The 57,671-nt window shown below is 69.1% G+C and carries 47 protein-coding genes (2 of these 47 only partly in view); 26 read left to right on the top strand and 21 right to left on the bottom strand.

The window, feature by feature from the left end:
- Positions 1-3,525, top strand: the 3' portion of a protein-coding gene (locus tag ACLF6J_RS10275) for a beta strand repeat-containing protein (RefSeq protein WP_421076877.1). 1,674 nt of this gene lie to the left of the window's left edge; the window shows 3,525 of its 5,199 coding nt (coding positions 1,675-5,199); its start codon lies beyond the left edge, outside the window; its stop codon occupies positions 3,523-3,525.
- Positions 3,526-3,609: 84 nt separating this feature from the next.
- On the opposite strand, the gene ACLF6J_RS10270 is transcribed toward ACLF6J_RS10275, so the two are convergent.
- Positions 3,610-6,126 carry a LuxR C-terminal-related transcriptional regulator gene (locus ACLF6J_RS10270; RefSeq protein ID WP_134352677.1) on the bottom strand — a complete coding sequence of 839 codons (2,517 nt, stop codon included), beginning with the start codon at positions 6,124-6,126 and terminating at the stop codon, positions 3,610-3,612.
- Positions 6,127-6,396: 270 nt separating this feature from the next.
- Complete coding sequence (locus ACLF6J_RS10265; protein WP_244093558.1) at positions 6,397-7,119, bottom strand: SGNH/GDSL hydrolase family protein; 723 nt, start codon at positions 7,117-7,119, stop codon at positions 6,397-6,399.
- 195 nt (positions 7,120-7,314) lie between these two features.
- Here ACLF6J_RS10265 and ACLF6J_RS10260 point away from each other — a divergent pair, with 195 nt between their 5' ends.
- Genes ACLF6J_RS10260 through ACLF6J_RS10240 form a run of 5 tightly spaced genes read left to right on the top strand, consistent with a single transcriptional unit; the run spans position 7,315 to position 12,162 of the window.
- Positions 7,315-8,481 (top strand): MFS transporter, encoded by a 1,167-nt coding sequence (locus tag ACLF6J_RS10260; protein WP_166804679.1) that lies wholly within the window; start codon positions 7,315-7,317, stop codon positions 8,479-8,481.
- 4 nt (positions 8,482-8,485) lie between these two features.
- A complete protein-coding gene (locus tag ACLF6J_RS10255; protein WP_131492822.1) occupies positions 8,486-8,962 on the top strand; it encodes a cytochrome C5 in 477 nt (158 codons plus the stop codon).
- The gene (locus ACLF6J_RS10250) at positions 8,959-10,755 is read left to right on the top strand and encodes a glycoside hydrolase family 15 protein (RefSeq protein WP_134352680.1); all 1,797 of its coding nucleotides are present in this window, start codon (positions 8,959-8,961) and stop codon (positions 10,753-10,755) included. The genes ACLF6J_RS10255 and ACLF6J_RS10250 overlap by 4 nt, the downstream gene beginning before the upstream one ends.
- A 37-nt stretch (positions 10,756-10,792) precedes the next feature.
- Positions 10,793-11,701, top strand: coding sequence for an LssY C-terminal domain-containing protein (locus ACLF6J_RS10245; protein ID WP_134352681.1), 909 nt, complete (start codon positions 10,793-10,795; stop codon positions 11,699-11,701).
- Positions 11,698-12,162: a hypothetical protein gene (locus tag ACLF6J_RS10240; RefSeq protein WP_134352682.1), complete on the top strand. Its 465-nt coding sequence runs from the start codon at positions 11,698-11,700 to the stop codon at positions 12,160-12,162. The genes ACLF6J_RS10245 and ACLF6J_RS10240 overlap by 4 nt, the downstream gene beginning before the upstream one ends.
- Here ACLF6J_RS10240 and ACLF6J_RS10235 read toward each other — a convergent pair.
- The 3 genes from ACLF6J_RS10235 to ACLF6J_RS10225 all read right to left on the bottom strand — a co-directional run bounded on the left by ACLF6J_RS10235 (position 12,140) and on the right by ACLF6J_RS10225 (position 15,278).
- Complete coding sequence (locus tag ACLF6J_RS10235) at positions 12,140-13,144, bottom strand: magnesium and cobalt transport protein CorA (RefSeq protein WP_047523995.1); 1,005 nt, start codon at positions 13,142-13,144, stop codon at positions 12,140-12,142. The two genes, ACLF6J_RS10240 and ACLF6J_RS10235, sit on opposite strands and share 23 nt — an antisense overlap.
- Positions 13,145-13,524: 380 nt before the next feature.
- Positions 13,525-14,406, bottom strand: coding sequence for an SDR family NAD(P)-dependent oxidoreductase (locus ACLF6J_RS10230; RefSeq protein WP_134352683.1), 882 nt, complete (start codon positions 14,404-14,406; stop codon positions 13,525-13,527).
- Positions 14,403-15,278 (bottom strand): hypothetical protein, encoded by an 876-nt coding sequence (locus tag ACLF6J_RS10225; protein ID WP_134352684.1) that lies wholly within the window; start codon positions 15,276-15,278, stop codon positions 14,403-14,405. The genes ACLF6J_RS10230 and ACLF6J_RS10225 overlap by 4 nt, the downstream gene beginning before the upstream one ends.
- 124 nt (positions 15,279-15,402) lie before the next feature.
- On the opposite strand from ACLF6J_RS10225, the gene ACLF6J_RS10220 reads away from it, so the two are divergent.
- Together ACLF6J_RS10220 and ACLF6J_RS10215 are read left to right on the top strand one after the other, a co-directional pair.
- Positions 15,403-16,278 (top strand): alpha/beta fold hydrolase, encoded by an 876-nt coding sequence (locus ACLF6J_RS10220; RefSeq protein ID WP_134352685.1) that lies wholly within the window; start codon positions 15,403-15,405, stop codon positions 16,276-16,278.
- The gene (locus ACLF6J_RS10215) at positions 16,275-17,381 is read left to right on the top strand and encodes a M20 family metallopeptidase (protein ID WP_134352686.1); all 1,107 of its coding nucleotides are present in this window, start codon (positions 16,275-16,277) and stop codon (positions 17,379-17,381) included. The genes ACLF6J_RS10220 and ACLF6J_RS10215 overlap by 4 nt, the downstream gene beginning before the upstream one ends.
- 294 nt (positions 17,382-17,675) lie before the next feature.
- On the opposite strand, the gene ACLF6J_RS10210 is transcribed toward ACLF6J_RS10215, so the two are convergent.
- Entirely contained in the window at positions 17,676-18,392 is a 717-nt protein-coding gene (locus ACLF6J_RS10210; protein ID WP_131492748.1) for a TetR/AcrR family transcriptional regulator, read from the bottom strand.
- Between the two features lie 162 nt (positions 18,393-18,554).
- On the opposite strand from ACLF6J_RS10210, the gene ACLF6J_RS10205 reads away from it, so the two are divergent.
- The 12 genes from ACLF6J_RS10205 (at position 18,555) to ACLF6J_RS10150 (ending at position 31,534) form a co-directional block, all read left to right on the top strand.
- Positions 18,555-20,399: an alpha/beta hydrolase family protein gene (locus tag ACLF6J_RS10205; RefSeq protein ID WP_134352687.1), complete on the top strand. Its 1,845-nt coding sequence runs from the start codon at positions 18,555-18,557 to the stop codon at positions 20,397-20,399.
- A gap of 119 nt (positions 20,400-20,518) precedes the next feature.
- A complete protein-coding gene (locus tag ACLF6J_RS10200) occupies positions 20,519-22,219 on the top strand; it encodes an ABC transporter substrate-binding protein (RefSeq protein ID WP_134352688.1) in 1,701 nt (566 codons plus the stop codon).
- A 43-nt stretch (positions 22,220-22,262) separates the two neighbouring features.
- The gene (locus ACLF6J_RS10195; protein WP_047523704.1) at positions 22,263-23,228 is read left to right on the top strand and encodes an ABC transporter permease; all 966 of its coding nucleotides are present in this window, start codon (positions 22,263-22,265) and stop codon (positions 23,226-23,228) included.
- Complete coding sequence (locus tag ACLF6J_RS10190; protein ID WP_131492742.1) at positions 23,225-24,127, top strand: ABC transporter permease; 903 nt, start codon at positions 23,225-23,227, stop codon at positions 24,125-24,127. Before ACLF6J_RS10195 ends, ACLF6J_RS10190 begins: the two co-directional genes overlap by 4 nt.
- Positions 24,124-25,131, top strand: a complete 1,008-nt coding sequence (locus tag ACLF6J_RS10185) for an ABC transporter ATP-binding protein (RefSeq protein ID WP_134352689.1) — start codon at positions 24,124-24,126, stop codon at positions 25,129-25,131. Before ACLF6J_RS10190 ends, ACLF6J_RS10185 begins: the two co-directional genes overlap by 4 nt.
- The gene (locus ACLF6J_RS10180) at positions 25,128-26,153 is read left to right on the top strand and encodes an ABC transporter ATP-binding protein (protein WP_134352690.1); all 1,026 of its coding nucleotides are present in this window, start codon (positions 25,128-25,130) and stop codon (positions 26,151-26,153) included. Before ACLF6J_RS10185 ends, ACLF6J_RS10180 begins: the two co-directional genes overlap by 4 nt.
- Before the next feature lie 116 nt (positions 26,154-26,269).
- Positions 26,270-27,355 carry a tartrate dehydrogenase gene (locus ACLF6J_RS10175; protein ID WP_134352691.1) on the top strand — a complete coding sequence of 362 codons (1,086 nt, stop codon included), beginning with the start codon at positions 26,270-26,272 and terminating at the stop codon, positions 27,353-27,355.
- A 149-nt stretch (positions 27,356-27,504) separates the two neighbouring features.
- Complete coding sequence (phnD, locus tag ACLF6J_RS10170) at positions 27,505-28,407, top strand: phosphate/phosphite/phosphonate ABC transporter substrate-binding protein (protein ID WP_134352692.1); 903 nt, start codon at positions 27,505-27,507, stop codon at positions 28,405-28,407.
- The gene (locus tag ACLF6J_RS10165; protein ID WP_244093559.1) at positions 28,404-29,300 is read left to right on the top strand and encodes a phosphonate ABC transporter ATP-binding protein; all 897 of its coding nucleotides are present in this window, start codon (positions 28,404-28,406) and stop codon (positions 29,298-29,300) included. Before phnD ends, ACLF6J_RS10165 begins: the two co-directional genes overlap by 4 nt.
- A complete protein-coding gene (phnE, locus tag ACLF6J_RS10160; RefSeq protein ID WP_134352693.1) occupies positions 29,284-30,144 on the top strand; it encodes a phosphonate ABC transporter, permease protein PhnE in 861 nt (286 codons plus the stop codon). The genes ACLF6J_RS10165 and phnE overlap by 17 nt, the downstream gene beginning before the upstream one ends.
- Positions 30,141-30,908 carry a tyrosine-protein phosphatase gene (locus tag ACLF6J_RS10155; protein ID WP_134352694.1) on the top strand — a complete coding sequence of 256 codons (768 nt, stop codon included), beginning with the start codon at positions 30,141-30,143 and terminating at the stop codon, positions 30,906-30,908. The genes phnE and ACLF6J_RS10155 overlap by 4 nt, the downstream gene beginning before the upstream one ends.
- A complete protein-coding gene (locus ACLF6J_RS10150; protein WP_134352695.1) occupies positions 30,905-31,534 on the top strand; it encodes a TetR/AcrR family transcriptional regulator in 630 nt (209 codons plus the stop codon). Before ACLF6J_RS10155 ends, ACLF6J_RS10150 begins: the two co-directional genes overlap by 4 nt.
- A gap of 80 nt (positions 31,535-31,614) precedes the next feature.
- Here ACLF6J_RS10150 and ACLF6J_RS10145 read toward each other — a convergent pair whose 3' ends face one another.
- From ACLF6J_RS10145 to ACLF6J_RS10135, 3 genes are all read right to left on the bottom strand, one after another.
- Positions 31,615-32,052: a VOC family protein gene (locus ACLF6J_RS10145; RefSeq protein ID WP_134352696.1), complete on the bottom strand. Its 438-nt coding sequence runs from the start codon at positions 32,050-32,052 to the stop codon at positions 31,615-31,617.
- A 37-nt stretch (positions 32,053-32,089) separates the two neighbouring features.
- A complete protein-coding gene (locus tag ACLF6J_RS10140) occupies positions 32,090-32,440 on the bottom strand; it encodes a TraR/DksA family transcriptional regulator (protein WP_134352697.1) in 351 nt (116 codons plus the stop codon).
- 104 nt (positions 32,441-32,544) lie between these two features.
- On the bottom strand, positions 32,545-35,091 hold the full coding sequence (locus ACLF6J_RS10135; RefSeq protein ID WP_134352698.1) for an MMPL family transporter: 2,547 nt from the start codon (positions 35,089-35,091) through the stop codon (positions 32,545-32,547).
- Between the two features lie 69 nt (positions 35,092-35,160).
- Between ACLF6J_RS10135 and ACLF6J_RS10130 the strand changes: the two genes are divergently transcribed.
- Positions 35,161-35,733 (top strand): TetR/AcrR family transcriptional regulator, encoded by a 573-nt coding sequence (locus ACLF6J_RS10130; protein ID WP_134352699.1) that lies wholly within the window; start codon positions 35,161-35,163, stop codon positions 35,731-35,733.
- 33 nt (positions 35,734-35,766) lie between these two features.
- Here the strand turns inward: ACLF6J_RS10130 and ACLF6J_RS10125 are convergent, their stop codons facing one another.
- Positions 35,767-35,907, bottom strand: coding sequence for a hypothetical protein (locus tag ACLF6J_RS10125; protein ID WP_165875457.1), 141 nt, complete (start codon positions 35,905-35,907; stop codon positions 35,767-35,769).
- On the bottom strand, positions 35,904-38,234 hold the full coding sequence (purL, locus tag ACLF6J_RS10120) for a phosphoribosylformylglycinamidine synthase subunit PurL (protein WP_134352700.1): 2,331 nt from the start codon (positions 38,232-38,234) through the stop codon (positions 35,904-35,906). The genes ACLF6J_RS10125 and purL overlap by 4 nt, the downstream gene beginning before the upstream one ends.
- Positions 38,235-38,496: 262 nt before the next feature.
- On the opposite strand from purL, the gene ACLF6J_RS10115 reads away from it, so the two are divergent.
- Genes ACLF6J_RS10115 through ACLF6J_RS10095 form a run of 5 tightly spaced genes read left to right on the top strand, consistent with a single transcriptional unit; the run spans position 38,497 to position 46,357 of the window.
- A complete protein-coding gene (locus ACLF6J_RS10115) occupies positions 38,497-40,122 on the top strand; it encodes a glucoamylase family protein (protein ID WP_134352701.1) in 1,626 nt (541 codons plus the stop codon).
- 58 nt (positions 40,123-40,180) lie between these two features.
- On the top strand, positions 40,181-41,461 hold the full coding sequence (locus tag ACLF6J_RS10110; protein WP_134352702.1) for a sugar ABC transporter substrate-binding protein: 1,281 nt from the start codon (positions 40,181-40,183) through the stop codon (positions 41,459-41,461).
- Positions 41,458-42,378 carry a carbohydrate ABC transporter permease gene (locus ACLF6J_RS10105; RefSeq protein ID WP_134352703.1) on the top strand — a complete coding sequence of 307 codons (921 nt, stop codon included), beginning with the start codon at positions 41,458-41,460 and terminating at the stop codon, positions 42,376-42,378. The genes ACLF6J_RS10110 and ACLF6J_RS10105 overlap by 4 nt, the downstream gene beginning before the upstream one ends.
- On the top strand, positions 42,378-43,199 hold the full coding sequence (locus ACLF6J_RS10100; RefSeq protein ID WP_047523687.1) for a carbohydrate ABC transporter permease: 822 nt from the start codon (positions 42,378-42,380) through the stop codon (positions 43,197-43,199). The genes ACLF6J_RS10105 and ACLF6J_RS10100 overlap by 1 nt, the downstream gene beginning before the upstream one ends.
- A gap of 41 nt (positions 43,200-43,240) precedes the next feature.
- Positions 43,241-46,357: a cellobiose phosphorylase gene (locus ACLF6J_RS10095; RefSeq protein ID WP_134352704.1), complete on the top strand. Its 3,117-nt coding sequence runs from the start codon at positions 43,241-43,243 to the stop codon at positions 46,355-46,357.
- Between the two features lie 6 nt (positions 46,358-46,363).
- On the opposite strand, the gene ACLF6J_RS10090 is transcribed toward ACLF6J_RS10095, so the two are convergent.
- The 10 genes from ACLF6J_RS10090 to ACLF6J_RS10045 all read right to left on the bottom strand — a co-directional run.
- The gene (locus tag ACLF6J_RS10090) at positions 46,364-47,014 is read right to left on the bottom strand and encodes a TetR/AcrR family transcriptional regulator (protein WP_134352705.1); all 651 of its coding nucleotides are present in this window, start codon (positions 47,012-47,014) and stop codon (positions 46,364-46,366) included.
- Between the two features lie 274 nt (positions 47,015-47,288).
- Complete coding sequence (locus ACLF6J_RS10085; protein WP_134352706.1) at positions 47,289-48,017, bottom strand: SGNH/GDSL hydrolase family protein; 729 nt, start codon at positions 48,015-48,017, stop codon at positions 47,289-47,291.
- A complete protein-coding gene (locus tag ACLF6J_RS10080) occupies positions 48,014-49,207 on the bottom strand; it encodes a DUF4185 domain-containing protein (RefSeq protein ID WP_166804680.1) in 1,194 nt (397 codons plus the stop codon). Before ACLF6J_RS10080 ends, ACLF6J_RS10085 begins: the two co-directional genes overlap by 4 nt.
- A gap of 48 nt (positions 49,208-49,255) precedes the next feature.
- Positions 49,256-51,373 (bottom strand): hypothetical protein, encoded by a 2,118-nt coding sequence (locus ACLF6J_RS10075; protein WP_208526497.1) that lies wholly within the window; start codon positions 51,371-51,373, stop codon positions 49,256-49,258.
- A gap of 32 nt (positions 51,374-51,405) precedes the next feature.
- Entirely contained in the window at positions 51,406-52,218 is an 813-nt protein-coding gene (locus ACLF6J_RS10070; protein ID WP_047523681.1) for a carbohydrate ABC transporter permease, read from the bottom strand.
- The gene (locus tag ACLF6J_RS10065; RefSeq protein WP_047523679.1) at positions 52,218-53,093 is read right to left on the bottom strand and encodes a carbohydrate ABC transporter permease; all 876 of its coding nucleotides are present in this window, start codon (positions 53,091-53,093) and stop codon (positions 52,218-52,220) included. Before ACLF6J_RS10065 ends, ACLF6J_RS10070 begins: the two co-directional genes overlap by 1 nt.
- Before the next feature lie 8 nt (positions 53,094-53,101).
- Positions 53,102-54,370, bottom strand: a complete 1,269-nt coding sequence (locus ACLF6J_RS10060; RefSeq protein ID WP_134352708.1) for an ABC transporter substrate-binding protein — start codon at positions 54,368-54,370, stop codon at positions 53,102-53,104.
- A 129-nt stretch (positions 54,371-54,499) separates the two neighbouring features.
- Positions 54,500-56,338, bottom strand: coding sequence for a class I mannose-6-phosphate isomerase (locus ACLF6J_RS10055; RefSeq protein WP_134352709.1), 1,839 nt, complete (start codon positions 56,336-56,338; stop codon positions 54,500-54,502).
- Positions 56,335-57,216, bottom strand: a complete 882-nt coding sequence (locus ACLF6J_RS10050; protein ID WP_134352710.1) for an ROK family protein — start codon at positions 57,214-57,216, stop codon at positions 56,335-56,337. The genes ACLF6J_RS10055 and ACLF6J_RS10050 overlap by 4 nt, the downstream gene beginning before the upstream one ends.
- Before the next feature lie 179 nt (positions 57,217-57,395).
- On the bottom strand, positions 57,396-57,671 hold the final stretch of the coding sequence (locus tag ACLF6J_RS10045; RefSeq protein WP_131493067.1) for a LacI family DNA-binding transcriptional regulator. 747 nt of this gene lie beyond the right edge of the window; only the last 276 of its 1,023 coding nucleotides appear in the window; its start codon lies off the right edge, out of view; it ends in the stop codon at positions 57,396-57,398.

The following is a 57,671-nucleotide window of genomic DNA, read 5'->3' as shown; positions in this document are numbered from 1 at the left end:
CCTCCCGCGGTCACGACCGAGCACCCCGTGGCGGGCTACACCGTCGCCAAGAGCTCCAGCCCCGCGGCCGGCACCGTCGTGGAGCCGGGGCAGACCATCGAGTACACGGTGACCGGCACCAACACCGGTGCCACGGTGCTGAGTCCGGCCTCCCTCTCCGACGACCTGTCGGCCGTGTTCGCACACGCCGCCTACAACGCCGACGTCGCCACCGAGATCGACGGCGCACCCGTCGCCGCAGGCGCCGCGACCATCACGGGCGACGACCTCGCCTGGACCGGCACGCTCCAGCCCGGACAGACCGTGACGATCACGTACTCCGTGACCGTGGAGGCCGACACCTCGGGTGAGATCCTGAAGAACACCGTCAGCGGCACCGCGACGCCCACGACTCCGGAGCCGAGTGACCCCGACGGGCCGCAGGTGCCGGGCGAACCCATCGTCCCACCCACGGTCACCACCGAGCACCCGGTGATCGGTTCGGGCTTCACGATCAGCAAGTCCGCCGACCCCGCCTCGGGCACCGCCGTCTCGGCCGGCGACACCGTGACCTACACGATCACCGGAACCAACACGGGTGACACCGACCTCGATCCGGCCCGGATCGTCGACGACCTGTCGGGTGTGCTCGATGACGCCGGCTACAACGACGACGTGACCGCCGACCGCGGCTCCGTCACCGTCAGCGGCGACACGCTCACCTGGACGGGCGATGTGCCCCGCGGCGAGTCCGTCACCATCCGCTACTCGGTGACCATCGATGCCGGAGTCCAGAAGGCGCTGCTGAACAACGTCGCCAGTGGCACGGCCACACCGCGGATCCCGGTCGACCCGGCCGACCCCGACGGTCCCACGACCCCGGGGACCCCGATCGTCCCGCCGGCCGCGGAGACGAACCACCCGGTCGTCGACACCGGCCTCGAGGTGACGAAGTCCGCGGACCCCGTCTCCGGCACCGCCGTGCGCGCGGGCGACACGATCACGTACACGATCTCCGGCGTCAACACGGGTAACACGACCCTCGACCCCGCGTCCATCGTCGACGACCTGTCCGCCGTGCTCGCCCACGCTCAGTACGGCGGCGACGCGAGCGCATCGACCGGAGCCGTCGAGCTCGACGGGACGACGCTCACCTGGACCGGGGCACTCGCTCCCGGCGCCAGGGTCGACATCACCTACACGGTGACGGTCGACGCCGACGCGACCGGCGTGCTGCTGCGCAACACCGTCACGGGTGAGGGGACCCCGCTCATCCCGGCCGACCCGACCGACCCGGACAGCCCCACCACGCCCGGTACCCCGGTCACCACGCCGCCGTCGACGACGGAGCACCCGGTCGCCACCCCCGGCTTCACGGTCGCGAAGTCGGCAGACCCCGCATCGGGGACGCGTGTCGATCCCGGCAGCGTGATCACCTACACCGTCACGGGCACGAACACGGGTGACACCGTGCTCGACCCTGCCTCGATCGCCGATGACCTGCGCGGCGCGCTTGCTCATGCCTCGTACAACGACGACGTGACCGCCACCCGCGGCGACGTCAGCGTGGTCGACGACGCCCTCGACTGGAGCGGTGTGCTGCTCCCGGGCCAGGACGTCGTCATCACCTATTCCGTGACGGTCGACCCGACCGCCGGGGGTGAGACGATCGCGAACACGGCCACAGGCACGGGCACGCCACTCATCCCGACGGACCCGAGCGACCCCGACAGCCCCACCACGCCGGGCACGCCGATCACGCCGCCGCCGGCGACGACGGAGCACCCGGTCAACGAGCCCGGCTTCACCTTCGCCAAGACCGTCGACCCGGCTGCGGGCACGGCCGTGGATCCCGGTGATGTGCTGACCTACACGTTGACGGCCGTCAACACCGGTCAGACGGTGCTCGACCCTGTCGAGATCACGGACGACCTCTCGAAGGTGCTGCCGTACGCCTCGTACAACGACGATGCCGTGGCCGTGATCGGCGGGCTGCCCGCCGGTGCGGTGACGGTCGACGGCGCGGAGCTCGACTGGTCCGGTGCGCTCGCCGTCGGTCAGACCGTCGTCATCACGTACTCGGTGACGGTCGGAGCCGACGGAGTGGGATCCGTGCTCGAGAACAGTGCGAGCGCGACGGCGACCCCGCCCGGAGGATCCGTCATCACCCCGCCGCCCGGCACCACGACGAACGCCGTGAACGTCCCCGGATTCTCGGTGTCGAAGAGCGCCGACCCGGTGGCGGGCACGGCGGTCGACCCCGGCAGCGTCATCACCTACACGGTGACCGGCGTGAACACCGGTGAGACGGTCCTCGATCCGGTCGCGATCGTGGATGACCTCTCCGGCGTCCTCGCCCACGCCGACTACAACGACGACGCGGCCGCCCTGATCGGCACGACCGCCTCGACCGCCCCGGTGGTCTCCGGCGACAGCCTGTCGTGGACGGGAGCCCTCCCGGTCGGCGAGACCGTCACGATCACGTACTCCGTGACCGTGCAGGCGGATGCCGGGGGAGCGATCCTCGAGAACTCGGCTTCGGGATCGGCGACCCCGCCCGGCGGTGTGCCGCCGATCGAGACGCCGCCGGCCACGACGGAGCACCCGGTCAACGAGCCCGGCTTCGAGCTCCGCAAGTCGGCCGACCCCGCGTCGGGAACCCGCGTCGATCCCGGCAGCGTCATCACCTACACGGTGACCGGCGTGAACACCGGAGAGACCGCGCTGGCGCCGGTGAGCATCAGCGACGACCTCTCGGGCGTCCTCGCCCACGCCGTCTACAACGACGACGCCACGGCGACCGTGATCGACGGATCCGCGCCCGCTCCGGTCGTGGACGGTGACGAGCTCACCTGGTCGGGCGCGCTCGCCGTCGGTCAGCGCGTCACCATCACGTACTCGGTGACCGTGAACGGCGACGCAGGTGGTGCGACGATCGCGAACACGGTCGCGGGAACCGCCACCCCGCCCGGTGGCGGGGAGCTCACGCCGCCTCCGGTGACGACCGAGAACCCGGTCGGTACCCCGGGCTTCACCTTCGTCAAGACGGCCGATCCCGGTTCGGAGAAGGCCGTGGCCGCGGGAAGCGTGGTCACCTACCGGCTCGTCGGCACCAACACGGGGGAGACCGGGCTGGATGACGTCGTCATCACGGATGACCTCTCCGGAGTGCTGCGGCATGCCGACCTCCGACCCGGTGCGACCGCCGTCGTGGGCGACCGCGCGGTCGCGGCTCCCGCGGTGGACGGGAACGAGCTGCGCTGGAGCGGCAGCCTCGCCCAGGGTGAGAGCATCACGATCACGTACTCCGTGATCGTGCACGCCGACGCGGCAGGCGCGAAGCTGCACAACGTGGCTGTGGGGACGGCCACTCCTCCCGGCGGTGAGACGATCACGCCGCCGACGAGTTCGACCGATAACCCGGTGCTGACGCCGCTCGCGCTCACCGGCGGAATCCTGGCCCCGTGGGTGCTGGCTCTGGCGATCGCTCTGCTGCTCGGCGGTGCCGTGCTGCTGATCGTGCGCCGACGCCGCTCGCAGGCCTGACGCTCGTCGGGAAGGCCCCGTCTGTCGTGATGCGACGGGCGGGGCCTTCGGCGTGTGCAGTCGGCGGGTGGTTGGCGACGGCGCTCAGTCGGGCAGGAGGCCGTGACGGGCCGCCTGCTCCAACGCCTCGGAGCGATTGCCGGCGTCGAGCTTGCGGTAGATGCTGCGGAGCTGGGTCTTGAGGGTGTTCTGCGAGACGCGCAGCTCAGCGGCGATCGTCGGCAGCGGTGCACCGGATGTCAGCGCGTGCAGCACCACCTGCTCACGGGGGGTCAAACGGGGGCGGCTCGCGAAGGACGGCAGAGCGGATCGCCGGGGGAAGGTGGCGTGACCGGTCGGATCGAGGTCGCCCCGGACCGCACCGAAGTCCTCCGCGCCCAGGAGCACGAGCGGAGTGGTGAGGCCACGGTCCGCGAGCTGCGCGCTCAACGTCGCGCTCGACGGCTGCGCGGCGGCCGGGGACACCCGGCGCAGGGCGGCGCTGTGCACCGCCAGCGCTTCGGCGCGTTCTCGGGCCGTGGAGGGACGCAGGCGGGTCTGTCCCAGGAGTCGGACCACGTCAGCGGCCGCGCCGTCGATGAGAGCCAGACGTGCTCGCTTCACGACGGTGCCGAAACGATCGGACCCGGCATCGCGCTGGACGATGCTCTTCGCGGTGCCGACGTCGCCGAGGGCGAGGTGCAGCAGCACCCGCGGCCGGGAGAGCGCGTGGCGCACGTGGGCGGCGCTCGCCTCCCTCCCTCGGAGGCGCGCGAAAGACTCGAGGCGCTCCAGGCCCCCTGCTGCATCTCCCTCGTGCAGGGCGATCCACGCCTCCACGGAGGCCATCGTCGTCCAGTGCTCGCTCGTCGCTCGGTACGGCTCGAAGAAGCGGATGTGCTGCTTCGCCGCCGGGAGGTCGCCGTCCTCCACCGCGAGCATCGCACCGGCGATCCGGTAGAACGTGCTCTGGTAGCTGTCCAGGAGCTCCGGGTCCCACTCGCCGTCGCGGACGAGGGAGAAGTAGTGCCGCGCTTCGGGCAGGTCGCCGTTCAGGGCGTGGACACCCGCGAGGAGGCAGATGCCGTGGAAGCCGTTCGTGCTCCCGTGCGCCGCGGCGAGCGCCGTGGCCTGCTCCCAGACCTCGATGGCTTCGTCCAGCTGTCCGCCGTAGTACAGGGAGATGCCGATGTGCGTGCACATGAGCGGCACATCGCGGGCGTACTGCTGCCATTGCGATTCCGGTGTCTCCTGGAACAGCGCCAGGGCTCGCGCGGCCATCTGGGCGGCCGGCTCCGGGCGGCCGATGGCACGCAGGGAGGCGCTCTCCGCCGCCCAGATGAAGATCCGCTCCGTGGCTGACAGGGTGGGCCGACGGGAGTTCGCCGCAGCCACCGCCATTCGCAGCAGTTGGAGCCCCCGCTGGCGTCGGAGCCTGCTGGGTTTGAGGCTCATCCCCAGCAGCATGGCCACGAGCGGCTCCTGCTTGAGTCGTGCCACAGGGACGTCGGCGAGCAGCTCCGCGACCGCGCGCCGATCGCGATGGAGCAGGCGGTTCCACCCGGACATCGTGACGTGTTTCGCGAGCCGTAGATCGTCGTCCTCCAGGGCGAGTCGCAGCCCTTCGAGGGGCAGATCGCGACGTATCGCTCCCTCGGCTGCGATGCGTCGGAGGTGCGCGACTTCGCCGGGGAAGGATCGGCGCAGCTCACGGCGCAGCATGCCGCGCGTCAGCGGGGTGAGGGCGAAGGTGTCGCGTCCATCGTCCGACCACCGACCGAAGCCGAAGGTCTCGGCCTGGTCGAGGGCTTTCGCGATGTCGGGGTCACGCGTGAGTGCGACGGCCAGGGGGAGATCGACCGAATCGGTCACGCTGATGCGCAACAGTCCCTCGAGGGTCTGCGTGTCGAACGCGCACTCGGCGAGCCGGTCCTGCAGATAGTCCTCGATCACGGTCGTCGCAGCGCGAAGCGACTCGGCATCCGCTCCGGCTCCGCGGAGGGCCAGCGCACGGATGAGCGCGGGGAAGCCCGCGGTCGCCTCCCGGATCTCGCCGGCCATATCGTCATCGACCCCGAGCGCGCGAGAGATCTCCTCGGTGTCGAACATGAGGTCCGACGGCGCGATGACCTTCGTGTCGATCACGAGATCCAGACCCTCGCTGTCGAAGGGGCTGGGGCGATTGGTGGCGACGATCAGCCGCGTGCGCGGGGTGGTGGCGATGGCGCGGCACAGGGCGAACACGCCTTCGCGGTCCACGGGGGCCGCGTCGTCGAGTACCACGACCAGAGGACCTTCCGCGTGGCGCAGGCGCGACATCACGGCAGGCCATCCATCCTCCGCCAGGTCGTGTGCGACGTCCGCGTGCGGCAGGGCTCGCAGCAGAGCGCGGGCGAGCGCAGCGCTGGGCGCGATGGCGGGCGAGGCCGTGATCCAGACCACGCGCGACGCGGTGGCGGACGCCCACTCCACGAGAGCGGTCGTCTTGCCCGACCCGGACGCGGCACGGATGAGCGTCAGAGGTGTGTCGGTCTCGAGTGCGGCGGTCAGCCGCGGCCGACTGATCGCGTGCGCCGATACTCGCGGTACATGTCCATCCCCCTGCGCGACAAATGCCGACACCCCAACCTCCCCAGGTCCCCGCCTCTACGATATTCCGAAATATCGGTGGGGCACGCCAGGGCGGAAGGTGTCGGCCGATAGTCAGCCGATCAGGAACGACGAACGTATATCGGTACATCACCCGCCGCCCTCGGGTAGTGGATAACGTGTTACCCGGTGACCGGGGTTCACCCCCTCGCCCCGGTCACCGAGTGGCTTGTCCATCCGGAGCAGTGCGTTGCTCGGCGAGCCGCGCACGCAGAGCAGCGGCGACGTCGTGATCCGCGGTGCCTAACCGTGGAGGCGTGCGGCGACGACCACGCCCTCGAGCAGTGCCACAGTCCGACTCCGTGCGCCCGCCGGGTGAAGACCGAGCGCCGTCGTGAGCTCGAGGGCGAGCGCGGCGTGCCCGGCGGCGTTCGGGTGGAAGGGATCGTTCATCAGGCCCCACGGCACCTCGCCGTCTCCGAGCGCGGCGAAGCGGGCGAACTGATCCACGAGGATGACGTCGTCGTCCGCGGCGACCCGACGCACCGCTGCGGCGAACTCGCCGATCCGCGCGCGCTCCGGGGCGTTGGCGACATCGATCGCGGGCGGCGTCTGCAGCACCGGGACGGCACCGAGTCCGCGCACGCGGACGACGAAGTCGTGCAGGGACGAGGCATACTCCTCCGGGGAGACCTCGGTGCGCTCGCCGCCGGTCGCGGCATCGTTCGTGCCGATCATGAGCGTGACGACATCGGGCCGCCAGGACTCGACGCGGCGGTCCCAGTCGTCGAGGATGTCGCTGATGCGGTGCCCGCTGATCGCCGTGTTCACGACCACGTCCCGCACGCGCTCGCGCTCGCCCCGGATGATCTCGTGCAGGTGCTCCGGGTAGCTGCGGACCCCCTGCGTGTGGACCAGGCCGTGGGTGATGGAATCGCCCGTGATCACCCAGTTCAGCGGTTCGGCGCGGACAAGTGCGTCGGCGAGGCGGCGGAGGTCGGCGGTGGCGGATTCGGCGTTCGGCACGGCATAGAGCCTATCGGCGCCTGTGTCGTGCGTCTGTGCTCCGGCTAGGGTTGAGGCGTGAGCCCTGAGTCGGACAGACCGTAGATCGCGGGTGCAGCGCACGTCGTGCGCTCCCCGCATCGCCGTCGACCCCTCTTCTCCTTTTCGCCGCCCGCCTCCTCGCGGCGTGTGCGGCGTCCGTCCGACTGGATGCTCATGCCTTTCCTCGTTCCTGTCCTCGCCCTGGCGATCTTCGCCCAGGGCACCAGCGAGTTCATGCTCGCGGGTCTCCTTCTCCCTCTCTCCCGTGATCTGGGGGTCGAGCCGTCGACCGCCGGCCTGCTGACCTCGGCCTTCGCCGCGGGCATGGTCGTCGGTGCGCCCGCGATGGTCGTGCTCGCCGGCCGATGGCGCCCCCGGCGGGCGCTGATACTCCTTCTGGTGGTGTTCATCGTGGCTCACGTGGTCGGGGCGGTGGCGTCCGACTTCCGCCTGCTGCTCACCACCCGAGTGCTCGCGGCGCTCGCGAATGCGGGTTTCCTCGCGATCGCCCTGGCGACGGTTCGGGGGATCGTGACGCCGGCGCAGACGACGCGGGCGGTCGCCGTGCTCCTGGCGGGGACCACCCTCGCCACGATCATCGGCGTTCCGGCCGGGGCCGCGCTGGCGAACGCCTTCGGGTGGCGTTCCACCTTCTGGGCGGTCGTCTTGCTGTGCCTCCCCGCTGTCGTCGCGCTCCTCCGCGACCGCACGCTCGGTGCGCTCCCGCCGGCGCGGCGGTTCGGCGTGCGTGCGGAGTTGGCCGAGCTCCGCCGAGGTCCGGTGCTCGTCGCGGTGATGCTCGCCGTGCTCGTGAATGCCGCGACCTTTGGTGTGTTCACGTTCCTCGCGGTCGTCGGCGCGGATGCCGGTGTCGAGGCGACAGCGATCCCCGCGCTCCTGGCCGCCTTCGGGACCGGAGCACTTCTGGGCGTTGCCACCACCGGACGGTGGGCGGCCCCCGTCGAGCGTGCGTGGATCACGGTCGGGACCGTCGTGCTGACCGTGGCCTGGGCGGCGTTCGGAGCGGGCGTCGAGGTGGCGTCGGTGGTTTTCGCCGGTGCGGTGCTCTGCGGCGCGGCGTCGTTCGCTGTGGGCTCGGCGCTGATCGCCCGCATCGTGGGGCAGGCGTCCCGAGCGCCGATGCTCGGCGGTGCCTACGCGACGGCGGCACTGAACATCGGTGCGGTAGGCGGTCCCGTCCTCGCCGGCATCGCCTACGGCCGGTCGGGAGCTTTCGGGGTGCTCGTCGTCGCGGTGCTCCTGACAGCGGGCGCGGTCATCCTCACCGCGCTTCTGCGTGCGGGACGACCGCCCGCGGGCGCTGCGGATGCGAAAGACTGAAGGCATGACCTCTTCTGCGCTCGACACCCTCCTCGCCCGCATCGTCGAGAGCGGCGTGATCGATGAACCGGTCGCCGAGAACGGCCTGGTGTACGGGAGAGCGAGCATCGACGCGGCGGGCACGGTGGTGAAGGTCAACGTCGATCCCGAGTTCGACGGCGACCACGACGACGAGATCGACCAGGAGGCGTTGATCGCTGCGATCTCGCGCATCCTGTCGGTCAGCGAGTCCCGGTGGCGGGCCGTGGTCGACGAGGTGGCGACCGAGATCGACGATGCGGTCGACGATGAGCCGGTCGTCGAGCAGATCGATCTGCGTGATGACCTCGAGGCCACGTCGGTCGTGGTGTTCGCCGACGCCGTGCTGCTCGCCTTCCTCGCGCCGAAGCAGTTCCCCGATGCGCGGATTCTCGTGCAGTTGGATGAGGATCTCGAGGTCGACGGCATCGAGGTCCGAGAAGACCTGCTCGACCACGCATGACCTCGCGCATCGAGGACTATGCCCTGCTGAGCAACTGCCGCACGGCGGCGCTCGTCTCGCGCGCAGGAAGCATCGATTGGCTGTGTCTGCCGCGGCTCGACTCGGCGTCGACGTTCGCGGCCATGCTCGGAGACGAGTCGCACGGGCGCTGGCTGCTGCATCCGACAGACCCCGCGGCCGTGAGCACCCGGCGATACGACGACGACACCTTCGTGCTCGTGACCCGGTGGGAGAGCGGGGACGCGGTCGCCGAAGTGCACGACTTCATGCCGATCGGACTCGACCCCGATGCCGCCATCCGTCGGAGCGACCTCATCCGCAGGATCGTCGGGGTGCGCGGCTCGATGCGCTTCGAGCAGCGGCTGAGCATCCGCTTCGACTACGCCAGGGTGATGCCGTGGGTGCGTCAGGTCGGTTCGCACGATGCCCCGTGTCTGGTCGCGATGGGCGGTCCCGATGCCGTGGCCGTGCGTGGTGCCGCTCTGGAGCCGATCGACCATCAGCATCGTGGCGAGCTGACGGTGACCGCCGGTGAGACGCGCGACCTCCACCTGACCTGGTTCCCGTCGCACCTCGACCTCCCTCCCACCCTCGACCCCGAGAAGGAACTCGGCGCGACGAAGCAGTGGTGGCAGGACTGGGCCGACCGGATCTCGCACGACGGTCCGCACCGCGACGAGGTGGTCAGGTCGCTGCTGATCCTGCGGGCGCTGACCAACCATGAGACGGGCGGCATCGCAGCCGCGGCGACGATGGCACTGCCCGAGGAGATCGGGGGCAGGCGCAACTGGGACTATCGCTATGTCTGGCTGCGTGATGCCGCTCTGACCCTCGAGGCCCTGTGCGCGCACGGCTTCCTCGGTGTGGCAGGCCAGTGGCGGGAGTGGCTGCTGCGGGCGGTCGCCGGAGACCCCTCCGATCTGCAGATCATGTACGGCCCGGCGGGGGAGCGAGATCTTCCGGAGCGTGCTCTGCCGCACCTGCCCGGGTACGAGGCGTCCACGCCCGTGCGGATCGGCAACGGCGCAGCCGACCAGTATCAGGCGGATGTCGTCGGCGAAGTCGTGGTGACGCTGTCGGCCGCGCGGGCGGCGGGACTCACCGAGTCGGGCTTCTCCTGGCCGCTGGAGCGCGAGTTGCTGCGGTTCGCCTCCGAGCAGATCGAGCGTCCGGATCAGGGCCTGTGGGAGATCCGCGGTGAACCTCGGTACTTCACCCACTCGCGGGTGATGATGTGGGCGGCGTTCGACCGGGCGGTGCGCGCGGTCGAGGAGCACGGCTTCGACGGCCCCGTCGAGCGCTGGCGTGGGCTGCGCGATCGGATGCGCGAGGAGATCGATCGCGACGGCGTCGTCGACGGCCACTTCGTGCAGCACTACGAGACGACCGAGGTCGACGCCTCGCTCCTGCTCCTTCCGCAGGTGGGCTACTGTCGGCCGGACGACCCGCGGATGCGGGCGACGGTCGCACGGATCGAGCAGACCCTGATGGCGGGCGGGCTGGTGCGGCGGTACCGCACGGCGACGGGGGTGGACGGCCTCGCCGGGACGGAGGGAGCCTTCCTCGCGTGCTCGTTCTGGCTGGTCGAGCAGTACGCCATGACCGGACGGCGCGCCGAGGCGCAGGCGCTCATGGAGAGGCTGTGCGCACTGGCGAACGACGTGGGGATGCTGTCGGAGGAGTACGACCCGGTGGTGGGGCGGCAGCTCGGCAACACCCCGCAGGCCTTCTCGCATCTTGCGCTCGTGCGGGCTGCCGATGCTCTGTCGCGGACGGAACCGCGGACGCGCTGACCTTTCCCGCGGTGCGAGCCCTTTCTAGGATGTGGACATGTCGGAACCGGTGAAGAGGCGGGATCCTCTGGTCCAGCGCCAGAGGTTCTCCGTCAACGCGGCTCTCGACGATGCGTTCTTCGTGTTCGCCGGTCTCGCCGCCGTCTGGCTCGCGTACCTCATCGTCACCGAGGCGTTCTCGTGGGGCTGGTGGGCCATCGCCTTCGCGGTCGCGTTCTGGCTGCTCCTCGCCTACCTCGTCCTGCCGAGACTGCACGCGATCCTCACGCGCATCTACGTGCCCAGTTACTTCATCGGCCGCGCACGCACGAGTGACGGCCTGCTCGGCGACCCGGTGAACCTGGCCGTCCTCGGCTCGGAGGAGCAGCTCACCCGGTCCATGGCCGAAGCCGGATGGACGCGTGCCGACGACATCACCGCGGAGTCGACGTGGCGCATCGTCCTGTCGACCGTGCTGCGGCGCAGCTACGACGAGGCACCGGTCAGCCCGCTCTTCCTGTTCGGTCGTCGGCAGGACCTCGCGTATCAGCAGGAGGTCGAGGGCAACCCGGCCAAGCGGCACCACGTGAGGTTCTGGCGCTGCCCCGAGGGGTGGATGCTGCCCGGCGGTCACCGCGTGGATTGGGTGGCTGCCGGCACCTTCGATCGGGCCGTGGGCTTCTCGCTCTTCACCCTCCAGATCACCCACAAGATCGATGCGGACATCGACATCGAACGCGATCACATCGTCGGCACGCTGCGCCGCGCGCACAGCGGGGTGCGCATCGTCATCATCCGCGACTTCTCCACGGGCTATCACTCGCGAAACGGCGGCGGCGACAGCATCCACACCGACGGCGACCTGCCGGTCATCGATCTCCGCGGCGTCACGAAGGCACCTGCCTCGGGCTCCGCCGGGGAGCCCGAGGAGCAGGCGCCGGTCACGGAACTGCGGGGGCTGTCGTGAAACGCCCTCTGTCCACGGGACTCGGCGCCGTGCTGATGTCGCTCCGCGTCGTGTGGGGGTTCATCTCGATCCTCATCTACGCGCTGAACTGGGCGGCGATCAGAGAAGAGGTCTTCTCTTCCGAGAACGGCCTGGAGGCGGTGCCCGCGGACGTCGCCGATCTCCTGATCGTCATCGGTCTCTGCGCGCTCGGCGTCTGGTACGTGTTCTACGGCGTGCTCGCCGGGCTCGTGTTCGCCGGAGCCAACTGGGCGCGCATCGTGGCGATGAGCTTCGCCTCGCTCAGCATCATCGTGGTGTTCCTCGACTGGTGGAACGCCGGCATCCCCGTGACGTTCCGCACATCGCTCGCGAGCGTGGCCCTCGACATCCTCGTGCTGCTCGCCCTCTCGGCGCAGAGCGCGCGCGGCTACGCCCGGCGCAACGACCCCCGCTCGATCACAACCACTTCTTATACTTGAACACCCCGTACAGGGCGACAGCGAACGCGGCCATCGCGCCGATCGCCATCGGATACCCGAAGGCCCAATGCAGCTCGGGCATGACGTCGAAGTTCATCCCGTAGACCGTGCCGACGAGCGTCGGCGCGAAGATGATCGCCGCCCAGGAGGAGATCTTCTTGATCTCGTCGTTCTGTGCGAGCCCGGCCTCGGTCTGGCGGCGGGCCACGAGCGCGGAGTGCACGGTCAGCGCGTTCTCGAGGATGGCCCGGAACGAGTCGACCCGCTCGTTGACGCGGATCGTGTGGTCGAGGACGTCACGCAGCGACCGCTGCAGCTCCTCGTCGATGCGGTACTTCTCGGACCCGCGGCGCAGCCACTCCAGCATCCCGCTCAGAGGATGCACCGCCCGCTGGAAGTTGATCACTTCGCGGGAGAGCTCATAGATGCGCCGGGAGAGCGCGCTGTCGTCGGCGCCGTCGCCGAAGAGCTGGTCCTCGATCTCGTCGATGTCGTTGAGGAGCCCCGCCACGATCGGCTCGTACCCGTCGACGACCTCGTCGAGGATCGCGTAGAGCACCGCTTCCGGTCCCATCGCGAGCAGCTCGGGGTGGGCCTCCATGCGCATCCGGACGGCGGCGAGGTTCGGCGACTCGGCGTGGCGGATGGTCACCACGAAATCGGGGCCGACGAAGAGGTGCAGCTCGCCGAACTCGATCGACTCCTCCTTGTCGCGGTACCGGGCGGGGCGGAGGACGGCGAACAGGGTGTCGCCGTAGCGCTCCACCTTCGAGCGCTGGTGCCCGGAGAGCGCATCCTCGACGGCGAGAGGGTGCAGGTCGAACTCCCGGGCGACCGAGGCCACTTCCTCGGGGCTGGGCCGGTACAGCCCGATCCAGGCGATGCCCCCGGCCGCATCCAGCATCCGGTAGGTCTCGTCCAGGTTCTTGGGGGTCTCCACGCGACGTCCGTGGACGTACACGCCGTTGTCGATGAGCGCCATGATGCGGCTCCGTTCTCGCGGGCGCACGGCCGCGGAGAGCTCCGTGCGCGGATTCGTAAGGGGGCGGATGACGCCACCGACGCTGCGGGAAGGACGTGCGCGTGCGGATCGGAGGATCAACGCGTGAGCGCAGGGAGTCGCGACGCAGCGAAGGCGGCGTCGTAACTATCACCGGACATCGCCATCACCGCCTTTCGGGACTCTTCGGGTCGAGCGACCCAACGCGCCAGCATACTCCTGTCGCCTGGGAACATGCGTGCGGGATCAAAAAGGGACCGCGGATGGCCGTCGCAGGCGCGTTTTCGATCCCGCACCCCCTCGACCGTGCCCTCGACCGTGAACTCGACCGTGAACGGCACGGTGTGAAGGATGCGCGCGCGTCAGGGAGCGTCGAGTCCGACGAGCTCGGCGCTGCGCTGCCAGAGGGCCTCGGCGAGGGCGGCGTCGTTCACCTGGGGGTTGACCTTCGTCGTGAGTACACGTTCGTCGTAGTACGCGCCCGAGAACCAGGTCTCGTCGGGAGTGCCTTCGATGAACCAGCGCAGCGTCGCGCCGCCCTTGTCCGGTCCGATGAGCATGATGCGCTTGAGCGGCGTGCGGTAGAGCAGCCGCATGACGCTCGACGACTCGGACGCGAAGTTCGTGCGCACGGTGCCGGGATGGAAGGCGACCGCGCTCAGACCCTCGGCGTGGAACCGCGCGTGCAGACTCTTGGCGAACAGCACGTTCGCGAGCTTCGCATCGCCGTAGGCCTTGTTCGGGCTGAAGCGGCGGGTGTTGTCGAGGTCGTCCACGTCGATGTGGCCGAACAGGCGGTGCGCGATGCTGGAGGTGTTGATGACCGCGCCTTCGACCTTCCGCACGTGCGGGAGAAGCAGGTTCGTGAGCAGGAACGGCGCCAGGTGGTTCACCTGCATGGTCTTCTCGAAGCCGTCCACCGTGGGGGTCTGATCGCCGAAGATGCCCCCGGCGTTGTTCGCCAGCACGTGGATACCGTCCTCACCGACGACGTCGGTGATCTTCGCGGCCAGCTCCCTCACGTCGTCGAGGCGCGCGAAGTCGGCGGTGAACCACGACGCACCCGTCTCCTGGGCGACGGCGCGGGTCTTCTCGACCGACCGACCCACCAGGATGAGGCGATGAGCGGAGGAGGCGAGCTGGCGGGCGGCCTCGGCACCGATACCGTCGGATGCCCCCGTGAGGACGATCGTCTTCGACGTGTCGGGAACCGCGGACGGGCCTCGATCGTTGTCCGGGGTCATGCGTCGTCGCGCGGTTTCGGGCGCGGCGGTGCGGAGCGCAGCGGGTCGGCGCGGGGAATCCGCTCGGGCTCGGGTGCGGCCTCCGTCACGGGCGTGTTCTCGGCAGGGGCAGCAGGCGACGGAGCTGCGGTGGCGTGTGCCGGCAGTTCCCGCGCGACCTGTTTCTCGAGCACGGTCACCGCGTCTTCGGAGAGCAGGATGAGTCCGTCGAGCTCTTCGCGCACCCGCTTGTAGGCGACGTTGCGCTCGGCTTGTGTCGCGGACTCGTCGACGGCGACCTTGAGCAGTTGCTGCGCCCGCTCGAGGCGTTTGCGCTCCGGCTCCGTGAAGGTCGAATCGCGGAGGCGCCGGGCATCCTTCTCGGCGATCTCGAACGCGACGGCGTAATCGCCCACGGCCTGCAGGTACTCGGTGATCTGCTGCTCCGACACCTTCGCATCGGCGGACGCCGGTCGCAGGGCATCCGCGGTCTTCTTCGCGCGGAGGAACGCCGCGGTCAGGGGCTGGCGTCCATCGCTCATGGCGGGGAACGCGATGAGCTTCGCCACGTCCAGCTCGTAGTCGAGCCAGCGCGCGGTGATCTCGTCATGCTCGGCGAACAGACGCGCGACCAGATCGTTCGGGGCGACGGACGCCGTCGTGTCAACGACGGAGGGTCCTCGACGCTTGTTCTGCTGGGTGAGCGCGCGCGCCTCGATCTCGGCGGTCTTCAGCTGTGCCTTGATGCGAAGGGTCTCCAGGCGGCGCTCGTGACGGCGCCTGGAGTTGCGCTCCCAGGCCTTCGCCGCACCGCCGGCCATTCCCATGATCGGGAAGATGAGCCACCAGTAGTTGCCGGCGAAGTTCCAGAAGCCCTGGATGAACTCTTCCATGATGGGTTCAGCCTACTGCGCACGGTCGTCGCCGTCCTCTCTCCTGCGCAGGGGTTCCCAAAGGCTTTGTCATTGATATAGTCAACGCAACTGACTTGCAAAGCCGGAACCGGAGAGTTGGACGATGATGACCCCTTCCCGCACGACGATGACGCTGGACTGCGACGGCATCGGCATCGCCGCAGAAGTCCGTGGATCGGGCCCCGCCGTGCTGCTGCTGCATGGGTATCCGGAGACCAAGGCCATGTGGGAGGAGGTCGCGGCGGAGCTCTCCACCACGCATACGGTCGTCGCGACGGATCTGCGCGGCTACGGCGACTCGGCGAAGCCGCGCGGCGAGCGTTACTCCAAGCGCGAGATGGCGGCGGATCAGGTCCTCGCGATGCGGACCCTCGGCTTCGAACGCTTCGCCGTCGTGGGCCACGACCGGGGCGGGCGGGTCGGGCATCGGATGGCGCTCGAGCATCCGGAGGCCGTGACGGCGCTGGCCGTGCTCGACATCGTGCCGACGCTGCACATGTTCGAGAACGTCGACCGCGAGATGGCGACCGCCTACTTCCACTGGTTCTTCCTCGCGCGCGCTGACGGGCTGCCCGAAGCGCTCATCTCCGCCGACCGCGAGACCTGGCTGCGCAGCCGCTTCACCGGACGCCGACACGACGGTGATCGGCTGCCCGAGGCGTACGCGGAGTACCTCCGCTGTTTCGACGTCGACACCGTCCACGCGTCCGGCGCCGACTACCGCGCGGCCGCGGGCATCGACCTCGACCACGACCGCGCAGACCGCACTGCAGGGCGCAGAGTGGATGTGCCCGTGCTCGCGCTGTGGGGAGAGCACAGCTACGTGGGGCGCAACTTCGATGTGCGCGCGGCGTGGACTCCCTACGCGCCTGCGGTCACCGGCGCTCCGGTCGACGCGGATCACTACCTCGCCGAAGAGGCGCCGCGGGCCACGGCGGCCGCGCTGCGGGTCTTCCTCGCCGAGGCGGTCGCGGCATGAACGTCCGCACCCAGGCGATCGAGCGCCTCGACGCACTCGTGTCCATCGAGACGCCGACCGGGGATGCCGCTGCGCTCGCCGAGGCGCAGGATCTGGTGCGCTCCTGGATCGAGCCCGTGCTGGGGGTGCGCGGCGAGATCGAGAGCGTCGACGGGGTCGAGCATCTGCTGTGGCGAGGGGGGCCCGCGCCGTCGGTGCTGCTGCTCGGGCACCTCGACACCGTGTTCCCCCAGGGCACCATCCGGCACCGGCCGTTCCGGCTCGAGGGCGACCGCGCGACCGGCCCGGGCGTCTTCGACATGAAGGCCGGGATCGTGATCATGGCCGCGGCCCTCGAACGTGTCGCTCATCCCGGTGAGGTCGCGGTGCTGCTCACCAGTGACGAGGAGGTCGGCTCGCTCACCTCGCGCGCCCTCATCGAACGCGAAGCCGCTCGCGCAGGCACCGTGCTGGTGCTCGAGCCGAGCCTCGACGGGGCGCTGAAGATCGCCCGCCGCGGTGGAAGCATCTACCGCGTCGCGCTCACCGGGCGTGCAGCACATGCCGGACTCGAGCCGTGGAAGGGGCGCAGTGCCCTCATCGAGCTGGCGCACCACGTGCTCGCGCTGCCCGAGCTCGCCGACGAGGAGCGCGGCACCACGGTCAGCCCCACGGTCGCCCGTGCGGGAACTGCGACGAACGTCATCCCCGAGCACGCGGAGGTGCGCGTCGACGTCCGGGCCTGGACGCTCGACGAGCTGGAGCGGGTGGATGCCGCGATGCAGGGCCTCGACCCGCATACCGAGGGAGTGGGGGTCGAGGTCATCGGCGGGATCAACCGTCCGCCGATGGAGGAGCGTTCATCGGTCGACCTGCTGGCCTGCGCGCGGCTCGTCGCCGAACGGCTCGGGCATCCGGAGGTCGAGGCGGTGTCGGCCGGCGGTGCTTCCGACGGCAACTTCACGGCAGCCGTCGGTGCTCGCACCCTCGATGGTCTCGGACCCCGCGGTGCCGGGGCGCACGCCGACCACGAGTGGGTCTCGATCGACTCCATGATCGAGCGGATCGACCTGCTCGCCGGCATGCTCGACGAGCTGTCATCTGCTCGCACCCCCGCATCCTGAAGGAGATCTCTCACACTGAAGGAGATTTCTCGTTCTGAAGGAGACTGCTCGCGCCGAAGGGCTCTCTCATCCTGAAGGAGATCTCTCGCTCTGAAGGATTCCTAGCCCAGAACGCTCCTTCAGGATGCGTGTTCTCCTTCAGGATGCGTGTTCTCCTTCAGGACGTGTGTTCTCCTTCAGGACGTGTCTTCTCCTTCAGGACGTGTCTTCTCCTTCAGGACGTGTCTTCTCCTTCAGGACGTGTCTTCTCCTTCAGGGCGTGTGTCCCTCCAGGCGCGCACACGGGCTCGGGTGTCAGGTCCCGGGAGCGTGCCGTTCGATGCTCTCCAGCAGCAGGTCGAGGGCGGTCTCCCAGGCACGCGGATCGCGCACGGCGGGAAGGGTGTCTCCGGCCCAGGTGATCGCGGGGAACTCTTCCGGGTCGAGCCGGCGGAAGTCCATCTGCCAGGTGAGCTCGTCGGAGTCCTGGACATCGGCGGGAAGAGCGGTCAGGGCGGCCTGGATGCTGGACGCCGAGCGGATCAGCTGCCCGAGCGCGCGGGCGTACAGCGCAGCCTGCTCACGGTCGTACCCGCCGCGGCGGAGAGCCCCGATCGAGAACTCCATCGACGAGAAGTCCGTCGGGCGGCGCAGCGCCATCTGCAACGCGAACTCCGGGTAGCGCATGTAGTGGTCGTGGATCAGGTGCGCCTGCCGTCGCAGGTCGTCGAGCCAGTCGTCGGTCGCCACCAGGCCGCCGCTGTAGGAGCGGGCGCGGAGGGTGTCGATCAGGGCGAGGAGCAGTTCGTCCTTATCGCGGAAGTGCCGGTAGATCGAGGTCGGGTGCGCGCCGAGCTCCTCGCCGATCGCCTGGAACGTGAGCCGGTCGAGCCCCTCCCGTTCGACCACCCGGTCGGCGGCCGCGACGATGATGTCGCGGCTCAGGGAATCGCGGGCGCGGCGTGGGCGGGTGGTCGAGCTCGTGGCGCGTGTCGGCGTCTTCGCCGGTTCCGCGGCCTTCCGTGTCGCCATCGGGGCACTCCGTTCGTCGTCGCGTATCGGTCACGCAGAGATCACGGTACCCCACCGTCGTCACGGTGTCTGTCAGTGGCATCGACAAGGTGGCGGGACACTATCCGTAGCGACTAGCCAGTGTTATAGTCAACGTCATTGACCAGGTGAGAAGGAGCAAGGATGCTGCAGAGCCCGGAAGAGCCGACGACGGATGCGGTCGAGGAGCGCTTCGCCGTGCCGTACCTCATGACCGTGCGCCCCGCCTCGGGCGCGGAAGACCTCGCCCTGGTCATCGAGAATCATCCGGACGGTGCTCGCGGACGCCTCTGGCATGCACCCGACGCCCCGGGGGAGCCGTTGCCCTTCGAAGTCAGCACGGGCGCGATCGTCACGAACGACGGACGGTGGATCGTCGACCTCGACGACGGCGGCGGCTCCGAGGTCGGGACCCTCGTCGCCACCTCGCTCGACGGTCGTGAGCGCGTCGCACTGACCCCCGGCCGCGAGCCCTACGTCCTGCGCGGCCTCACGATGTCGCACGACGGCTCCGCCCTGGTGGCCACCGTCGTCGATGAGGACGGCTTCCACGTGCTGGTGATCCCGGCGGCTCCGTGGGGTGAGCCGAAGGTCGTCTACTCCCACCCCGTCGAGGCCTGGTTCGGTCTGCCGTCGGCCGACGCCTCGCTGGTCTCGATCGACACGACCGCCCACAACCCCGGTATCCGTCGTCCGCTGATCACGGTGGTCGACGCCGTGAGCGGCACGCCCGTCGCCACGCTCGACGACCTGCCGGCCGGGCCGGTCCGCGCCGTCGGCTTCTCCTCGGAGGCCGAGGATGAACGCCTGCTCCTCAACACCGAGCGCAGCGGTTTCTCGCGTCCGGCCATCTGGCATGTCCGCACGGGCCAGCGGCACGACTTCGACCTGCCCCACCTCGCCGGAGAGGTGATCGCCCTCGACTGGAACGCCGCTGCCGGGCGGGTGCTCGCTCTGCACGTCGACGGCGGCATCCATCGGCTGCTGGAGCTCGACGAAGCCGACGGCACGGCACGGACCGTGCTCGAAGGAGGGAGTTTCGCGGAGCCGGACGTCGCGAGCCTGCATCCGTACTACTGGACGTCGTACTACGCGCCTCGGGGAGCGGTACGAGCGCTGCGCTCGAGCTGGGACGTGCCGCTGCGGGTGACCGAGGTCACCGCGGACGGGCGTGAGGTGACGCTCATCGCACCCGCGGAGGTTCCCCCCGGGCAACCGTTGACCTCGACCCTCGTCACGAGCGCCGACGGTACCGCGGTGCAGCTGTGGTCGGGGCGTCCCGCGGGGCGCGCACCGATCGGCACCGTGCTCGAGATCCACGGCGGCCCCAACCTGGTCGCCGTCGATCACTACAACCCGTCCGCGCAAGCCTGGATGGATGCCGGCTTCGCCTACGCGTCGCTCAACTACCGCGGCTCTGTGACGTTCGGGCGTGCGTTCCGCGAAGGTTTCTGGAACGCCGGGGGCGACCGGGAGATCGAGGATGTCGCTGCGGCGATCGCCTGGCTGCGCGCACAGGGCCTCGCGGATCCGGCTTCCACGTTCATCACCGGGGCGTCCTACGGCGGGCACATGACGCTGCTCAGTGTCGGACGTCTCCCCGAGCTGTTCGCCGGTGGCTTCGCCCACGTGGCGGTCGCCGACTGGTCGGTGACGATCGAGGCCATGAACCCCGCGGTGCGCACGGTGTGGAGTTCGTGGGTCCCGCCCGAGCTCGTCGAACGCTTCTCGGCCATCACCTACCTCGACGACGTCACGGCCTCCGTCTGGGTCAATCAGGGCTCCGTCGACACCCGCACCCCGGTCATCGGAGTGCAGGGCTACGTCGATCGCCTGCGCGCCCGCGGCGGTGACGCCGTGCTCGAGATCTTCGAGGGCGGGCATGAGCCCACGGGTCTGAAGGGTGCCGCGCACGACCAGCGCCGCATGCACGAACTCGCCCTGCGGACCCTCGCCGGCGAGCGTTGGGATAACGAATCTCGCCACTAGTCACGAACATTGACTAAAAGGCTTGCTATCTTTTCCGGTCAGTCCTAGAGTCGGACCAATACCCGCACGACAGCACGTTCGCACTGTCCCTCAGTCGCACGATCACTGGAGATCCGTCCATGTCGAAATCACTGCTTCGCACCGCTGTACCCGCATCCCGCCGCGTGCTCATCGCCGCGCTGACCGTCACCGCGCTGGTCGGTTCCCTCGCCGCCTGCGCACCGTCGTCCGCGACGCCCGAACCCAGCGAGGTCGCCGTCGTCGACGGTGGCGAGCTCGTGATCGGCGCCGAGCAGGAGCCTGACTGCACCGACTGGATCGCCACGTGCGCCGGGTCGATCTGGGGCACCTACGTCATGCAGGTGCCGACCATGCCCGCCGTCTTCCAGACCCGCCAGGTCGATGAGGAATGGGTGCCCGTCCCCTCCGACCTCGTCACCGAGGAGCCGGTGGCCGAGGTCGCTGCCGACGGCACGCAGACCATCACCTACTCGATCAACCCCGAAGCGGTGTGGTCGGACGGCGAGCCCATCACCTCGGCAGACTTCGCCTACACCGCGCTGCAGATCCGTGACGGCGACGACATCTTCGACAAGACCGGCTACGACCGCATCACCGCCGTCGACACGAGCGATCCGCAGACCGCGGTCGTCACGCTCGACTCCGCGTATGCCGGATGGCGCACACTGTTCAGCGTCTACGGCATCATGCCGTCGCACCTGCTCGAAGGGCAGGACCGCGCCGCACTCATGACCGACGGCTACGACTTCAGCGGCGGCCCCTGGAAGATCGAGAAGTGGACCCGCGGCACCTCGGTCACCCTCGTGCCGAACGAGAACTACTGGGGTGAGAAGCCGCACCTCGACAGGGTGACCTTCCTGTTCCTGCCCGACACCACCGCGGCGTTCCAGGCGCTCAAGAGCGGTCAGGTCAGCGCGCTCTACCCCTCGCCGCAGCTCGACGCGCTCACCCAGATCGAGGCGGGGCTGCCCGGCATCCGGTCCCAGGTCGATGCGCGCAGCGGCAACCTCGAGGCGATCTGGCTGAACAACGCCGCCGCCCCCTTCGACTCGGTCGCGGTGCGTCAGGCGCTCGCGTACTCGATCGACCGCGACGCGATCGTGAAGCGCCTGTTCGGAAGCCTCGGCATCGAGGAAGCCCAGCAGAGCTTCAACTCCCCGATGGTCGCGCCGTTCGCCGCCGACGACTTCTCGCGGTATACGCTCGACCTCGACAAGGTCGACGAGCTGATGGAAGGCGACGGCTGGTCGAAGAACTCCGACGACGTGTGGGCGAAGGACGGCGAGACGGCCACCTTCGCGGTCAAGACCCTCGCCGGCAACAAGCGCCGCGACCTCACCGTGCAGGTGCTGCAGTCGCAGCTCGCCGACGCCGGCTTCGAGATGACGATCGATCAGGTGACGCCCGCCGACCTGTTCGGCACGACCGCGCCGCAGGGCGACTTCCAGGCCGGCCTGTGGGCTCTCGTGGACACGTTCCCGGACCCCACGCTCAGCTCGACGTTCTCCTCGGTCAACATCCCGAGCGAGGCGAACGGCTACTCCGGCATCAACTTCTACCGCGTCGACATCCCGGGTCTCGACGACCTGCTCGGCCAGGTCGACAGTGAGATCGACACGGATGCCCGCATCGCGGCGTCGCACGAGGGGGACGCGTTGATCGCGGAGAACGTGCCGTCGCTGCCGCTGGACACGGTGCCGAACGTGCTGCTGTGGAGCGAGACGGTCGGCGGCCCCCTGCAGATCAACCCGGTCGAGGGTCCGTTCTGGAACCTCGCCGAATGGGGTCTGGCCGGCTGACGCCGACCGGGTTCGAGAGCCAGGACAGGGACGGGGCGACGACGTGATCACCTTCATCACACGGCGAGTGCTGTACTCGGTGCCGGTGATCCTCGTCGCCTCGTTCATCCTGTTCTGGGCCGTGCGCTCGACGTTCGATCCGCTCGCGAAGCTCCGGCAGGCGCAGGATCCGACGGCGATCGCCCGGGAGATCGAGCGGTTGGGGCTCGACCGTTCCATCCCCGAGCAGTACTTCCTCTGGCTGCGTGCGATGGTGACGGGCGACTGGGGGGTGAGCACCCGCACCGGCACTCCCGTGCTGCCCTTGATCGGCGAAGCGTTGTGGCCGACGCTCCAGCTCGCGTTCTGGGGGCTCGTCGTGGCCGTGCTGATCGCCGGAGGCGTGAGCGTCTATTCGGCCGTGCGACAGTACTCGCTCGGCGACAACCTGCTCACCGGGGCCTCGTACATCGGTATCGCGATGCCGGCGTTCTGGTTCGGGCTGATCCTCATCCAGACCTTTGCGGTGTGGCCGAAGGAGCAGTTCGGGCTCAGCGAGCCGCCCCTGTTCTTCATCGGGTTGCACTCCCCGGGGCAGACCGGAGCGCTCGACTACATCCGCCATCTGGTGCTGCCGGTCGCCGCGCTGATGATCGCGCTCGTCGCGTCGTGGAGCCGGTTCGGGCGCGCGGCCATGCTCGATGCGCTGTCGAGCGACTACGTGCGCACCGCACGGGCCAAGGGCGTCCCGCGACGACAGGTCATCTGGCGGCATGCGGTGCGCAACTCCCTCGCGCCGTTCGTGACGGTCGTGGCGCTGGATGCCGCGATCCTGATCGGCGGACTCGTCGTGACCGAGCAGATCTTCGCGATCCCCGGCATGGGGCGGCTGTTCCTGCAGTCCCTGGTCGCCGGTGACGTGTTCGTGCTGCTGCCGTGGATGCTCGTGGTCGCGGTCGCGGTGGTCCTCAGCAACCTGATCGCCGACATCGCCTACGCGGTGCTCGACCCGAGAGTGAGGCTGTCATGAGTGGTGCAGGCATCGCCGGGAGCGAGGAGCTGCTCACCGAGCAGGACCCGCAGAAGGCTCCCACCCGCCAGCTGCTGAAGGGCTTCCTGCGGCACCGACTGGGCGTCGTGAGCCTGGTGGTCCTCGTGGTCCTGGTGATCGCGTGCTTCGGCGCCGGTCTGATCGCGCCGTATGCGCAGGGACAGCAGGACCTGCTGCTCGGACCCACGCCGCCGTCGGCGGAGCACTGGCTCGGAACCGACGAGCTCGGGCGCGACTACTTCAGTGAGATCCTCTTCGCCGGTCAGGTGTCCCTCGCGATCGGGCTGGCGGTCGCGTTGCTCGCCACGCTCGTCGGCACGGCGGTCGGGGCGATCGCCGGCTACGTCGGCGGCTGGATCGGCGAACTGCTCATGCGCATCACCGACCTGTTCCTGATCGTCCCGGCGATCGCGCTGCTCGCTGTGATCCTGCAGGGACTCGGGCCGTCACCCACGACGATCGTGTTCGCGCTCACGGCGCTGGGGTGGACGTACATCGCCCGCGTCGTCCGCGCGCAGGTGCTCTCGCTGCGGGAGAAGGACTTCATCGACGCGGCCAGGGGCATCGGCGCGTCGGGCCCGCGCATCGTCATCTCGCACCTGCTTCCGAACCTCGCGGGCGTGATCGCCGTCGCGATGAGTCTGGCCGTGGCCTCCTCGATCATCGCCGAGTCGACGCTCAGCTTCCTCGGCTTCGGGGTGCAGCCGCCGCAGACCAGCTGGGGTTCGATGCTGAGCCAGGCCGCCGGCTACGTCGGAACCCCCCAGGTGTACCTGCTGTACTTCCCCGGACTGTTCATCCTCGTGACGGTGCTGTGCGTGAATTTCATCGGCGACGGACTGCGCGATGCGCTCGACCCGCAGGGGAAGAACCTGTGAGCGGGCGGGAGGTGCTCCTCGCGGTCGAGGACGTGTCGATCAGCTTCCCGACCGATGCCGGGCTCGCCAAAGCGGTCGAAGGAGTCTCCTTCGTGCTGCACGAGGGCGAAACGGTCGGCATCGTGGGGGAGTCGGGCTCAGGCAAGTCGATGACGGCGATGGCGATCATGGGCCTGCTGCCGAAGAAGGCCGTGGTCACCGGGTCGATCCGCTTCCGCGGGCAGGAGCTCGTCGGACTCTCGGATGAGGAGCTGAGGGAGATCCGCGGCAACGACATCGCGATCGTGTTCCAGGACGCCCTGACCGCGCTCAACCCCGTCATGCGCGTCGGGGACCAGCTGATCGAGGCCGTGCGCGTGCACCGGCCGGAGTCGACGGCGGCCGAGCGCAGGACCAGGGCGGTCGAGCTGCTCGACCTGGTCGGCATCCCCTCGCCCGACCTGCGCGTCGACCGCTATCCGCACGAGTTCTCCGGAGGCATGCGGCAGCGCGTCATGATCGCGATGAGCATCGCGAACGAACCCGACCTGCTGATCGCCGACGAGCCCACGACCGCGCTCGATGTGACGGTGCAGGCGCAGGTGCTCGAGGTGCTGCGCGAGGTCCAGCGCCGGACCGGCACCACGGTGCTGCTCATCACGCACGACCTCGGGGTCGTCGCCGGCACCGCCGACCGCGTGCTCGTGATGTACGCGGGTGGGCTGGTCGAGACGGCCGACGTCGACCCGCTGTTCTACGAGACCGCACACCCGTACACCGCGGGACTGCTCGCCTCGCTGCCGCGCATCGACCGGCGGGCGTCGCGGGACGAACGGCTGTATCAGATCGCCGGGCAGCCCCCCGTGGCGACGGCCTGGCCCGCCGGATGCCGCTTCGCGCCGCGGTGCGCCCACGCGGTGGCCGGCCGCTGCGACGTGGCCGTGCCCGAACCGGTCGCGGTCGGTGACGAGCACACGGCCGCCTGCGTGCGGGTCGGCGAGTGGCAGAAGGAGATCGTCTCATGAGCGCGCCCCTCAGCGTCCCGGTCCGCAGCGCGGGCCTGACCGTGCAGGACCTCGTCAAGGAGTACCGCGTCGGCGGTGGTCTGTTCGGTCGGACCCGTGACGTGGTGCAGGCCGTGTCGGAGGTGAGTCTGTCGATCGAGGGCGGGCAGACCTTCGGGCTCGTGGGCGAGTCCGGATGCGGCAAGTCGTCCCTCGGACGCAGCGTCGCCCGTCTGCAGTCCAGCGACGGTGGGTCGATCCGTCTCGGCGAGGACGACATCACCCGGGTCGAGGGGACGCGCCTGCGGGCCCTGCGTCGCCGCGTGCAGTTCGTGTTCCAAGACCCGTACGCCTCGCTGAACCCGCGCAAGTCGGTGCGGGCGACCCTCACCGAACCGCTCGTGATCCACGGGCTGCACCGTGGGAACCACGACCGCCGCGTCGAAGAACTCCTCGCGCAGGTCGGGCTCGACCCCGCGCACGCCGACCGCTTCCCCCATGAGTTCTCGGGCGGGCAGCGGCAGCGGATCGGCATCGCCAGGGCGCTCGCCGTGGAACCCGAGGTGATCGTGCTCGACGAGCCGGTCAGTGCGCTCGACGTCAGCGTGCAGGCGGGCGTGCTCAACCTGCTCGACGATCTGCAGCGCGACCTCGGGCTCACGTACCTCTTCATCGCGCACGACCTCTCCGTGGTGCGGCACCTGAGCGACCGGGTCGGGGTCATGTACCTCGGCCGACTCGTCGAGGAAGGACCCGTCGACGAGCTGTACGAGCGGCCGCTGCATCCGTACACGCAGGCGCTGCTGTCGGCCATCCCGGTGCCCGATCCCCGAGCCGAGCGGGCACGCGAGCGCATCGTGCTCACCGGTGACGTGCCGAGCCCGGTGTCGCCGCCGAGCGGATGCCGCTTCCGCACCCGCTGCTGGAAGGCCACCGAGATCTGCGCCGAGGTCGTGCCGCCGCTCGTGGAGCCCGCACTCGTCGCCCCCGGCAGCACGCATCGCGTCGCCTGCCACCACCCCGCCGAGCGCGACGTCCTCTGACCCCGCCCCCACCTCTCATCCCCCGTGTGTTCCGGTCGCGATATGTCACCCGAAACGACCGAATCAGGTGACATATCGCGACCGGAGCAGAGGGGATGTCCCGGAAGGAACTACCCATGACGACCACACACCGCATCGCCGTGATCGCCGGAGACGGCATCGGCCCCGAGGTCATGCCCGAGGGGCTGCGGGTGCTGCGAACCGCGGCCGCCCGCTTCGATATCGCCCTCGAGTTCGAGGAGTTCGACTTCGCGAGTGCCGCGTACTGGCAACAGCACGGGCAGATGCTGCCGGACGACTGGTTCGAGACTCTGCGCGGATTCGACGCGATCTTCTTCGGCGCGGTCGGCTGGCCCGATGTGGTGCCCGACCATGTGTCCCTGTGGGGGAGCCTGATCCAGTTCCGCCGGGCGTTCGATCAGTACGTGAACCTGCGCCCGGTCCGGCTCATGCCCGGGGTGGTCTCCCCGCTCGCCGGACGCGCCCCCGGAGACATCGACTTCTACGTCGTGCGCGAGAACACCGAGGGCGAGTACTCCTCGATCGGCGGACGCATGTTCGAGGGCACCGACCGTGAGTTCGTGCTGCAGGAGACCGTGATGACCCGCACCGGCGTCGACCGGGTGCTGCGCTACGCGTACGACCTGGCGCAGCGCCGCGAGGCGAAGCACCTGACCTCGGCGACCAAGAGCAACGGCATCTCGATCTCGATGCCCTACTGGGACGAGCGGGTGGCCGCGGTGGGTGCCGACTACCCCGACGTGCGCCGCGACCAGTTCCACATCGACATCCTCACCGCGAACTTCGTGCTGCACCCCGACTGGTTCGACGTGGTCGTGGCCAGCAACCTGTTCGGCGATATCCTGTCCGACCTCGGACCCGCCTGCACCGGCACGATCGGCATCGCCCCGAGCGCCAACATCAACCCCGAAGGGGTCTTCCCCAGCCTCTTCGAACCGGTGCACGGCTCCGCGCCCGACATCGCGGGCCAGGGCATCGCCAACCCGATCGGCCAGATCTGGTGCGGCGCGATGATGCTCGAGCACCTCGGATATCCGGAGGCCGGAGCCGCCGTGCTCGCCGGGATCGAAGACGTGCTGGCTCATGGCGCGGATGGGGCACCGTTCACGCCGGACCTCGGCGGCACAGCCACGACGACGGAGCTGGGCGCGGCGATCGCGGAGGCCGTCGCCACCGTCTGAGCGGATCGCTGCACGCCGACCGGCCGACACCAGCCGTTCACGAATCGTTCCGTTCGGAGTACGGCGGTCTCGTAATTGCCCGTCACCTTCGGGAGTTGGAATACCGATGTTCTCGGAATTCCGAGGCATCTCCCTCCCGAAAGGTCATCATGCGCCGCTTCACCCTGCCCGTCGTCGGCCTCCTGGGCGTGGCCGCCCTCACCCTCACCGCCTGCCAGGGCTCGACCGCCGAGGCTGCACCCGCCGATCCCGACGCCCCTCTCACGATCGCCACGATCCCGGTCGGAGACGACCCCACCGCCGAGAACCCGATCGAGGTGTTCGCCGAGCTGCTGGAAGAGGCCACCGGTCGCACGGTCGAGATCACCGACGTGCCCGACTACCTCAGCGTCGTCGAGGCCATCCGCGCCGACCACGTCGACATCGGCATCATGAGCGGTTTCCCGTCCGCACTCGCCGTGAACACGGGTGAGGTGGATGCGCTGGTCGCGTTCGAGGGCGACGGCAAGCCGGTCTCGACCTGCGTGGTGCGGGAGGACTCGCCCATCCAGACCGTCGAGGATCTCGAGGGTGCGACCGTCGCCTTCGCCGACCAGGCCTCCAGCTCCGGCTACTTCATGCCCGTGTACATGCTGCACGAAGCGGGACTCGAGCAGGGCATCGACTACGAGGCGATCTTCGCGGGTGGACATGAGGGCAGCTTCGCCGCACTCGAGCAGGGGCAGGTGGACGCCGCGTGCACCGCCATCATGCTCACCGAACTCGGTGCGCCGATGTTCCCCTTCGCGGATGGTGAGTGGCGCGCGGTCGGCGAGAGCCCTGCGATGGACATCCAGGGAGCCGTGCTGGGTCGTCCGTCCCTGGACGCCGAGACGCGCAAGGTCATCCAGGACGGCATCGCCGAGGTGTTCTCGCCCGCCAACGCCGAGCGTCTGGGCGCGTACGGGGCTTTCGCCGCCGCCCCGCAGACCGTCGACCCGAAGGCATCCGCCTTCACCTCGTTCGCCGAGATCGCCGCGGTTGCGGGTGTCGAGCTCGAGGACCTGAAGTGACGGTGGCCGCCCCGGCTGCGCGGCTGCGCGGCGCACACGGAGAGGGTTCCGCCGCCGACGGGCGTGTTGCGGATCGACACGCCCAGGCGCGCGCAACTGATCTGCGTTTCGGCACCGACACCCGCGCCGAAGGACCCGTGGTCGCGGTGCGCGGCCTGCGGGTCGCGTATGACACGACGACGGTGCTCCGCGGAGTCGACCTCGACCTGTTCCCCGGCGAGATGGTCGCCCTGCTCGGTGCGTCGGGTTCGGGCAAGTCGACCCTCATGCGCAGCCTCACCGGGTTCGCGCCGATCTCGGCCGGCACAGTGCGGGTCGCGGGCCATGACGTCACGAACCTCGGTCGCGGCGAACTGCGCACCCTCCGCTCGGGGGTCGGCCAGGTGTTCCAGCAGTTCAACCTGATCCCGCGACTCAGCGTGATGACGAACGTGCTCACGGGGGCACTGCACGGCGCGGGACCGATCAACCTCGCCGGCGGTTTCACCGGGGCCCATCGCCGACGGGCGCTCGAACTCCTCGATCGGGTCGGCATCGCCCACAAGGCATCCGCTCCCGCGCGCTCGCTCTCGGGCGGGCAACAGCAGCGCGTCGCGATCGCCCGAGCGCTCATGCAGCAGCCCACGGTGATCCTGGCCGATGAACCGGTCGCCTCGCTCGACCCCCGGCTCGCCGGCTCGGTGCTCGACCTGCTGCGGGAGATCGCGACGCAGGACGGCATCCCGGTGCTGGTGAGCCTGCACGTGCTGCCCCTCGCCCTCGCGCACAGCGACCGGATCGTGGGACTGCGCCACGGCGAGATGCTCGTATCCGGGGCGACCTCGGGGCTGGATGCCACGGCGTTGGAAGCCCTGTACGACGACGAGGAGCACGGCGATGACGACGACCACTGAGCCCCGCACACCCGATACACCCCGCACCGACCGCACCGACCGTCCGCACCTCGACCCGGCGGAGCGCGCCCGCCTCGAAGCGGCGTTCCGGGTGCCGCGCGCCCGCTTCCTGATCGGGCTGCCGGTCGCCGTCCTGCTGCTGATCTGGTCGTTCAACGGCGCCCAGTTCAACTTCGTGAAACTCGGTGAGGGCGCGGTCAACATGGGCGAGTTCCTGTCGCGCCTGTTCCCGCCCGACTTCTCGAAGATCGGCACCATCCTCGCCCTCCTGCTGGAGACGTTCCAGATGGCCGTGGTCGGCACGGTCCTCGGTGCGGTCCTCTCACTGATCGTCGCGTTCGGAGCCACGTCGACCCTCGCGCCCAGGTGGCTGTACTACCCCACACGCTGGGTGATGAACATCATCCGCTCGGTCCCCGACCTGGTGTTCGCGCTCATGTTCGTCTCGGCTGTCGGGCTGGGTCCGTTCGCAGGCATCCTGGCCATGACGCTCGGTTCCATCGGGTCGATCGGCAAGATTTTCGCCGAGGCGATGGAGCAGGTCGACCGCGGACCGGTGGTCGCCATGGAAGCGGTCGGCGCCTCGAAGCGGCAGGTCATCCAATACGGCGTCCTGCCGCAGGCCGCGCCCCTGCTCACCTCCTACACGCTGCTGCTGTTCGAGGGCAACGTGCGCGGGGCGACCATCCTCGGACTCGTCGGCGCCGGAGGCATCGGGCTCGAACTGACCACGGCCATGCGCATGTACGACTACGGCCACCTCAGCGCCATCATCATCTGCATCATCGTGCTCGTCACGGTGATCGACCAGGGCAGCGCCCTCATCCGAAGGAGAATCACATGACCCTCATCGACACCGACCTCGTCCTCAGCGCCCCGGTCAACCTGCGCGATCTCGGAGGCATCGCGATCGACGGCGGTGTGCTCCGTGAGGGGGTCGCCATCCGCGCCGACGACCTCGCCTACGTGACCCCGCAGGCCGCGGACCAGCTCATCGATCGTGGGCTCACCGCGATCATCGATCTGCGCTCGCCGCGGGAGGCTTCCCTCACCGGCCGTGGCCCGCTCGGCGCGCATCCGGTCGCGTACCACCACCTGCCGCTCATCGCGGATGTGGGGGAGACGATGGATCGCGAGCAGACGGCGCTCACGCACGAAGCGATGGGACTCATGTATCAGCGCATGGCCGAGAGCGCGGCGCCCCAGCTGGTGATCGCGCTCACCGTGATCGCGCACACGCCCGGTGCGGTCGCCTTCCACTGCGCCGCCGGCCGAGACCGCACCGGTGTGCTCGCGGCCATGCTGCTGCTCGTGCTCGGCGCGGCCGACGACGACATCGTCGCGGACTACGCGCGCACCGGCGACAACATGGTCGCGATCATGGCGCGCACGGCCCCGGTGATGGGGGCGATGTGGAAGGCACTCGGCTTCGACGCCGATGCCCTCGAGAAGACGTCGTCGTTGTTGGAGGGCTCGATGGACGTGTCGATGCGCAGTCTGCTGGACACCCTCCGCGCGCAGCACGGTGACCCGCTGACGCCGCTGCGCGCCGCGGGACTCTCCGATGCCACGATCGCCCGACTCCGTGCCAAGGCCCTGGCCGCGTGACCGTCCTGGAGAGGGAAGCCGGGGCTGCGGTCCGCCGCCGCCCCGGTCGACCGCGTGACGAGGAGATCGATGGGCAGATCGTCACGGCGACGCTCGAGATCATCGATGCGGGCGAGGAGGTGACGGTGTCGCGTGTGGTCGCTCGCAGCGGAGTGAGTCGGGCGGCGCTGTACCGACGCTGGCCCTCTCTGACGCTGCTGATCGCCGCCGCGCTCGACGTCGGGCGTGAGGTGCCGCCGGAGTACCCGGTCGATGCCGATCTGCACGAGATCCTGCTCGCGGGGCTCGGGCTCGGGGCCGACGGTGTGGCGCCCTCGGCCCACGGCTACTCCGAGGCGCGATTCCGGCAGCGCATCCGTCTGGTGATGGCCGATCGTGCGCTGCAGAAGACGTACTGGCAGTCGCATGTCTCGCGGCGCCGGGTACCGCTGCAGAACGCGCTACGGACGGGGATCGCGCGGGGCGAGCTGCGGGCCGACCTCGATGTGGAGGCCTGCTTCGACGCCATCGCCGGTGTCGCGTACTACCAGCTCGTCGTGCGCGGCGACCGGGTCAGCGATCCTGCGGTGGTCGAGCGGATGCGCGCCGCGATCGAGGTGATCTGGCGCGGGATGGTCGCTGCCTGACGCGAACGCCTCGTTGCGGGATCGAAAACGCGCCTCCGCCGGGGGTTTCCGGTGCGGTTCTGATCCCGCACCGGCCGCTGTCAGCTCTTCGTGAGGTCTTGCGCGAACATCACGAGGATGCCGCTCGGGCCGCGCAGGTACGTGAGCTTGTAGAGGTCCTGATATGTCGCGACGCCGCGGAGCGGGTGGAATCCGTGGCGGGCGGCGATGGCGAGGGACTCGTCGATGTCGTCGACGGAGAACGCGATACGGTGCATCCCGATCTCGTTCGGAAGCGTCGGGTCCGTCTCGATCGCATCGGGGTGGATGTACTCGAAAAGCTCGATCTGGCCGCGTCCGTCCGGTGTCTGCAGTACCGCGATCTTGGCGTGGTTGCCGTCGAGCCCGACGGCGGTCGCCGCCCACTCCCCGCTGACTTCGTCGCGGCCGAGCACGGTGAGACCGAGGTCGGTGAAGAAGGAGATGGTGGCTTCCAGGTCGCGCACGGCGATCCCGACGTTCTCGAGGCTGATGGGCATGACGGGATGCTACTCGGGATCGCCGCGCACGTCAGGGCTAGCCTCCGAGTTTCTCGGCGCAGGCGACGCAGTACTCGGCGAACGGCCGTGCCTCGAGGCGGCCCGCGGGGATGGGGCGTCCGCAGTTCGCGCAGAGGCCGTAGGTTCCGGCCTCCACCCGGGCCAGCGCGTCGTCGACCTGCCGGAGTTCGGATGCCGCGGCCTCGGCGAGTCCGGTCAGGCGCGACCACTCCGACGACAGGGTGACGCCCTCGGGGTCGTGCTCGTCGTCGTCGTTGGAGCCCTCACGGTCGTGCGTGAGCTCGTCGAGCGTCGCAGCGGTGGCCTGCACGCGCGCCTCGGCCCGAGCGCGCAGTGCGAGCAGGCGATCACGGGCGTCAGCGGTCATGCGACCACTCTAGGCACCGGGGACTGCCCTCCGTTCGAATCGCGCAACGGGCTCGATACTGCGCCGGGATCGAACCATTCACGCGATTCGAACGGCGCGAGAAGCTACACCGTCGGCGTTCGCGTCGGTACCGAGTCGGTCGTCGTCGGCACGGCCACCGCCTTCATACCGGGGTGGTCGCGTTCGAGCGCCGCACCTTCCATGTCGACGTTCGGCAGCAGGCGGTCGAGCCAACGCGGCAGCCACCACGCCGAGCGTCCGAGCAGGTGCATGAGGGCGGGCATGAGCAGCATCCGCACCACGAAGGCGTCGAGCAGCACCCCGAACGCCAACCCGAATCCGATCGAGCGGATGATCGTCGACTCCGAGAAGATGAACCCGCCGAACACCGACACCATGATGAGCGCGGCGGCGATCACGACCGAGCGGCCGGCGCGGAAGCCCTGGGCGACGGCATCCCGCGCCGAGGCCCCGTGCACATACGCCTCGCGCATGCCGGAAGCGAGGAACAGCTGATAGTCCATGGCGAGCCCGAACAGGATGCCGACGAGGATCACGGGCAGGAAGCTCAGGATCGGTCCGGTGCTGTGCAGCCCGATGATCTCGGCGCCCCAGCCGAACTGGAACACGGCCACGATCAGCCCGTAGGTCGCGAACAGGGAGAGGACGAACCCGCCCGTGGCGATGATCGGCACGAGCAGCGACCGGAACACCACGATCATGATGAGCAGGGAGAGCCCGACCACGACCACGAGGTACAGAGGCAGGACTCCCGCCAGGGCTTCCGAGATGTCGATGTTGATCGCGGCCTGACCTGCCACACCGAGGGTGATCCCGTCGTCGATCGCCGGCATCAAGCGCAGATCCTGCACGAGTGTCTCGGTCGACGCGCTGTTCGGTCCCTCCTCCGGCACGACCTGGAACGCGAGCAGGGTGTTGTCGTCGGAGGTCGCGATCGGTGCGACGGCGACCACGTCATCCTGGTCGGCGATGGCCTGCGCGATCGTGACCTGCGTGGCGAGCAGGTCGTCGTCGCTGACCGCGTCGTCCAGGGTCGCAGTGACGAGCAGAGGGCCGTTCGCGCCCGCGCCGAACTGTTCGTCGACGGTCTGGAAGGCGCGGTAGCTGGTGGAGTCGCTCGGCTCGCTCGAACCGTCCGGCAGTCCGAGTCGCATCGACATCGCGGGGATCGCGATGATCAGCAGGGCGACGACACTTACCACGGCCGTGACCACGGCGCGGAGCGTCGACATGCGCTTCACCGGCTTGCCCGCGGCGTGCTCCTCGCCGATCGTGCCGCGCGCGCGACGGCTGAGCAGGCGCGGACCGACGAGGCCGAGGATGGCGGGGGCGAGGGTGATCGCGACGAGCACGGCCACCGCGACGCACACCGCGCCGACCGTTCCCATGAGGCCGAGGAAGGGGACGCCGGTGACGTTGAGGGCGAGGAGGGCGACGATCACGGTCGTGCCGGCGAAGACGACGGCCGTGCCGGAGGTGCCCGTCGCGAGCCCGATCGACTCGCGCACCGGGACACCGGCGAGCAGTTGCTTGCGGTGTCGGTTCACGATGAACAGGGAGTAGTCGATGCCCACCGCGAGGCCGAGCATGACACCGAGGACCGGGGTCACGGAGGCCATGTTCACCACGCCCGAGAACGCGAGGGATGCCGTCACGCCGACGCCCACACCGACGATGGCCGTGACGATCGGGAGGGCGGCGGCGAGGAGCGAGCCCAGCATCACGATGAGGACGATCGCGGCGAACGCGAGACCGACAGCCTCTCCGACGCCGAAGATCTCCGGGACGCCCTGTGCGATGTCGGTGCCGAAGTCGACCTCGACGCCGTCGATCGGTGCGGACTCGAAGTGGTCGATCGCGCCCTGCTTCACCTCTTCGGAGAGCTCGAGGCGCGGGTCGACGAAGGAGATGTTGACGATGGCGGTCGATCCGTCTTCGGATACCACGCCGATGCCGTCCGAGAGGTCGAGGAGGGTCGTGCCCAGCTCGACCTGATCGGAGTTCTCGTCCAGCTCGATCCTCTTCGACGCGAGAGTCGCCTGCTGGGCCTCGAGTTCCGCCACCTGTGCGTTCAGCGCGGCCAGCTGCGCATCGAGGGCGGCCAGCTGCTCGGGGCCGGCTCCGGCCTGCTCCGCCTGGGCGCGGGCGGCGGTGAGCTGCGCGATCCCGGCATCGAGCTGAGCCCTGCCGTCGTCGAGCTGGGTCTGGGCCGCATCCAGCTGCGTGCGGCCGTCAGTGATCTGCGCCTGACCGTCGGCGAGCTTCTGCGCCTGTTCGTCCTGCTGCTGCTGCGCGTCGAAGGGGTCGATCACCCGGGCGACGCCGTCGAGGTCCTCCGCGCTCACGGCGAGGTCGGAGATCTCCTGCTTCTGCTCGTCGGTGAACGGGGATCCGTCTTGGGTCCGGTAGACGACGGTGCCCGTGCCGCCGGCGGTGTCGGGGAGCTTGTCGGCGAGCTCGTCGGTCACGGCGCCGGAGGCGGTGCCGGGGATGTCGAAGCTGTTGCTCAGCGTGCCGCCGAGGGTGAGGAAGGCACCGACGCCGAGGCCGAGGATCACGACCCACGAGACGATCACCGTCCAGGCCTTGCGCGCAGCGAACGAACCCAGACGGTACAGCAGTGATGCCACAGTGGTCTCCTTCAGACCCAAAGATCATACGGCACGTCTCGTCTAGGGATCTGTGGCTATCCTGAGTCCATGGTCAACGAGCATCGCAGCGGGCCCGTGCGCAGCACCGCGGCACGCGAAGCGATCCTCGACGCGACCTCCCGCCTGTTCCACGCCCAGGGGTACGACCGGCTCACGATCGAGGGCATCGCCAAGGAAGCCGGGGTGGGCAAGCAGACCATCTACCGCTGGTGGCCGTCGCGGGGTGCCCTGATCGCGGACTGCCTGGTCGACGGGCGCCTCATCCCCGTCGATTTCGTCGTGCCCGACACGGGTGACCTGTTCGCCGACGTCGAGGCCTGGCTGCAGTCGGTCTTCCGAATCCTCGAGACGACGCAGGGCCAGGCGTTGCTGCAGTCGCTGGTCGCCGCCGCCGCGGAGGATGCCGCGGTCGGCGCTCACCTCGGGGGGAGCCTCGGCGTCGAGCAGCATCTCTCCAAGCGTCTGCGCGGCGGGATCCGCGACGGCGAGCTGCCGGAAGATGCGCCCGTCACGCAGATCGGTCGGGCGATCCTCGGGGCGATCATCGTGGAGTCGCTCGGCCGCGAGAGCCACGGACCCGGCGGGATCATCGAGCTGATCCGGTACCTCTTCACGCGCTGAGTCGCGCGTGTGTCGTGCGGTCAGCGTTGAGTCTCAGCCGAGGAGCAGCGTCAGCACCGTCGCGCCGCCACCGGCGAGGATCAGCGCGATGATGACCGTCCACGCGACGATGCGGATGCGCCGGTTGCGCTTCTCGCCGAGGTCGCCGTAGTCCTCGCTCAGGTTGTCGCTCATGCGCTGACCTCCGTGACGGTCGGACCGAAGTAGGACGGGAGCGTGGCCTGCGAGCGCTCGCGGAGCTCAGCGGCCGAGACGGTGAAGACGCCCTGGACCTCGAGCTTCGCGCCCTCGTCGTCCGTCACGCCGATGCGCATCACCGGGTAGTCGCGTCCCTCGCAGAGGCCGCGGAACTTCACGTCGTCCTCACGGGGCACGGTCACCAGCACGCGACCGGTCGACTCGGAGAACAGCGCAGACGCGGCATCCACCCCATCGCGCTCGATGATCTCGTTCAGCCAGACGCGGGCGCCGACGCCGAAACGCATGACGCCCTCGGCGAGGGCCTGCGCGAGGCCACCCTCGGAGAGGTCGTGCGCCGAGGAGATCAGCCACTCGTCGCGAGCCGCAGAGAGCAGACCGGCGAGGCGCTTCTCCGCCGCGAGGTCGACCGCAGGCGGCAGACCGCCGAGGTGCTGGTGCACCACGTCCGCCCACGCGGAACCCGAGAGCTCGGTCGAGGTGGTGCCGAGCAGGTAGATGTTCTGGCCCTCGTCCTGCCAGCCGGAGGGGATGCGGCGCGAGACGTCGTCGATGATGCCGAGCACGCCGACCAGCGGGGTCGGGTGGATCGGCACGTCGCCGGTCTGGTTGTAGAACGAGACGTTGCCGCCGGTGACCGGGGTCCCCAGCTCGTAGCATCCGTCGGCCAGGCCGTCGACCGTCTGGCCGAACTGCCACATGACCTCGGGGTTCTCGGGCGAGCCGAAGTTGAGGCAGTCGGTGATCGCGGTCGGCACAGCGCCGGTGACGGCGACGTTGCGGTACGCCTCGGCGAGGGCCAGCTGCGCTCCTGCGTACGGGTCGAGCTGGCAGTAGCGGCCGTTGGCGTCGGTCGAGACCGCGAAGCCGAGGCCGGACTCCTCGTCGACGCGGATCATGCCGGCGTCGTCGGGGAAGCTCAGTGCGGTGTTGCCGAGCACGTAGTAGTCGTACTGGTTGGTGATCCAGCTCGTGTCGGCGAGGTTCGGCGAGGCGACGATGTCGAGGAACTGCTCGCGCAGCGTCTCCGGGTCGTTCGAACGGGGGAGGTTCTCGGCGGCGTCTGCCTGGAGGGCATCGATCCACGTCGGGTAGGCGACCGGGCGGTCGTAGACGGGGCCGTCGACCGCGACCGTCGAGGGGTCGACGTCGACGATGCGCTCGCCCTGCCAGTCGATGATGAGGCGTCCGTCACCGGTGACCTCGCCGAGCACGGAGGTCTCGACCTCCCACTTGTTCACGACCTCGAGGAACGCGTCGAGCTTCTCGGGCGCGACGATCGCCATCATGCGCTCCTGCGACTCCGACATGAGGATCTCCTCAGCCGTGAGCGTGGGGTCGCGCAGCAGGACGTTGTCGAGCGAGACCTTCATGCCGCTGTTGCCGTTGGCCGCCAGCTCGCTGGTCGCGCAGGAGATGCCGGCGGCGCCCAGGTCCTGGATCGCCTCGACGAGCTCGCCGCGGTACAGCTCGAGGCAGCACTCGATCAGCACCTTCTCGGCGAAGGGGTCGCCCACCTGCACCGCGGGGCGCTTGGTCGGCCCGGTGGAGTCGAAGGAGTCGGAGGCGAGGATGCTCGCGCCGCCGATGCCGTCGCCACCCGTGCGGGCACCGAACAGGACGACCTTGTTGCCGACGCCGGTCGCGTTGGCGAGCTTGAGGTCTTCGTGACGCAGCACCCCCACCGCGAGCGCGTTCACGAGCGGGTTGGCCTGGTAGACGGCGTCGAAGACCGTCTCGCCGCCGATGTTCGGGAGGCCCAGGCAGTTGCCGTAGAAGCTGATGCCGCTGGTCACACCATGCACGACGCGGGCGGTGTCAGGATGGTCGACCGCACCGAAGCGCAGGGCGTCCATGACCGCGACCGGGCGGGCGCCCATCGAGATGATGTCGCGGACGATGCCGCCGACGCCGGTCGCCGCACCCTGGAAGGGCTCGATGAACGACGGGTGGTTGTGCGACTCGGCCTTGAAGGTGACGGCCCAGCCCTCGCCGACGTCGACGACGCCCGCGTTCTGGCCCATGCCCACCATGAGGCGTTCCTTCATCTCGTCGGAGACCTTCTGGCCGAAGCGGCGCAGGTAGTTCTTCGATGACTTGTAGGAGCAGTGCTCCGACCACATCACGGAGTACATCGCCAGCTCGCCCGAGGTGGGCCGGCGGCCGAGGATCTCCTTGATGCGCTCGTACTCATCGGGCTTGAGTCCGAGGGCCCCGTAGGGCTGCTCCTTCTCGGGCGTCGCGATCGCGTTCTCGACGGAGTCGGGGACGTGCTGGGGGGAAGGTGCAGGGGCGGTGGTCACGCGCACTCCAAGGGAAGGGGCCGGCGGGGCATGTCCAGTCTACCGGCGCGGGTTCGGCGTGCATTGCGGGTGCAATAACGCTCCGTGGAAGGCCGCGTCCGGAGCGTTTTCGATCCCGCCACGGGTCGACGGATCCCCCGGAATGGGGGGTGTCGAGAGAAAACCGTTCACATGAACGGTTTTCTGCGCTATGGTCGGTGCACGGCGCAGCGAGGCGTCGCCTGAGCGGGGCAGAGCTGTCCTGTGGAACGGAGCAGAGCACATGAACGACCGTCGAGCCTTCGACCGGCGCACCTTTCTCGTGGCCGGGGCGGCCTCGCTGGCGACCGTCGCGATGACCCCTGCGCTCCCGGCTGCTGCCGCACCCGTCGAGTCGCCGGTCGCGGCGCCCGCTCTCCTTCGCGGCGGCCTGAACGCGCAGACGCGCCGATTCGACACGCGCCAGGTGCGGGGGTGGGCGGCCGACACCTGGCGGAGCCTCGTCGCGATGACCGACCGGAGCACCGGCCTCCCCGCCGACAACATCACCGAGGGACTCAGCGCCGGGGAGCGCTCCGGCTACACGTCTCCGACGAACATCGGTGGCTATCTGTGGTCGACGCTCGTCGCCCGAGAGCTCGGCCTCATCTCACGGGGCGAAGCGACCGGGCGTCTCATCCGCACCCTGAAGACCCTCGACCGCATGGAGCATCACGCCCCGAGCGGCATGTACTACAACTGGTATGACGAAGCCACGGGCATGGCCCTGCGCACGTGGCCCGATTCGGGCGATGTCATCCATCCTTTCTGCTCCAGCGTCGACAACGGATGGCTGGGTGCCGCGCTACTCACGGTGAAGAACGCGGATCGGGGCGCGGCGCACTGGGCGTCCAAGGTCTTCGACCGGATGCGCTGGGACGCGTTCTACAACGACAACAGCGACCCCGAGCACCCGGTGCGCGAGGGCGGACTCCTTCACGGCGGCTTCTTCCCCTTCGACCACGACCGGCCGGGCGGCGTCTACCGGGGCACGCACGTCGGCGGCGAACCGGTGTGGCTGACCACGCACCACTACGACACCGTGGTGTCCGAGACGCGCATCACCACCTATCTCGGGATCATCACGGGACAGATCCCCGGGAAGCAGTACTACGCGTCCTGGCGCACCTTCCCGGCCTCCTGTGACTGGTCGTGGCAGGAGATGCAGCCCGTGGGCGAGAGTCGCACCTACTTCGGTCTCGACGTCTACGAAGGCGCGTACACCTACCGCGGGATGCGCATCGTGCCGGGCTGGGGCGGCAGCATGTTCGAGGAGCTCATGCCCGACGTGTTCGTGCCGGAGGCCCGGTGGGCACCCGGGAGCTGGGGGCGCAACCACCCGCTGCACGTGCGGGCTCAGCGCGAGCACGGTCTCGAAGAGGCCGGCTACGGCTATTGGGGGTTCAGCCCGTCGAGCAACCCGGCAGGCGGGTACCGCGAGTACGGCGTCGACGCGCTCGGTCTCAATCCCGACGGCTACCTGTCCGACCAGGAGGGAACGAATTTCGACCCCGGCTTCGGCGACTGTCGGCCGGCGACGAACCCGAAACCGACGTACGGAGACGGCGTGGTCACCCCGCACGCCGCGTTCCTCGCGATGATGCACGAGCCGGCGGAGGCGTTCACGAACCTCGCGAACATCCAGCGGGACTTCGACGCGTACGGGCGTGGCGGCTTCTTCGACGCCGTCGCCGTGCGATCGGGCACGGTCGCCCGTCGTCACCTCTCGCTCGATCAGGCGATGGTGATGGGCGCGATCGGCAACGTGCTCTGTGACGGCGTCGTCCGTCGAGGCTTCGCGACGCGGGCCGTCGAAAGCCGGCTCCGCCCGGTCATCGGTATCGAGAGGTTCGGTGCCGGACGCGCCTGAGCAGCGTCCGCCAGGCGTCGACGAGAAGCAAGACCCCATCAGATCGGAAGGCGATCACATGAGAATCAACAAGAGACTGGCGGCGTTCGCGCTCGTCGGCGTGACACTGGCGACATTGACGGCCTGCGGGAGGGCGGATGCCGGGCCCGCGGAGGGCGCAGGAGCGGAGGACATCTCCGACGGACCAGCCACCGGCAGCCTCACCGTGTGGGCCATGGGAGCCGAGGGGGAGAACCTCGACGAGCTGACGAAGACCTTCGAGGAGCAGAACCCCGACGTCGACGTCGAGGTCACCGCGGTGCCCTGGGGTTCTGCGCACGACAAGTTCATCGCCGCGATCGCGTCAGGCACCACACCGGACGTGGCTCAGGTGGGCACGACCTGGATGGGTGAGTTCGCCGGCCTGAACGCGCTCGACCCGGTGCCCGCGCAGATCGACGACAGTGTCTTCTTCGAGGGCGCGAACGCCACGAACCTGGTGGACGGCGTCTCCTACGGCGTGCCGTGGTACGTCGAGACCCGCGTCGTGTTCTACCGCACCGACATCGCCGAGGCCGCCGGCATCACCGAGCCGCCGACGGACTGGGACGGACTGCACGACATGGCGGCCGCCATGAAGACGCAGCCGGGAGTGGACTGGGGCATCAGCCTGCAGCCCGGCGGAACCGGTTCCTGGCAGACACTGCTCCCGTTCATGTGGCAGGCGGGCGGCGACATCACGAACGACGCCTTGACCGAGTTCACGTTCGACTCCCCGGAGAACGCGGACGCGTTGTCCTATTACCAGTCGTTCTTCACCGACGGTCTCGCCGACAGCGCCCCCACCGAGGGCACGACGGAGGCGGACTTCGTCGATGGCCGTGTGCCGATGTTCATCTCCGGTCCCTGGATGATCGGCAGCGTCGAAGCGCTGGGCGGCGAGGGGTTCGCCGACGAATACGGCGTCGCGGTGATGCCCTCTGCCGAGAAGGAGGCCTCGTTCGTCGGCGGCTCGAACCTCGGCGTGTTCTCGAACACGAAGAACCGGGATGCCGCGTGGAAGCTCGTGCAGTTCCTCACCGAAGAGGAGACCCAGGCCTCGTGGTTCGACATCGTCGGTGACCTGCCGTCCGTCAAGGGGGCATGGACGACCGATGCATTGAAGTCGGATGAGAAGCTCGCCGTCTTCGGGACGCAGCTCGAGACCGCGAAGGCACCGCCGTCGATCACGACATGGGAGCAGATCGCGACGAGCCTCGACGCGCAGGTGGAGGCGGTCACCAAGACCGGGTCGGATCCGGCGGAGGCGCTCCGAGCCGTGCAGCAGGAGGCCACATCGATCGGGTTCGGCGGCGAATGACCGTCGCCGCTCGGCAGCCTCGCTCGGGTCGAAGCAGGAGCTTCCGCTCGAGCGAGGCACGGGCGGGCCTGATCCTCGCCCTCCCCTTCTGCCTCCTGTTCGGGGTCTTCACCGTCTGGCCCGTGTTCCAGTCGATGTTCATGAGCTTCACCGATACTCGGGTGACCGACATCAAGACTCCGTTCAACGTCGGCTTCGTCGGCCTGGACAACTACGCCAAGGCTCTCGGAGACCCGCTGTTCCTGCGCGCCGCCACCAACACCGCCGTGTTCGTGGCGGTCGGGGTCCCGCTGACGATAGCGGTGGCGCTGCTCGCGGCCGTCGTGCTCGACAAGGGCATCAAGCGCTTCCGCAACTTCTTCCGGGTGGGCTTCTACACACCCGTGATCACCAGCATCGTGGCGGTCGCGGTGGTGTGGAAGTTCCTCTATCAGCCGGACAACGGTCTCATCAACACCGTGCTCGAATGGGTGGGGATCGACGGGCCGCACTGGCTCGGAGACCAGCGCACCGCGCTGGCCTCGCTGATCGTCATGGCTGTGTGGCGGAACTTCGGCACCGGGATGATCATCTTCCTCGCGGGCCTGCAGGCTGTGCCGCCGTCGCTCCTGGAGGCAGGCTCCCTCGACGGCGCCGGTGCATGGAAGCGCTTCTGGCACATCACGTTGCCGACGCTGCGGCCGACGATGCTGTTCGTCGTCGTCACCACCACGATCGGATACCTGCAGTTCTTCGAGGAACCGTTCGTCATGACCGACGGCGGTCCGCTCAACAGCACCCTCTCCGTGTCGCTGTACACCTACCGGCAGTTCGGATTCGGCAACTTCGGGCTCGCGGGCGCGATGGCGTACATCACGTTCATCGTCGTCATCGTCGTCACTTTCATCCAGTTCCGTGTGAGTAGGGAGAAGAGCTGATGCGCGCATCCCGGAACCGGGTGTGGATCTACATCGCGGTGATCCTCGCTTTCGTGATCGTCGTGATGCCGTTCCTCTGGATGGTGCTCGGCGCGTTCAAGACTCAGGGCGAGCTCCTCGCGTCGCCGCCGACCTGGTGGCCGGCGAACCCGACGTTCGACAACTTCGTGCGACTGTTCGAGCGGCTCGACTTCGGACGGTTCTTCTTCAACTCGGCGACCGTGGCCGTCGTCGTCACCACGGGCAACATCCTCTTCTGTTCGATGCTCGGGTACGCACTGGCGATGCTGGACTTCCCGGGCAAGAAGGCGATCTTCATCGCGGTGCTCGGCACGTTGATGATCCCGGGGCTGGTCGTGTTCATCCCGCAGTTCGTCCTCGTGGTCAATCTCGGACTCGCCGACACGCTGACGGCGTTGTTCATCCCGTTCCTCGCCGGCGCGTTCGGGGTGTTCCTGATGCGACAGTTCTTCCTGGGCACTCCGCGCGACCTCCTGGAGGCGGCGCGACTCGACGGCGCGGGGGAGTTCCGGATCTTCTTCCGTGTGTACCTGCCGCTGGCGGGCCCCGCCATCGCCACGCTCGCGACCCTCACCTTCCTCGGCTCCTGGAACAACTTCCTCTGGCCGCTCGTCGTCGCCAGCAGTGAGAAGACCTACACGCTGCCGGTCGCGCTGTCGCTGGTGTCGACGGGGCAGAACGCGACGGACTTCGGCCTGCTGCTCGCGGGCGCGACGGTCGTCGTGCTGCCGGTCCTGGTCGTCTTCCTCTTCTTCCAGCGATTCATCATCGAGGGCATCGCCACCAGCGGCATCAAGTGATCGTCGCCGCGCCGCCCACACCCCAGAGAGATTGAAGGAAAGTGCACTACTCCCTCCCCGTCATCCGAGCGCAGTTCACGTCGGCAGGAGCCCTGGGCTCTCTGCAGGCCGGGCCCCTCAGTCTGCTGCAGTATCCGGCCAGCGAGCTCGAACCGGGGCCGCACCAGGTCTGGCTCCGGTTCCGCAGTGCGGAGGGGGTGCACGCGCATCCGCTCACCGGTCCCGCGTGCGAGGGCCGGGTCGCTCGCGGTGACGGCTCGGCGCTGGTCTCGGGGACGACCAGCGGAGTGGAGTGGCAGGTGTGGTGGGAGCACCCCGCAGACGGTGTCGCCGGCTGGAGCGTCCACCTCCGCAACGCCGGGTCCGAGCCGGTCGCGCTGGACGTCGTGCACCTGATCGATCCGGCATTGACCGCGGCCGAGAGCCTGCGTGAGAACGAGTTCTACGTGTCGAACTACCTCGATGTCCAGCCGCTCGGCGAGCCGGAGGTCGCGTGGCTCGCCGTCCGGCAGAGCATGCCGGGATCGAGGAATCCGTGGATGGCCGTGGGGAGCACCGAGCGGGTGGTGGGGTGGTGCACGGATGCCCGACAACTGGCGTTCCCTGACGGAGGACTCGATCTCTCGCGGGACCTTCCGTCCCGCCGCCTGCAGGGCGAGCACACGTTGCTGGGCCTGCAGACGGAGACTCGGACGCTGGCGTGCGGCGAGACCCGTGCGTTGAGGTTTCCCGTCGTGGTCGTGGACGACCATCCCGGCCGGACGGACGCGAGTGACCTGGCGTTCGTGGACGCGATCGATGGAGGAGCGCCGTGGCGCACGGAGCCGCCGCAGCTCGGACCCCTCGCCGCCGTCGTGCCGACGCTCTTCAGCCCGGTGCGCACGGCGATCGTCGAGGACCTGTCCGAGGAGGACTTCCTCGCGGTGGGCGGCGCGCACGCCGAGGGGGTGGAAGCCGGGACGGACGGCCCTTTGGCGTACTGGGCGGGCGGCCGCCACGTCGTGTCCGGCGCGAAGGAGCGTGCCGTCATGCGTCCGCACGGTCACATCTCGCGGGTGTCGGCGGGCCCGCATCCCGCTGATCTCACGGTCGCCTCCACGGCGTGGATGAACGGTGTCTTCGCCTCGCAGCTCACGATCGGGCATGCCAGCGCTGCGCCGCTCCTCTCGGTGCGGCGCAGCGCCGTCGGGCTCAAGCGCGCCGATGGGCTGCGGCTCTTCGTCCGCGGAACCACCGGCCCGTGGCTGATGCTCGGCACCCCGAGCGCGTGGATCGTCGACGGCCCCCGGGTCCGCTGGGTCTATCGGTGGGATGGACGGCACATCGAGGTGGTCAGCACGCTGAGCCTGGGGGAGCTGATCGTCGAGGTGGAGGTCGTCGAAGGCCCGCCCATCGAGCTCCTCGTATCGGCCCATGCCGATGCGGTCACGGCCTCCGGAGAGGACGGCTCGCTGTTCGCCGACGGCCGCAGCCGCGACGACCGATGGCGGGCGAGCGTCCATCCCGCGGGGACGGTGTTCCGGCACCGCATCGTGCTCGTCGATCAGGCGGACGCGGGAGAGCGTGGGGCGCTGTGGCGTGCTCCCGAGCTTCACGGCGATGACGAGAGCATCCGCCGCCTGAACCGCATCCTGCCGTCGTTCGTCGCGGACGCGGCCGTTCACTACCAGGCGCCGCGAGGGCTCGAGCAGTTCACGGGCGGCGCATGGGGTACCCGTGACGTCAGTCAGGGACCGGTGGGACTGCTCCTGGCCACCGACAGTCCGGCAGTGCTGCGCGACGTGCTGCTCACGGTGTTCTCCGCGCAGCAGACCGACGGCGACTGGCCCCAGTGGTTCCAGTACCTCCGTGACCACCGTGCACCCGGGCATCGGGACAGCCACGGCGACGTGGTCTATTGGCCGCTCCTGGCGCTGGGGGAGTACCTGGAGGCGACGGGGGACGACGGCATCCTGCACGAGCGGGTGTCGTCCGTCGGGACGGACGAGCTGTCGCCGCCCTCATCGATCCTCGAACACGTAGAGGCGGCGTTCGGACGACTGGCCTCACGCCGCAGCGCCGACCCGCGCCTGCCTGCCTATGGGCACGGAGACTGGAACGACGCCCTTCAGCCCGCCAGCCCCGCCCTCGCGGCCTCGCTGTGCTCGACCTGGACGACCGAGCTGGAGATCAAGGCACTCGAGACGCTCGGACCCCGTCTCGCCGATGCCGCCCCCGAACTGGCCGACCAGATGGCGTCGCTCGCGGCCGGCACGCGCAGAGCGTTTCGCGAGCGCCTCCTCGTGGACGGGGAGCTGTGCGGGTACTCGATCATCACCTCGGACGGACTCGAGCCGCTCGTGCATCCCGCGGACGACCGGACGCACATCGGGCACGGATCCCTGCAGGTGATCCACGCGATCGGCGACGAGCTGCTCACCCCCGAAGAGGCCTCGCACCACCTCGCCCTCGTCGACCGGCACCTCGACGGCCCCACCGGCATCTACCTGTTCGACCGGCCCCTTCCCTATCACGGTGGGGTCACGCGGACGTTCCTGCGGGCTGAGGCGGCGTCGTTCTGGGGGCGCGAGATTGGCCTCATGTACTCGCATGCCCACATCCGGTGGGTGCAGGCGCTGCTGCGACTCGGGTTGGCGGAGCGGGCGTGGAAGGCGTTGCAGCTGCTGATACCGCAGGGGGTGCGATCGGCTGTGCCCGGAGCCGCGGCGCGGCAGTCGGATTGCTACTACTCGTCCTCCGATGCGGGGTTCGCCGACCGCTATGAGGCGCAGGACCACCCGGACCGTCTCTTCGATCCGGAGTTCTCGTTCGAGGGAGGGTGGCGTGTGTATTCGTCCGGGCCGGGGCTCATCCTGCGGATCCTGGTCGAAGAGGTGCTCGGATGCCGGTGGACCGTGCACGGGCTCCAGGCCGACCCCGTGCTCCCCGAGGTGTTCGACGGCTCCTCGGCGCAGATACGGTGCGGGGGCAGAGACGTCATCGCGACCTACCGGGTCACGGGGGAAGGGCACGGTGTGCGGCGCGTGCTGCTCGACGGACGCCCCGTCGACACGACCCCTGTGCCGCGACGATACCGGCGGGGCGGGGTGTTGATTCCGCGCGCGACCTGGGAGGCGCAGGAGGCCGGCGAGGTGCGCCTCACGATCGAGGTGGGCTGATCCCTGTCACGCCTCCGCGGCGGGCGATTCCTCCGGGGCATCCGACGGGAGGAAGTATCCGCGCACGAACTCCTCGAAGAGCGGCACCATGTCGACGGACTCGTCGAGCAGCCACTGCAGCTGGATCCCGTCCATCACCGCACTGATCAGCCGCCCCGCGAGGTCCGGGTCGAGGTCGGTGCGCACTTCGCCCACCTCCTGCGCCCGGCGGAGGAGGTCTCCCGCCCGGTCGGCTGCGGAGCGGTAGCGGTCGACGAACTCGTCGTGCAGGGGGTGATCCGGGTCGGAGGCCTCCGCCGACACGATCGCGTACAACGATGCGAGGCCGCGGGATGACTGGTTGTGCGCGACGACCTTGCCGGCCTGATCGATGAGCGTGTGCTCGGCGGGCTCTCCTGCAGCTCCGCGGACGGTCTCGTCGCGTTGGTGCAGCACCTCGGCGAAGAGTTCCTCCTTGTCGGCGAAGTGGTGCATCAGTCCGGACTGAGTGAGCCCGACCCGCCGGGCGATCTCACGCATCGAGCTGTTTCGATACCCGGTGCGCGAGAACAACTCCAGCGCTTCGTCGACGATCGCCTGCCGCCGCGCCTGGCCCTTCGCGTAGCCTTTGCGCTGCTCCGCCGCGGTTCCCCGCTGCTCCGTGTCGCCTGTGTCCACCGCTGCGCTCCCGCCTCGATACCCGACTCAAAACCTAACACCCGAACGGCTTTGCAGCGGTCGCCCGATGCCGCGGTTCACAACTCAGGAAAGGTCGCGCCGATTCAGCCCGCAGGGGTCGATCCGGGCAGGAGGACTGCGCTCTTCCTGAGTTGTGAACGGCTGTCGCCGTGGACAACTCCTCAAATGCGGGGTCGCTTCGGTCCCCAGTCGGCCATCCGGCGTCGAACACGCACGTTCTTGAGGAGTTGTGCACGCGCCCGCGCGAAGACCGTCACGCGGGCGGCCACTGCGGGTGCCGGGCCACGGCCACGCGTGCGGCGAGGTCCGTGCGGACCGGGGAGGACACGGCGTCGAACCCGAGGGCATCGGCCCACCCGAGCGCCAGGAGTGCGTGTCCGGCCGCGTTCGGGTGGAACGCGTCGTCGAGCAGGCCCCACGCCATGTCGTCGTTGCCGGGGCCGGTCCCCTCGGAGAAGGCGGTGAACGCGGCGTGCTGGTCGACCAGGATCACCCCTTCGCGCGCGGCCACGTCACGGATCACCTGCGCGAACTCGCCGATGCGGGCGCGGTCGGGCGCGTGATGCAGGTCCACGGTCGGCGGGGTCTGCAGCACGGGGATCCCGCCGTCGTCCCGGACGCGCCGGACGACCTCCGTGATCGAGGCCGCGAACGCCGTCGGCTCGATCACGGGGTCGAGCCATTGTGTGGTGCAGTCGTTCGTGCCGATCATGAGCGTGACGACGTCGGGCCGCCAGTGCGTCACACGGCGCGGGAAGTCGCCGAGGATCAGGTCGGCCCGCCATCCCGTGATCGCCGTGTTGAGCACCGTGTCCTGCACCCGACCGGCATCACCGCGGATCAGCTCGTGCAGGTGGTCGACGTAGTTGCGGGCGCCGCGGGTGTGGATGAGGCCGTGCGTGATCGAATCGCCCGTGAACACCCAGGTGAGCGGTGCTCCGGAGGCGAGCAGCCCCCGGAGCACCGGAAGGTCATCGGTCATCCGGTGACCTTCAGCTGCACGTCGATGAATCGCGGACGGTAGATCGAGGCGTCGTCGTACACGTCGCCCACGTTGTCGAAGGTGTTCACGTTGTACGACACGAGGATGCGGTTGCCGTGTCGCAGGTTCGGGTGCTCGTGCGCGTTGTAGGTGAACACGTCGGGGTCTGCATAGCTGCCGAGCGCGCCGGTCTCCGGGGTGCGGTACAGCTCGACCGGATCGGTGAACGGTCCGGTCGGCGAGCACGAGGTCCGCGCGACGATGCGGGTGCTGAACAGCTCGGAGGTGTCCTGCGTGACGAGCAGGTAGCCGTCGCGGAACGGCGCCACGCTGAACTCGTTCGCCACATACGGCACCACGGGCACGGCATCGGCCTCGGACGCCGACCAGGTCGTGCCGTTCCAGTAGGTCCACGTGCCCGTGAGGCCGTCTCCGCCCTGCACCTTGGCGACGTAGGCCGAGCGCACCCCGCCGGGGTCGGCGATGCCGTAGACGTAGGTCGTGCCGCGTTCCTCGAGCGTCCACGATCCCCAGTTGATGCCGGTCGCGGAAGGCAGATCCACGATGCTGTCGAGCTGCAGCGTCCGCCCGTCGAGCGTCGCGAGCCGGTTCGCGGTCCACGCGAAGTCCCATTGGCCGGTGCCGGTGCGCGCGAACTGCAGCAGCGGAACCTGCACGGTGCCGTGACGGCCGGGCGTCGGGTCGCCGATCCAGTACCACTTGCCGTCGGGCTCGGGCGGGATGATGCCGGCCGGGTCCTCCGGCGTGCCGCCCGTGATGGTCGTGAGGTCGCCGCGGCGGTCCTGCACCACGACGGAGTTGTTCACGAAGGGCGAGTCGGTGGGACGTGATCCGTCGGGGTTCACCGTGCCGAGGAAGGTGTCCGAGAAGAACCAGCCGGTCTTCCCCTTGCCGAGGGGCAGCGAGTAGGTGCTGTCACCGCCGGTCCACTCCCCACCGGTGTTCCCGTAGGTCGTGAACGTCTCGGTCAGATCCTGGTTCACGCTCGGCGTCGCCGTGAGCGTCTTGTCGACCAGCGAGCACTGCCCGTTCCCGTTCCCGTTGCCGTGTCCGTGCCCGTTGCCGTGCCCTCCGCCGGCGGGGACGGCCGCGCTCGCCGGGGCGGCGAACAGGGCCCCCGCGCACAGGGAGGCGACGGCCAGGCCGGCCGCGATCATGCGTCTTCTCATCTCGATCACTCCTTCGTGTTCGTGTGGGTACTGCGTGGTGGTCGGGGCTCAGCCGGCGGTCTCGGTGATGCCTCCGGAGGCGTGGATGTCGTAGTGGCGCTTGCCGACACGCAACCCGCGCAGCACCGCCTGCGGGTCGAGCGCGGCGACGCAGCCCGCGGCGCGCACCGTCCCGTCCGCGGCGACCGAGACGCCGAACAGGGCCTCGATCACGAGCTCGATCCAGGCGCCGGATGAGGAGCACGACCAGTCGATGATGTACGGCAGCTGCGGCGGGGCTTTGCGGGCGCCGCCGTTGATCCCGGGCATGGCCTCTTCGACGAAGTGCGCCTGCCCCATCGGGCCCTGGTTCGCGGTGCGCGACAAGCCCTCGACCCAGGAGGTGAGCACCTCGGGGGCACCGAGGGCGGCGAGCGCGCGACCGGCATCCGCAGGCCAGGCGGGGTAGGCGCCGTTCCACTGGTGGTCGGGGCGCGGACTGTAGCTGGCATCGGCATCCCACGGGGAGAGGGCGCGCATCCAGTTGTCGGTCTGCAGCTCGCGCTGGAAGAACGAGACCATGTCGTCGCGCACACCGGGGGTCAGGTCGTCGGCGATCGTGGTCCCGACCACGCTGAAGTCGTAGCAGTGCCGGACCGGGAGCTGCGTGCCGTCGGGCTGTCCGGCGGTGAAGATGCCCTCGCCGGGGACGTAGCGCGCGATCACCGCGGGCAGCAGGGCCTCGGCCTCGGCGCGCAGGTCGGCCGCGGAGGCGCCGTCGCCCTGGAGCTCCGCGAGCGAGGCCGCCGTGCGCATGCTCCACACGTTCGCGGCGTTGAGACTCGCGACCTCGTGCGTGTACGAACTCACGCACTCGAGCAGGTTGTCGATCTCTCCGTAGTCGGCCAGGGGTGTCCCTCGGCGCAGGTCCTTCCACGCGGTCGCCCATTCCCGGACGGATTCGGCGACGGTCTGGCCGCCGACGACCTCGTCGAGGAACGCCGTGTCCCCGGTGAAGCGCACATAGTCGTGCACGAGCCGCGTCATCGCGTAGTCGTTGACGGAGTACCACCGCCCGACCGGTCCGCCGGTGAGGGACGAGGTGCCGAAGTGCGAGTGGATGTCGAGGGAGATCCAGTGCCGCAGCTGGGATCGCATCTCGCCCGGGTCGAGCAGTGCGTGGCTCACGGAGCTCAGGCTGTAGTCCCAGATGAACGTGGTGGTGCCCCAGTAGTTGGGCATCAGGGTGTCGTACGAGCGCCCGAGCACGTTGCCCGCGAAGTCCCGGCGGAACCAGATCACGCCCAGAGCGGCCCACCAGTACAGGCGCCGCAGCGGAGCGGAGGTCGTCTCGAGCACGGGCAGCGCGCCGGTGAACTCTGCGTCGTCGGGGTCGAACGCGGCGTGCAGCTGGCGGTTCCAGAACTCCTCGGCATCGGTCACCGCGCCAGGGACGTCGGTCGTGACGAGGTCGAAGGTGCGGGTGGCGTCGGCCGCGGAGGTCCCGATCGCCTGCACGTATCCGGTGCGGCTGCTTCCTCCGGCCGGCACGGCGAGCGACACCGTGAGCTCGCCGCCGCGGCCGTTGCCTCCGATGCCGGCGTCGAAGGCGTCCGGCAGCTCGGCGACACCGCTCAGGGCGGCGGATCCCTCCACGATCCCCTGCACGCTCCACGCCGTGCCATCCGCCGAGGAGAACACGAGGCGCTCGCCGTCGACGGTCGCGGTGTCGCGCTCCGAGGGGGACTCGGCGTCGAGCCAGGCCATGTCCGAGCGGGTCGCCCGAGCGGCGGCCGAGAGTCCGAGTCGCACCACCCTGTCCATCGCCCCGGTGTTGCGCACGACGATGTCGATCGCGACCGCCGTCCTCCCCGGCACGCACACGGTGGTGGTCTCGATCTCCAAGTCGCCGACGGTCGCCCGCCGCACCACCCGGTCCGGACGCCACTCGTGCGTGACGGGTGCTCCGTAGGAGGCGAACAGTCGGCCGTCCACGAACAGCACCGCCGTCTGGGTGAGTCCCTGCGACACGGGTGGGAACTGCACGGCGCTCACCGCGGTCAGGTCGTGGTCCACGCGCACCGTGCCGAGCATGTTGGTGAGGCCGGTCGGCGCGATCATGTCGTCGAAGTGGTGGGTCACCGCATCGGCGGCGAGGTCATCGACGGTGGGGATGAGGGGATGCATGATGCCTTTCGAGGGGCGGGAAGCGTGTGGGGTCAGTACTGCCCGAGCGCGAGGCCCTTGGCGAAGAACCGCTGCGTGCACAGGAACAGCACCACGGTGGGGAGCGAGACGAGCACGGCCGCGGCGAGCACGACCGACATCTGCGCACCGCCGTAGGTGCTCTGCATGCCGGACAGGGTCGTGATGATGGGGCGGATGTCGTCGGACTGGCTGAGCGTGAGGCCGAGCAGCAGGTCGTTCCACACGAAGGTCGCCTGCAGGATGAAGATCGCCACGAGGGCGCTCGACGCCATCGGCAGGTACATGCGCGTGAAGATGCGCCAGGTGGTGGCACCGTCGAGCACCGCGGCCTCGAACACGTTGTGCGCGACGCCGGTGAAGAAGTTGCGCATCACGAACGCCGAGAACGGAATCGAGATCACGGTGTAGATCATGATCATCCCCAGGCGGGTGTCGAACAGGCCGGTGCGGGAGTACGCGTCGAACAGCGGCAGCAGCACCATCTGCAGCGGGAACACGGTTCCGCCGAAGATCACGACGAACCAGAGGAAGCCGCGCTTGAGCCGCAGGGCCACGATCGCGAACCCGGCGGCGGCACCGACGAGCACCGCGATAGTCGGCGAGACGATCGAGTAGATGAGGGTGCTCACGATGCTGTCGCCGATCCCCGAGAGCTCCAGCGCCTGGCCGAAGTTCTCGAACAGGTGGAAGTCGGTCGGGATCCACGACTCCTTCGAGGTGAAGGTCAGCGGGTCCTTCATCGCGTTGACCACGAGGAGGTATGCCGGCAGCAGCCACACGATCCCGAGGAGGACGAGGACGGCCGTTCTGATGATCTTCGACATCACATCTCCTTCTTCGGGGAGAGCTGCTGACGCAGGTACAGCACCGAGGCGATCAGGGTGATGACCGTCAGGAACACGGCGATCGCGGATCCGAGTCCGTAGTCGCTGTTCACGAAGGTCTCCTTGTACATGGTCAGCGCCAGGGTCTCCGAGACGGTGCCCGGTCCGCCCTTGGTCATGCCCCACACGATGTCGAAGGTCTTCAGGCTCGCGACGATCGAGAGTCCGACGACCACCGCCGTGAGCGGACGCAGCATCGGCCACAGGATGCTGGTGAACAGGCGCGGGCCGCCGGCACCGTCGATGCGTGCGGCCTCGAGCGGTTCCTTCGGGATCGCCTGCAGTCCGATGGTGAACAGCAGCGCGTTCACGCCGACGCCCTGCCACGAGGAGGCGATGATCATGACGATCGTGTTGAGCGGAGCATCCAGCAGCCATCGGGGCGGGTCCGTGATGCCGAACGCCGCGAGCGCCTGGTCGAGCGCGCCGCCCGAGGAGAGGATGAACGACCACACCACGCCGACGCCGATGCCGGAGAGGGCGTAGGGGATGAGGAAGGGGAGGCGCAGCCAGATGCCGCCGCCGAGGTTCCAGGTGAGCAGAGCGATCGCGAGACCGATGCCGACCGGGATGATCAGGGTGCCGATCACCCAGAGCACGGTGTTCAGGGCCGAGCCCACGAAGTCGCCGTCGGTGAACATCTCGACGTAGTTGTCGAGGCCGATCCAGGTCGGGCTGCCGAGACCGTTGTACTTCGTGAAGCTGAGGAACACCGTCCACAGCAGCGGGAGGTAGAGCAGGACTGCGACCAGGATCACGCCCGGGGCGACGAAGCCCCGGGCGGACCACTGGTACGGCGTCTTCTGGTGCGCCATCCGCTCGCTTACTCCTGCTCTGCCCAGTACTTGTCCGCCGTGGCCTGGATCTTCTCCAGGAACGGCATCGGGTCACCGGGGTTGGCGTTGAAGGCACCGAACTGCTCGATCGCGGTGGTCACGATCTCGGTGGGCATGGCTTCGAAGAACCGGTCGTAGAGCGAATAGCCGTCGCCGGCGATCTGCTCCCCGATCTCGGCCAGGGCGGGGTCGGACACCGTGGCCTTCGGGTTGAACGCGACGTCGCCGTGCGCATCGTTCCAGGCCGTCTGGGCATCGGGCGACATCCACCACTCGGCGTAGGCGAGACCGAGGTCGCGCTGCGTCGAGTTCTCGGCCGTGCAGATCGGACCGGACTCGACCGCCACCGGAGTGGTGTCGAGGCTGTCGTTGACGGCGGGGATCGCGAACATCCCGTAGTCATCGGTTGTCATGCCGGCGCCCTCGAGGTTGCCCGCGAAGAACGTGCCGAAGTTGATCATGGCGTAGTCGCCCTGCTTGAGGCCGACGGCGGGGTCGGTCGTGCTCCCCGCGTCGCTGAACCAGCCGGCCTTCTGCTCGTCGAGCCACACGTTCATGATGTCGACGATCTCGGGGTCGGTGTACTTCACGTCGCCCGTGGTGAGCCCGGCGTACAGGTCGGGATCGGTGGAGGCGACCAGGTGCTGGAACCACTGGAAGGTGAACAGCACGCTGGTCTGGTAGTACGGCGTGACCCCGCCCTCCTTCAGCGTCTCGGCGGCGGTGTTCAGCTCGTCCCAGGTGGTGGGCACCTCGACGCCGTTGTCGGCGAAGGCGGCCTTGTTGTAGAACATGATCCAGTAGGCGATGTTCATCGGCACGCAGTACTGCTTGCCGTCGAAGGTGTAGCTGTCGCGCAGGTCTTCGCTCACCCAGCCCTCGTCGACGGCCTGGGACCAGATGTCGGTGGTCTCGGCGACCAGTCCCTCGTCGACCAGCTGCTTGAGCGAGTCGCCGGTGTGCCAGGTGAACAGGCCGGGCGACTTGTCGGTGCGGAACGACTGCTTGATGAAGGCGTCGTACTGGTTGGCGTCGGAGTACCCGGTGGTCTTCAGCGTGATGTCGACGGCGTCGCCGCTGACCTCGTTGAGCGACTCGAAGTCGGGCTTCCACGCTGCCTTGTCGGTGTAGAAGTTGAGCGTGCCGGTCACCTCTCCGGCCTCTCCGGAACCGGAGTCGCCGGCGCACCCGGCGAGTGCCAGGGTGCCGAGGAGGAGACCGGCCGCGGCTGCGGCGATCGTGCGTCGCGAAATCATTCAGAACTCCCTTGTTCGTTTGGTATCGTTACCAGAAATCTGGATTCACGCTACCAAGGTGATGGATGCGGTGCAAGGGATTCCTGTGGTGGGAGTCCCCGGCGGTGGATGCTGCATGGTGCGCGGTGTTCAGTTGTCACTCGTGCGCGAGCCGCGCACGTAGGCCTTGACGGTCGCGAAGCGGGCGCTGCGCGAGTTCTCGGTCCGTTCGATCCGGTACGCTCCCACCGCGGCCGGGACGATGAACGTCTCGGCGTAGTGGATCACGAAGGGGGCGAAGGCGTCGGTCGGGCTCACCACGCGCACCTCGTCCCCCTCGACCAGGTTGAGCACGTTGACCGTGCCCTCGGTGTCGTGGTCGGCGCCCTGTTCGAACCAGTGCCGGCGCACCTCGATGAACTCCAGTTCGTGCAGGCCGGTGCTCTCCTCGATGACGTCACCGTCGGTGCGGATGGTCTCGACCTGGTCGAGGAGGTTGTCGCCGACCCACGTCGTGTCGCGGTCCCATTGGATGTTGCGGGCGCCGTGGTCGAGGTGCACGGGACGAGGCACGCCGTCGAGGCCGACACGGCCCCAGTCCCAGAGCTTGAAGGTGAAGATGAACGGCGTCGCCGAGATCTCGAGAACCATCGAGTTCGCGCCCGAGCAGTGGATGGTGCCCGCCGGGATCGCGAAGTGGTCGTGCTTGCGGGCCGGGAAGGAGTTGACGTACTTCTCCGCCGGGAAGGGGTGCTCGCCGTCCTGCGCGGTGGCCAGGTCCTGCAGCATCTCGGTGCGGTCGATGCCCTCCTTCGTGCCCAGGTAGACCACGGCGTCGTCGCCGACGTCGAGCATGTAGTAGCTCTCGTCCTGCGTGTAGTGCATGCCGAACGTGTTCTGGATGTAGTCGGTCAGCGGATGCACCTGCAGGCTGAGGTTGCCGCCGTCCATCGTGTCGAGGAAGTCGAAGCGGATCGGGAACTCCGCGCCGAAGCGGGAGAAGGTCTTCGCGCCGAGCAGATCGACCGGGCGGCTGAACACCAGGTCGAGCGCGGGGATCTCGACCACTCCGCCCTCGCCTTCGAGCAGCAGCGAGTTCTCCTCGGGGACGCAGTCGAAGCACCACGCGTAGTTGTCCTTCGAGGGGTCGAGTCCGATGAGGTTCTTCATCCACTGCCCGCCCCAGACGCCGGGGTCGAAGAACGGCACGACGCGGAACGGCCGGGACGCGGCATCCTTCAGCGCCTGCCGGAAGGCGGTGCCCGTGATCATGCCCGCCTCGGGAGAATCCGGATGCGGCTCGGCGGGGGCGATCGCGTTGCCGTCGAGCACGAAGTCGAGTGTCTCGAAGAGGCTGCGCTTGTGGCGGTCGGCGACGCGCCACTCCACGAAGAAGCCGCGCTTGTACTTGCGCAGGTTGTCTTCCGCCGCGTTGCCGGCGCGCCAGTTGGTGGCGCCCTTGCGCTGGCGCAGCTGGATCTCCCAGCGGGCCATGTCGACGAGCACCGTCGCGGCGGAGCCGTCCAGGCGCGGCGCGAGGAGGGCGGCGCCCCAGCCGATCACGACGGTCGGGGTCTGCGTGATGCCGGCGGCGAGGGCGTCGAGCTGCGCGGCGTCGTAGAAGTCGGCGAGGGTGAAGTGGCTCATGACGCCGAAGACCCGGTCGTCGGTGAGGTTCGGTGCGATCAGCTGCTCGACCTCGGCGACCGGGCGAGCGGCGGTCTCGACATCGTGCACGGTCCACTCCGGCAGGGCGGATCGCACCTGTGCCGTCAGGGTCGGGAGGTCGACGCCCGGGTACGTGTCCACGAGGAGCACGGGAGCGGTGCCGGTCACGCGTGCACAGGCGTCGGCGAGCTCGGCCGCTGCTTCCCAGCCCTCGGCGCCGCGGAGGATGCGCTCGCCCTCCGGCAGGGCCACGGTGGGCTGGGTGTCGTAGCGACCTCGGGTCGTGTGCCCTTCGTGCATGTCGCTGATCGGGGTGGTCACTTTTCCTCCTGCGGTGTTGCGGTGTGGGTGGTCGTCGAACGGGCCAGGACGCTGAGTCCGCGGGCTACCGAGAGCTCGGGCTCTGGCGGGACGACGAAGCGCGGGGGCGTCATCGAGGGCCAGAGGTGTGTGCGGACGTGGGTTTCGATCGGCGCACGGACCGCGTCTCCCGCACGGAGGATCCCGCCGGAGAGGATCACCACGGCCGGGTCGTAGGAATGCACGAGCGACGTGACGACCGCGCCCCACACGTGCAGGAACCTCGCCCGGAGTGCCGCATGCGCGTCGGTGGTGAAGACCTCGGTCATCGTGACGGCCTCCGGGAGGGCGCGTGTGCTCGCGAGGGCTTCTCCGCAGCCGACGTTGCCGCACGGACAGAGGGGCCCGTCGAGGTCGACCGTGAGGTGTCCGCCGAGGATGCCGGCGTGCCCGGTGCGTCCGCGCAGAGGTGTGCCGTCGATCATGGCCGCCGTGCCGATCCCGGTGCCGAGGGTGACGAGCACCGCGTCATGTTCTCCGGGTGCGCTACCCGACGACGTCTCGCCGATGAGGGCGGCCCTGGCATCGTTCTCGACCGTGGCGGGGAGCCCGAACTCGGTCAGGGACCAGGCGCTCAGGTCGAAGTCGCGGAGGAAGTCGTACTTCGCGTTGGCGTGCAGCATCCGCCCGGAGTGCGGGTCGACGACGCCGGGGACCGCGATGCCGACGGCCTCTGCGGGGCGGGGTGCGTCGTCGAGGAGACGGTGGGCTTCCGCGGCGGCTACGGAGAGGTCGGCGGTCGTTCCTTCGATGCGGACGCTGTGCGCCGCGACGACACGGCTGCCGTCGATCAGGGCGAGTTTGATCTCGGTGCCCCCGAAGTCGATGCACAGCTCCATCGGTCCTCCTCGTCGATGATTGGTAACGTTATCAATATGGTGGAGGGGTGTCAACACTGCACGAATGTCGGGAGCTTTGCCGCCTGCACGGTCCGTCTGCCCGGATTCTCCCGACGCCTGTCCCTGCTCCCGACAGGTGTGCGCAGAGCCCGCGCAGTGACAGTCTCGTGCAGGTGACGTCAGCGCACGCCGCGGAGTGAGACCGGCAGCTCGATCTCGCGGGTCGCGGCGTCGAGCTTCCCCCCGTCGAGACGGTCGAGCAGCAGACGCGTGGCGGCTCGGCCCAGTTCGCGCGGATCGTGGTCGATCACGCTGATCGGCACCGGCGAGAGCTCGGCGAGCTCGAAGTCATCGAAGCTCACGATCTCCGGGAAGTCGGTGGCACGGCGCGATCCGGCGTTCAACTGGGCGCTGATCTCCTTCAGGGCACCGATCGCGTTGCGGTTGTTGGCACA

It is taken from the genome of Microbacterium sp. IO18 (assembly GCF_049099505.1).
In the GTDB taxonomy this organism is placed as follows: Bacteria; Actinomycetota; Actinomycetes; order Actinomycetales; family Microbacteriaceae; genus Microbacterium; species Microbacterium aurugineum.
This window is presented reverse-complemented; position numbering and strand designations above follow the sequence as displayed.

Excerpts from the sequence above, each read along its gene's own strand:
- ACLF6J_RS10260 (WP_166804679.1), top strand. The coding sequence starts at position 7,315 with ATGCCTTTCCTCGTTCCTGTCCTCGCCCTGGCGATCTTCGCCCAGGGC.
- ACLF6J_RS10255 (WP_131492822.1), top strand. The coding sequence starts at position 8,486 with ATGACCTCTTCTGCGCTCGACACCCTCCTCGCCCGCATCGTCGAGAGC.
- ACLF6J_RS10250 (WP_134352680.1), top strand. The coding sequence starts at position 8,959 with ATGACCTCGCGCATCGAGGACTATGCCCTGCTGAGCAACTGCCGCACG.
- ACLF6J_RS10245 (WP_134352681.1), top strand. The coding sequence starts at position 10,793 with ATGTCGGAACCGGTGAAGAGGCGGGATCCTCTGGTCCAGCGCCAGAGG.
- ACLF6J_RS10235 (WP_047523995.1), bottom strand. The coding sequence starts at position 13,144 with ATGGCGCTCATCGACAACGGCGTGTACGTCCACGGACGTCGCGTGGAG.
- ACLF6J_RS10230 (WP_134352683.1), bottom strand. The coding sequence starts at position 14,406 with ATGACCCCGGACAACGATCGAGGCCCGTCCGCGGTTCCCGACACGTCG.
- ACLF6J_RS10225 (WP_134352684.1), bottom strand. The coding sequence starts at position 15,278 with ATGGAAGAGTTCATCCAGGGCTTCTGGAACTTCGCCGGCAACTACTGG.
- ACLF6J_RS10220 (WP_134352685.1), top strand. The coding sequence starts at position 15,403 with ATGATGACCCCTTCCCGCACGACGATGACGCTGGACTGCGACGGCATC.
- ACLF6J_RS10215 (WP_134352686.1), top strand. The coding sequence starts at position 16,275 with ATGAACGTCCGCACCCAGGCGATCGAGCGCCTCGACGCACTCGTGTCC.
- ACLF6J_RS10210 (WP_131492748.1), bottom strand. The coding sequence starts at position 18,392 with ATGGCGACACGGAAGGCCGCGGAACCGGCGAAGACGCCGACACGCGCC.
- ACLF6J_RS10205 (WP_134352687.1), top strand. The coding sequence starts at position 18,555 with ATGCTGCAGAGCCCGGAAGAGCCGACGACGGATGCGGTCGAGGAGCGC.
- ACLF6J_RS10200 (WP_134352688.1), top strand. The coding sequence starts at position 20,519 with ATGTCGAAATCACTGCTTCGCACCGCTGTACCCGCATCCCGCCGCGTG.
- ACLF6J_RS10190 (WP_131492742.1), top strand. The coding sequence starts at position 23,225 with ATGAGTGGTGCAGGCATCGCCGGGAGCGAGGAGCTGCTCACCGAGCAG.
- ACLF6J_RS10180 (WP_134352690.1), top strand. The coding sequence starts at position 25,128 with ATGAGCGCGCCCCTCAGCGTCCCGGTCCGCAGCGCGGGCCTGACCGTG.
- ACLF6J_RS10175 (WP_134352691.1), top strand. The coding sequence starts at position 26,270 with ATGACGACCACACACCGCATCGCCGTGATCGCCGGAGACGGCATCGGC.
- phnD (WP_134352692.1), top strand. The coding sequence starts at position 27,505 with ATGCGCCGCTTCACCCTGCCCGTCGTCGGCCTCCTGGGCGTGGCCGCC.
- phnE (WP_134352693.1), top strand. The coding sequence starts at position 29,284 with ATGACGACGACCACTGAGCCCCGCACACCCGATACACCCCGCACCGAC.
- ACLF6J_RS10155 (WP_134352694.1), top strand. The coding sequence starts at position 30,141 with ATGACCCTCATCGACACCGACCTCGTCCTCAGCGCCCCGGTCAACCTG.
- ACLF6J_RS10145 (WP_134352696.1), bottom strand. The coding sequence starts at position 32,052 with ATGCCCATCAGCCTCGAGAACGTCGGGATCGCCGTGCGCGACCTGGAA.
- ACLF6J_RS10140 (WP_134352697.1), bottom strand. The coding sequence starts at position 32,440 with ATGACCGCTGACGCCCGTGATCGCCTGCTCGCACTGCGCGCTCGGGCC.
- ACLF6J_RS10130 (WP_134352699.1), top strand. The coding sequence starts at position 35,161 with ATGGTCAACGAGCATCGCAGCGGGCCCGTGCGCAGCACCGCGGCACGC.
- ACLF6J_RS10125 (WP_165875457.1), bottom strand. The coding sequence starts at position 35,907 with ATGAGCGACAACCTGAGCGAGGACTACGGCGACCTCGGCGAGAAGCGC.
- ACLF6J_RS10115 (WP_134352701.1), top strand. The coding sequence starts at position 38,497 with ATGAACGACCGTCGAGCCTTCGACCGGCGCACCTTTCTCGTGGCCGGG.
- ACLF6J_RS10110 (WP_134352702.1), top strand. The coding sequence starts at position 40,181 with ATGAGAATCAACAAGAGACTGGCGGCGTTCGCGCTCGTCGGCGTGACA.
- ACLF6J_RS10105 (WP_134352703.1), top strand. The coding sequence starts at position 41,458 with ATGACCGTCGCCGCTCGGCAGCCTCGCTCGGGTCGAAGCAGGAGCTTC.
- ACLF6J_RS10100 (WP_047523687.1), top strand. The coding sequence starts at position 42,378 with ATGCGCGCATCCCGGAACCGGGTGTGGATCTACATCGCGGTGATCCTC.
- ACLF6J_RS10085 (WP_134352706.1), bottom strand. The coding sequence starts at position 48,017 with ATGACCGATGACCTTCCGGTGCTCCGGGGGCTGCTCGCCTCCGGAGCA.
- ACLF6J_RS10080 (WP_166804680.1), bottom strand. The coding sequence starts at position 49,207 with ATGAGAAGACGCATGATCGCGGCCGGCCTGGCCGTCGCCTCCCTGTGC.
- ACLF6J_RS10075 (WP_208526497.1), bottom strand. The coding sequence starts at position 51,373 with ATGCATCCCCTCATCCCCACCGTCGATGACCTCGCCGCCGATGCGGTG.
- ACLF6J_RS10070 (WP_047523681.1), bottom strand. The coding sequence starts at position 52,218 with ATGTCGAAGATCATCAGAACGGCCGTCCTCGTCCTCCTCGGGATCGTG.
- ACLF6J_RS10065 (WP_047523679.1), bottom strand. The coding sequence starts at position 53,093 with ATGGCGCACCAGAAGACGCCGTACCAGTGGTCCGCCCGGGGCTTCGTC.
- ACLF6J_RS10060 (WP_134352708.1), bottom strand. The coding sequence starts at position 54,370 with ATGATTTCGCGACGCACGATCGCCGCAGCCGCGGCCGGTCTCCTCCTC.
- ACLF6J_RS10050 (WP_134352710.1), bottom strand. The coding sequence starts at position 57,216 with ATGGAGCTGTGCATCGACTTCGGGGGCACCGAGATCAAACTCGCCCTG.